The following is a 55,215-nucleotide window of genomic DNA, read 5'->3' as shown; positions in this document are numbered from 1 at the left end:
TCCGGCATGTCCAGCGGCGCCTCTGGCGGCATCAGGTTGCCGGGATCAAATGGCGCGTTCATGCCGTCCACCTGTAAAGCCAGACTTCCGAGATGGCTTTGCTATCCAGCATCAACTGGGCCCGCAATTCGACAGAGCGGCGTTCGCCCGGATCAAAGCTAAAGGCCAGGCGCACGCCGCCGGTTGCCGGATTGCGCTGCAAAATGCCGGGCGAGACTGTTCCGCGGTTGCCGCTGACATGCAGGGTAATCTTAGACAGGTCATCGGGCAGACGCTCATGATCGGCGAAGTCGACCGTAACAATGTGCCCGCCAGCCCGCCGCGCGCCCATGCGCGTGTTGATCACCTGTGCTCTGTCATGCGGCACAGGGGCTTCGGCACACCAGTCCAGCCGATAAGAAAAGCTGTGTTCGCCGCCTTTGGGAATGACATCCCGGGGGCGCCAGTAGGAAACGATGTTGTCATAGATCTCGCGGTCCGTCGGGATTTCGACCAGCGTGACAGCCCCCTTGCCCCAATCCTCCCCCGGTGTGACCCACAGGCCGGGGCGGTCGTGGTAATGCGCTTCAAGATCGGCAAAGTCACCCAGATGCCGTGCCCGCTGCATCAATCCAAACCCCTTGGGGTTGGTGTCGACAAAACTGGATATCTGCAACTCGCGCGGGTTGGCCAGTGGTCGCCACAAAACCTCACCCGCGCCATTGGCGATAAGCAGACCATCGCTGTCATGAACGGCAGGACGGAAATCGTCGAACCGGCTGCGGTTGGTCTCGTCAAAGAAAAACATCGAGGTTTCAGCGGCCAGACCGACATTGCTTAGCTCTGCCCGGGCAAAGATCGTGGCGGACACCTGCATCACCGTGCTGACGCCATGTGCAAGGGTGAAGTGATAGATACCCGTGACCGACGGGCCGTCCAGCAAGGCATGGACGGTGACCTGCGAGCTTCCGGGGGCCGGGGCCTCAATCCAGAATTCGCGGAAATCCGGGAATTCCTCCCCCTCGGGTGCGGCGGTGTTCAGGGCTAGCCCGCGCGCAGACAGGCCATAAGTCTGGCCACGTCCGATGGCTCGAAAATAGCTGGCCCCCTGAAACACCGCATATTCGGATTGGATGCCGGGGGTCTCGATCTCACCCAGAATGCGGAAGCCTGAATATCCCAGCGTGTCGTCGACCGGCAGATCGGGGAACATATCCGTGCGGTCAAAAACGGCCGGGTCGAATGTGGCGGGGCGGGATTGTCCCCCCTCAACCACATTCACAGCAATGGGGCGCGGGAAATAGAGGCCGGGGGCAAAAAACTCGACCCGGGCCGGGCGATCCGTGTCGCGCCAAAGTGCGTTGCGGCTGTCAAACCAGATCGACCGGTATTGATCATAGGTAAGCTCCTGCCATGGCTGCGGGATATCAGCCATCGGCGCATAATCAGATTGCGCCATCGCCCGTGCCCGGTCCAGCAAGGATTGCGCCGACCATGGAGATGCGGGGCCCAGCGTCATGCCGGGCTCTGCGCTTTGCGCCCGGGCCGGGCCAAAGGCAGCAAACGCGGCAGACAGGGCCAGAGCATCGCGGCGGGTCAGGGTCATGCGGGACACCCCTGTATAGGGCCGGAGGTTTCGGCAGCCCGCGGGGCAGGCACGCCCTTCCACGGGGAGCGCTTGATCCAGGATACGAAATAAGCCACCACGATCAGCACGGCAAAGCCGCCCAGATTGGTGGCGGTCATCACCCAGACATCCTTGCCCCAAACATCGAACACCACGCCCATGAAACGCGCCAGCACCATCGAGGTCATGAAGACCGCCAGCGACTGCTGGCCGACCTTGCGGATCACGCCGACAATAAGCGTCCAGACCTTGCCGATGCTCAGCCATTTCCCCATCGGGCCAACGGCGGCCCAGCCCAGATAGGCAAGCGCCAGAAAGTGGACATAGCGCAGGATGCCGAAGTCGGTCTTGGTGAAGAATTCACGATTGGCAATGCGCCAATCCCTCGCCCAGTCAAATTCCAACTCGCGTACACCGATATTCGACAAGGGCACATTCCCCAGCACAATGACCAGCGCCAGACCGATCAGCCACAAACGCACGGGCGGGGGGGATATCCAGCCGCACATAAACGCAAAGCCAGTGAAAAAGACCAGCTGCCATGCGAATGGATTGAAGAACCAGGATCGCGTGTTGTTGGGCGGTTCGAACCAGTATTGTGCGGGCAGATGCAAAATTTCCGCTAGGTTGGCCAGCGGGTCTAGCGCCGGAATGACCTCTACCAACGCTTCAAGCTGGGTACCGAACCAGACAAGTCCGATAAAGCCAAATACTGCCCATGGCGAAACGAGGGATAGCGCCATCACAATCGGCACCATCGCCAGGATCACAAGATACATCGGCAGAATGTCGAAATAGTTGGGCACATAAGCCAGGGTCATCAGCCCGACCATGTTGCCCTCAATATTCTTCACAAACGGATAGAGGTTCAACTGCCCGACATAGTCACGCGGCAGGTCGGGAAACCAGTTCAGCACTATCATAGAGGTCAGGATCACGCAGAACACAGCGATATGCGCCCAATAGACCTGCCAGACCCGATGCAAAATCCGCATCGTGCCCATCAGCCAGCCGCGCCGTTCGAACACACCGCCAAAGGCCAGGGCCGAGGCCATGCCAGAGCAGAACACGAAAATCTCGGTCGCGTCCGAAAAGCCCCAGCGCGCGGGGATCCAAAGCGTCCAGTAGTTTCCCGGCGTGTGCGCTAGAAGGATGATGAACATCGCCAGCCCGCGAAAGAAATCCAAACGCGGGTCACGGGGACGAGAGGTATGCGCACCAGTTTCTGCCATTCTTTGTCTTCTAATGTCTGTTTCGCGTGGCGCCAGTTTACAGCGCCGACCGGCGCGCATCGGCTTGCGCCTGTGAAATCAATGCCCGGTGGCGCGCGGTGTAGCCGTCCTCGGTCCCGCTACGCAAGGCCTGCCGTTCGTCCAGCAGATGCGTGGCACTGTCAAATAGTCCGGCACGAATGGCAGCTTCGATGGTCAGGCGTTCAAACACATCGCGCTGAGCATGGCTTCCGCCGATACGTTGCAGGGCATCCCGTCCGCCTTTCATATGGCGAAACGCGTCGCTATAGCGGCCCTCGCCAAAGGCCTCTAGCCCGGCGGCGGTCGACAGGCAGGGATGACGGGTCAAGTGCTGCATTTCGGTCTCGGCCTGCGCGGCATCCTTTGCCATCCGCGCCATCATCTTGCGCACGGCCAGATCCCGACCGCCGCCGATCAACGACAGCATGTAGTGCATATCGGCAAAGGCATTGCAGCCATCATCGGTGCGGTTGGCTGACAGATCGGCCAACTCGTCCCAGCGCGCGCCGACATCAACGCCCTCAAGCTCCAGTCGCGACAACAGCGAGGCCCCGTTCGAGATATCGCGATAGTCATCTGTGTGCTCAGCCCGGATTTCACTGTCGTAAAGGGCCAGCGCCTTGTCATACTGCCCCAGATCCAGATGCATCAATGCGATATGCCACCAAACGTGAAAGCGAAAATTGTTGCAATGCGCCCAGGCACCGGTCTGATCTGCCATCCAGAACAGGCCATCCTCAGCCCGTGCGGTCATGTCATAAACATGCGCCACCGCATGCAGACCCCAGGCATCATTGGGGGCCAGAAGCAGGCCCTCGCGTCCCGATTTCTCGGCTGCGGCATAGTCGCCGGTTTCCTCCAGCGCAAAGGCATAGCAACCTTTCACATAGCCAAGCGCAGGGTGATCGGAATAGGCCGGCACAACCGCCTCAAGCGAGGCCCGCATATGGTCCGGTTGCCCGGTCACAAACCGAATCGCCTGGACCAGCTTCATTGCCATCGCATCTTCGGGGTGATCTGCCAGCACCAGTTCCAGCCGCGCCGCCGCATCGGTCGGACGTCCGGCCAGCCAATCACGCAGCGCCTCGATATAGGCTGCCTCACGCGGCAAGGCAGCGTTTGCACCTTCGGCTGCGGCAAGCATGTCCTGCGCGGTTTGCACCAGTTCAGCGCGTCCCAGCAGCAAACAGAACAAACCCTTGGCCGCATAGCCTTGGGCAAAATCCGGTGCGGCCTCAAGCGTCTTGGCCAAATGCTCAGGTGCCGCCGCCCCATGCGCCAGAAAGGCCAGGATAGTTTCGTTCCAGTGCCCCACGGCAACCTCGGATGGCAGAGAGGTCACAAGACCGCTCAGATCGGAAAACCGTTTCAAATTTTAGTCCTTTCCCTACCATCACCAATTGCCCAACCTCTCGGGTATCGACCCGCTGCAAGGCAACTCACATGGGCGTCAGGTCACGATAGTGTTATTCGCAGATGCGAAATAATTCAGTTTTCTCAGTAAGGATGACGAAATTGCGCAAAAATCTGCCCTTCCTGATCGCGCTGGCCGGTCTGTTGGTCGTGGCACTGCTTGCGTGGAACGCCGCTGGCTGGCGGCTGGGCCTGGCCGCCATGATCGGCGGGTTTGCCGGTATTTCGCTGTATCACGCATCTTTCGGGTTCACCGCCGGATGGCGACGCCTGGTGACAGAGTGGCGCAGTCTGGGCGTCCGGGCACAGTTTCTGCTGATTGGGCTGACGGTGCTGGTGTCGTTTCCGCTGATTGGCTGGGGCGGTGTGGGGGCTTTCGTGCAACCGGTTGGTGTTGGGTTAATCGTGGGTTCATTCCTGTTCGGCATGGGGATGCAGCTGGGTGGTGGTTGCGGATCGGGGACCTTGTTTGTGGTTGGCGGCGGGTCCACGCGGATGCTGATCACGCTGCTCTTTTTCATCGCAGGCTCTGTGATCGGCCATGCCAGCCTGCCCTTCTGGAACGCCATGCCGAGGACCGAGCGCGGCATCTCCCTGATCCACGAATTCGGCACCCTGCCTGCAATGTTGATCACATACACCGTCATAGGTCTGTTGATCTTCATCGCGATACGAATCGAAAGGTCCGCCCATGGGCATCTTGAGGCGGGACGCAAGACAACCTCAGTCCTGCGTGGACACTGGTCACCCTGGCTGGGGGCCCTTGCCCTGGTGGTTGTTTCGGTCGGCACGCTTTTGGTCCTGAACCGGCCCTGGGGGATCACCCAGGCCTTTGGCTATTGGGGGGCAAAGGGCCTCTATTTTATGGATGTGCCCAAGGACAGCTGGCTGCTGGCACGATGGAGCGAGGCCAGCCTGAACCGGACTGTCTTTGCCAGCGCCACCTCCGTGATGAATTTCGGCATCATATTAGGTGCGATGGCTGCGGCTGGCCTGGCGCATCGCTGGAACCCGGTGTTCCGGCTGAGTTTCACGGATATCTGGACGGCAGTTTTGGGCGGGCTGTTGATGGGGATCGGGGCGCGGCTGAGCTATGGGTGCAATATTGGCGCTTATCTGGGCGGTGTGATCTCGGGCAGTTTGCACGGATGGGTCTGGGCGGTGTTTGCGTTTGCCGGGTCTTCGTTGGTGGCTTGGTTGCGTGCCCCGAGGGCTGCGCCAGCATAGCACCATTTTTGATCACCGCCGATTGTTACGCGAGCCGCGCATCGACGAGCCGACGGGACGGCTCGGCGATGCGCGGCGGCCTTCGGCCTTGATTCCGCGTAGACAGAGATCAAACTTTGTTCTGCGTATCTCAGCGATAGAGCCTACCGCCTAAAACGTCCCGTCATAAGCCCGCCGCCCAATACGGCAGGCCAGCAGCGTAAAGCCATCCCGGCCAAGGGCGACCTCAGCTTCGCGGGTCAAAGACGCGACATCGTCGATCCATGCACCATGCCCCCCCATGGCCTGCGCAACTCCGACAAAGTCGGTCCCACCGAAATCCACCCCCAGATTGGCACGCTGGCTGCCGCGCTGCTTCATCTCGATCAGGGCAAGGCTTTCATCAACCAGAACGCAGACAATCACCGGCAGTCCTAGATCGCGCAGGGTGGCCAGTTCTCCGAGGCCCATTTCCAGACCGGCATCGCCGACAAAGGCCACAACCGGCACCTCACGCCCCATCGCATGGCCCATCGCCAGCGGGACCGAGCATGCCATGGTGCAAAGCCCCGTCGATTGCAGCATGCCGCGCGGGCTGGGGCAGGACCAGATCTGGCTCAGCAAAATGCGATGCGCACCGCTATCGGCCGTCACCACAGTCTCGGGCGGCATGACCTCCCGCAGGATCTCAAAAACTTTGGCCGGCCCCCACCCATCGGCTGAGAACATATCCTTTAACGCTTGCCTAGTTTTGGCCGGTTCTTCAGTCCAAACCGGGCCACCATCCGTACCGAACTCATCAAGCATCGGTGCGATCTGTCCGGTCAGCGTCAGGCTGACAGAATGCATACCGTGGCTGCGAGGCACCTCTGTCACCTCGATCACCGTCTGATCGGCAGACCAGGGGTTGCGCCAGCCGATACGCATCTCAATCGGGTCATAGCCCAGCAGCAGAATGCCGTCTGATTGCCGGATCAGGGGCAGCAACAGATCATCCGCCTTGGGCGACAGACCCGCACCGCCTAGCGCCAGCGGGTCGCTTTCATCCAGCAATCCCTTGCCCTTATAGGTCGTGATCAAGGGGATCCCCCGCGCCCGACAAAACGCAGCAATCGCAGGCCCTGCCCCCTGATTAACCGCATCAACCCCGGCAATCGCGACGGGACACTGCGCCGCGTTCAGCAGCGCACGCGCGCGGTCCAGATCACCCTCAGCATCGGCCTGCGCCAGACGGGGCGCGATCACCGCATCGCCCGGCGATGCGCCTTCGGCCACTGTGATCGGCACATCCACATGCACCGGGCCGGGTTGGCCTTCTTGCGCAATGGCAATGGCGCGGGCCATCACCTCGCCCACTTTACCGGTTTCAGCGCGCAAGCTTGCCTTGGTAATCGGTCGCAGCATGGCGGCATGGTCAAATACCTGATGGGTGTAAGATTTCGCCTCCTCCCCATCGACGCACCCGGTCAGAAAGATCAACGGCACCTTATCCTGCTCGGCATTGGCCACGACATTCACGGCATTGGCGACCCCAGGCCCCAATGTGGCTACCAAAACCGGCAAAGCCCCGGTCGCGTGCCAGTGCCCCTCGGCCATAAACCCGGCGGCATTTTCATGCTTGGTCAGCACAAACCGGATCCCGGCGGCATCCAGCCCCTGCATCACGGCCAGCACCTCACCGCCTGGAATACCAAACGCATGGGTGGCCCCGGCCTCTGCCAGTGCCGCGCCGATGATGTCTGCCCCTGTCTGTGTCATTCCCAACCTTTCCGGATCGCAATCCGCTCCCATGCCCGGAACAGTGGTCGCACATAAAGATCATGGGCCCCGTCATGCAGGCAACTTTCTGTAACACCGTTGCAAGTCCAGCGGCGGCACCGCAAATTGCCTGAGCGGAAGCGTTCCGCGACCCCGCATCCCTTATGTCGTAGGGCGAGGGCCTTTTCTACCGGGGCCATACTGTGGTTGCGACCATAGGGTTTGCCCTCCAGCGGGACATTCACATCAGCGGTGCCATGAATATGGATCAATACCGCTGCCGGGTCCGCGCAGTCCTGAGGCACTGGATCCCACATAGCCCCGGCCACAGCAATGTAGCCTGAGAACATCTGGCCACGGCCGCAGGCAACGCTCCACGTCATTTGCCCGCCCATCGAAAACCCTGCCAGCAAAATCCGCTCGGGATCCAGCCCCTGACGTTCAACAAGATCTGCCTTGATCGTTTCGAGCAACGCAAAATCATCCCGCAACCGCTCCGCGGGGGAGTTCGGGACCGCCCAGGCCCCCAAAGCCCCATTGGGATAAACCAGTGCCAGCCCCCGGCGGTTCGCGGCCTGCACCATCCGGTCCGATCTGGCCAGTATCGCCGAAGACCCCTGCCAGCCATGTAGCAGCACGAGGGTCCCTTTGACCGGACCGTCAGGCAGGATAAGGCGATAGGTGCTGTCGCCGACGCGGCAATCGCTCGTCCTGCCGCAGGCAGTGGCGGCAAGGGGCAGGATCATAAAGGCAAGGGTCAACAGAATGCGCATGAGGTGCAGAATGCGCAGACCCGGCGAAATTGCAAACTCTAGTTCAAGTGAGGTGCCCGGCAGGTAACCTGCCGGGCGGCCCCTATTCGTCCCATCCGCGCCGCTTGTCCTTCATGCGCTGGCGGCCACCGGCATAGACTTTGCCCAATTCACGCTCCCTCGTCCGCCGCTCTGCTAGAGTTTCGGAATGACGGGCATCCTCGCGCAGCAGCTTTTGCCAACGGGCGACGCGGGCCGGGTCAACCTGACCCGCCTCAACCGCTGCCAGAATGGCACAACCCGGTTCCGTCTGGTGAGCACAATCAGAGAACCGGCAGTGTTGCACCATCTCTGTCAGATCCTCGAACACCGCGTCGATACCCTCACGCTGATCCAGCAAGCGAAAAGCCCGCATGCCGGGCGTATCCACCAGCCAGCCGCCGCCAGCGATACAGTGCAGCGATCGCGCCGTTGTCGTGTGCCGACCGTGGGCGTCATCCTCACGTATACCATGCGTGTCCTGACCAGCATCGGTCAGAGCATTGACCAAAGTCGACTTGCCAACGCCAGAGGACCCGATCAGCGCAACGGTCTGCCCGCGCCCGCACCATGGACCAAGGGCGGACACAACCTCGGCCGGGTCAGTCGCGTTCAGGGTCAGACCCTCTATACCGGGGATCGCGGCACGGGTCCGGTCGATATAAGTCTCGGCCGTCTCGCTCAGATCGGCCTTGGTCAGCACGATCACCGGCTCGGCCCCGGCCTGCCGGGCCAGCGCCAGAAACCGTTCCAGACGGGCAATGTTGAAATCGGCATTGCAGGAACTGACGATGAACAAGGTATCGACATTGGCCGCGATCAGTTGCGCCATCGGTTCTGTCCCGGCGGCCATCCGGTTCAGCACACTGGTCCGCTCCAGCACCCGCAGAATAGCGGTACCGTCGCTTAGTATCCAATCGCCGACGGCGATACCGGCCTCGGTCATTTCATGCGTTAACGGTAACATGCAGTCACCATCTGCACCGATTGCCGCAAGATGCGTTCGGTGCACATGGGTCACGCGCATTGGGGTCAGGGTTTCGAATTCTTCAAGCGACAGCTGCGCCTGAAAATGGTTGCGCCAGCCCAGATCGGGCAACGCAGATCGGTCTGATGTCATTGGTTTAGGCCCTTGATATAAAGCATCGGGCCCCATGCTCCCGGCATGGCGCCTTACCTTCGGGCCAACGAAAACGGCGGGTCAGACCGCCAGAGCGTGGGCCCGGCTGTAGATGGCGACAATCATAAACATCTCCTTTTCAGCCGGTTGCATCTGGAGTGCAGCCTAGCCCAGGTGGCACCATGTTTAAACATGATTTTTCGCAGGATTTACGGACGGGCCGTCAAGTAAGTCTCTGCCGCCCTCCCTATGCCTAGCGCCACGCGTTTTGACTTTCCCCTGAAGGCTCTGCCGCCTAGAACATTGCGAAGCTGACGGAGGCATATCTTGACCACACCCCTGTTTCTGGCCATCGGTGAATGCATGGTCGAACTGACCCCGACCGAAGACGGCACGTTTCAACGTGGCTTTGCCGGGGATACGTTCAATACAGCATGGTATGCGCAACGTCTGCTGGCGGGTTGGCGGGTTGGCTATTGCAGTTGTGTCGGCGCGGACCCGGCCTCGGAAGCGATGCTGCAGTTCATGACCAATCAGGGTATCGAGACGCAGGCCATCCGGCGCGATCCGGCGCGCAGTGTCGGGCTTTATATGATTGAGCTTGAGAATGGCGAGCGCAGCTTTTCCTATTGGCGCAGCGCGTCTGCTGCGCGGCAATTGGCGGCCGATAAAGGCTGGCTGCAGGATGCAATCAAGGATGCTTCGGCCTTGCATTTTTCCGGCATCACATTGGCCATTCTGCCCGAAGCTGACCGTGCCACATTTCTTGATGTGATACGCACCGCGCGCGCCGCCGGCGTCACCACCATCTTCGACACCAATCAGCGCCCGCGCCTCTGGCCGAATACGTCCGTCATGTGCGCTGCTTTGTCCGAGGCAGCTACATGCGCCAGCATCGTTCTGCCATCCTTTGATGAAGAGCAGGCGGGTTTTGGCGATGCTGATCCTGCAGCCACGGTTGCCCGCTATCGTCAGGCCGGGGCCAAGACGGTGATCGTCAAGAACGGCGCAGGCCCGATGACCGGTTGGTCCGAGGCGGACGATATTGTCGTGCTGGACCCACCCCGGATCACGGATGTCGTCGACAGCACCGCTGCCGGAGATTCGTTTAATGCCGGTGCTTTGGCGGCACTGCTGACCGGTCAGGGGTTAAAGGCCGCGATGCAGCAAGGTGCTGATCTGGCGGCACGCGCGGTTCAGGGGCGCGGTGCTCTGGTCGAGCTATGGCAGGATCAGAACACGCCGGGCCATGGTTGATATGGGCTTTCAATGCGGATGAGGCGAAACGCACCCTGATCACCGCAATTTGACTGGCTGTGGGCGAGGCCCCATCTCGGCATAGCTGCTGCGATATGGCAGGCTGGCCGGTATGCGACATATCCTCTTTGCGTTTTTGCTTTTCCTCCCGACGGCGTCGCCCGCCTTTGATCGCCCTTGTCCGGCCGATACCGGGTGCAGCGTCGATGGACCTGTCCCGGGCCGCTATCATATGGCTGTGCCTGAGAACTGGGCGCCCGATCCGGGCGGTCCGCCGCAGCCGGTTCTGGTGTTTTTTCATGGTCATGCAAGCTCTGGCCAAGCGCAGTTGCGTGGCGGGATGGCCAAGCGCTTTACCGAAGCTGGCTATATTGTCATCGCGCCGGATGGGGCCGCACGTGCCGGTCGGAACACACTAGGGTGGCCAGCGCGGCCTGATGTCCGGAGCGCACGCGATGACGTTGCCTTCACCGAGGCCATGCTGGATGACGTCATGCAGCGTTTGGGCGTGACCGAGATTGATCTGCTGGTGTCCGGGTTTTCATCTGGCGGGTCGATGGCCTGGATGTTTGCCTGCTATTCAGAGCGTCCCATAGGGGCGGTTGTCGCGCTGGCCGGGGCATTGCGCCGACCAATCCCCGAGGATACCTGCCCGGGCGGACCACGCCGGATGCTGCATATCCATGGCTTTGCGGACAAAACCGTCCCGCTGGAGGGACGCCCCATCCACAACTGGCATCAGGGCGATGTGTTCGAGGGTCTTAGCCTGCTGCGCGCCACCAACCAATGCGCCAGCGCACCGGACACTCGGAGCATTGAAGCGGAGTTCTGGTGCCGCAGCTGGACCAGCTGCAAAACAGGCCAAGAGATCCGCATGTGCCTGACACCGGGCGGCCACGGTATGCCGCGCGGCTGGGTTCAGCGGGCGATGGATTGGCATCGCCCGCCCGAAGGTTAAGGGCTGTTCGGATCAGCGCACGCTATCCGAACCGTGGCCGCGAGACCCAGGACTTACTTGCCGCTCAGACACTCCAGGGCGGCGGTTGCCATGTTCCGCAGCATCTCCGGGTAAAGATCTGCACCGGCGGGCAGGTCGGTGCCCAGTTGATCTGCCGTGCTCACCCGGATCGCATCGCTGCCCTCAATCACCACATCGATGGCCGAGGCATCGACTTTGGGTTCTGCCATGATGCAGGTCACGCCCTCATGCTCGATCACCTTGCGCAATGAAGCCAGCCTTGCCGGACCCGGACGGTTCGCATGGCCGTCCTGAATCGCCCCGATCGCTTCCAGACCAAAGCGCGTTTCAAAATACTGGAATGCGTCATGGTAAACGAGGAATGGTTTGCCCTTCGCCGGGGTCAGCATCTCGTCGATCTCTGCTGTCAGAACTGCAAGCTCTGTCTGGGCTTCTACAGCATTGCGACGATAGATTGCGGCATTGTCCGGGTCTGCCGCTGCCAGCGCATCAGCGATTGCCTCCACCCAGAGCGCGGCGATTTCCGGGTCCATCCAGGCATGTGGGTCCGGTCCGTCACCATGGTGATGATGGCCATGCTCATCTTCGTGTTCATCCCTGTGGTCGTCTTCGTGCTCGTGCTCATCCGCATGCACGTGTTCCTCGTCAGGCTTGGCGCCTTCATGATCATCATGCCCCTCATGCTCTTCGGTGGCAAAAAGCGCACCTGTTCGGAATGGCTTCAGCGGCAGATCAGGTAGGTCGTGCAACACGACCTGCGGCGTGCCTGCACCCAGCCCGTCGACGGCCTTATCCAGCCAGGGCGTCAACTGCGGCCCGACCCATATGATCAGGTCTGCCTCAGACAACATCCGGGCCTGAGATGGCTTCAGCGATACGCCATGCGGCGAGCCTGCCCCCGGTTCCACCAAAATCTGAGGATCGCCAACACCCTGCATTACCCTTGCAACCAGGGAATGCACTGGTGCAATATCGGTCACCACTTTGGGAGCCTCGGCAAACACCTGCCCAGCCAACAGGCAGACAGAGGCGGCAACGGGCAGAAGACGCATGGGAAACTCCTTGAAATGCAGAATTGAAGCGGGCTATAGATACGCATGTTATACTATAACGGTCAACCGCTATGAATGACGCCCCCGCCGGTTCTTCGGCTTTCACAAAACATGATCATCAGCGCTGCATATCAGACGCAATCGCAGCGGCTGAGGCGCGGGCCACAGCCAGGGGTCTGCGTCTGACACCCGCCCGGCGGCGCGTCTTGGAGATCCTGCTTGAGGATCACCGGGCCATGGGCGCTTATGAAGTGTTAGAGCGTCTGCATGCCGAAGGTCAGCCCGCACAGCCCCCCGTGGCCTACCGGGCTTTGGACTTTCTTCGGGAGCTGGGCATTGTTCACCGGATCCATCGCCTGAATGCCTTTATTGCCTGCAGTTGCCCCGACCATAGCCACAGCGCTGCCTTTCTGATTTGCCGCGCCTGTGACCGTGTGGAAGAAACCCCGCTGGCGGCAGATCTGTTGCCAGAAACCGGTGGATTTCAGGTCGACATGATCAATGTCGAGGCGACCGGCCTCTGCGCCACTTGCCAGAGCGCAAGATGAGCCTGATCGAAGCCCGTGGCCTGGGCCTGACAATCGCAGGGAACGCGATACTGTCAGACGTCGACTTCAGCCTTACAAAGGGCGAGATTATCACTGTCGTTGGTCCAAACGGCTCGGGCAAGTCGACCCTGCTACGGCTGCTGATCGGTGCTGAGCGCCCGACATCCGGCACCATTCTTCGCACCACAGGCTTGCGCATCGGCTATGTGCCGCAACGGTTGCATATTGATCCGACCCTGCCCCTGACCGCGGCCCGTTTTCTGACCTTGCCGCATCGCCCGGAACCGGATCGTCTGACGCATGTCATTGCGGAAACTGGCATCAGCGATCTAACGGGCCGGATGCTGGCCACGCTATCAGGCGGCCAGTTCCAGCGCGTCCTGCTGGCCCGCGCCCTTCTGAGCGAGCCGGACTTGCTGGTTCTGGACGAACCAACACAAGGGCTGGATCAGCCCGCCGTGGCCGAGTTTTACCAACTGATCGAGCGTGTCCGGACAGAGTGGGGCTGCGCTGTCCTGATGGTCAGTCACGACCTGCATGTGGTGATGAGCGCCTCGGACCGGGTGATCTGCCTGAACGGGCATGTCTGCTGTCAGGGCACCCCGCATGTGGTGCGCGCCGCCCCGGAATACCGTGCATTGTTCGGGCATGGAACGGCGGGCGCGCTGGCGCTGTATCAGCACGAGCACGAGCATGATCACAATCACGACCATGAGGGATGCGATCATGCTTGACGATTTCATGCTGCGCGCCCTTCTGGCCGGTCTTGCAGTCGTTCTGGCCGCCGGGCCGTTGGGATGTATCGTGGTCTGGCGCCGCATGGCCTATTTTGGCGATGCCACCGCGCATGGCTCGATTCTGGGCGTTGCGCTGGCGGTCGCATTTTCATTTCCGATCTTTGTCGGTGTGCTGGCCATTGCGCTGATCGTCGCGTTCACGGTGACCTTGGGCAGCAATCGTCAATTCGCGGCGGATACCCTGTTGGGCGTGGTGGCCCATGCTGGTCTGGCGCTTGGCCTTTTGGCCCTGTCGCTGACCGATGCACGCATGATCGATCCCGAAGCCATCCTGGTCGGCGACATCGTGACTGTCACCAAAGGTGATCTAGCGCTGATATTGGTTGGTGCCGCTGCGGTTCTGGTGGCCATTCTGTCAAATTGGAATGCGCTGCTGACCGCGACGATCAATCCTGATCTGGCTCAGGCGTCGGGGATCAATCCGCGCCGGGCACAGATGGTCCTGACCCTGTCTCTGGCGGTGCTGGTTGCGGTTGCGATAAAAGTTGTCGGGGCGCTGATGATCACCGCTTTGCTGATCATCCCAGCCGCCGCCGCCCGCCCGCTGGTCCGCTCTCCCGAGGCGATGGCGGTACTGGCCACGCTGATCGGCGTGGCCTCGGTCGGGGGTGGTCTCTGGACGTCCTGGCATCTGGACAGTCAGACGGGGCCAAGCATTGTCTCGGCCGCCGTGCTGTTCTTTGTCGTCAGTGTTGTGATCGGACGACTGCGGAAACGGCTGAGTAACTGACGCTGTTTAAGCGCACAAATGCCCGGTGTCTCCTGCCACCAGAGCGATGCGCGACAGGCTTATCGCCCGCCCCCTACGCGCATGCCCCGGCAAACAGCATCGATAACGCCGGGTCCGGCCCAAACGTTAACTAACTGACCATTCCTTCTTGGCCTCTGTGACCAGCTTGTCCCAGAACGAGCATTTCTTAAGCGTCTCGACAATCAAACCGGCCAACACCCGGCCCGCCGCGCTGTCCGAGGGGTAATGCAACCCCATCACCTCGCGCGCCCGAGCGATACGATCCGCCATATCCTGCAATGGATCACGAACCAGCGGCGGGCGCGGATCGCCGTCGCCAAAATGCGCCCGCGTCATATCCGGCATCACCATCTTCAACACCTGCGCGACAGTGTTCGCCTGCGTTGCATGACCAGACGGAAATGAGCCATGTGGCGGTGGGTCGATCGGCGGCATCAGGGCCGGGCAAATCTGGCTGGGCCGTGGCCGTTCATACGTCCGCTTGAAATGCATGACGGAGAGGGTTGCACATTCCTGTGCCACACCGACCAGCTTAGACGTCCATGGGTGGGTCAAGCGACTATAGGTCAGTATTCCCCTAAAATGGTCTTCGATATTGTGCCGCTGATCTATACCCTCGGGCAGCATACCTGGCCGATATTCAGCCAGACGAACCAGTTCGATAAGTTCCTCATCCAACTTCGCCTTGGCGGTCTCGGTCTTAGTGCTGCTATCGGAAGAACTCGGTGCCCAACCATCGATTTCCTGCGCCCATTTGGGTCTTAGGTCATCACCGAATGAGAAGTTCTTTGCATACTCCATCAAGCAAGACTGGGCATACTGAAGCGGCGCGATAAACCGCTCATCAAATGCTGGGGCTGCAACGTTGGAATAGATGTGTTGCGACCTTACAGGCGCTGCACTCTGGTCCGCACTTTCAAAACTCATTGGCTCTGCATGAGGCCACTCGTTGGCATGCCAATAGTGATCTTCATGAGCGGCGTCAGGATTGGCGGGATCGACGTTGGGCATCATACCGATGTCGCGTCCACCCGCACCAATTCCATTAGCGTTGACCGCATTCACTGCGTTCACCGCGTTCACCGCATTTACCGCGTTAACGGCGTTCGCCTTGTCAGAACCACTCACGCACTCTCTCCCAAAATCACTGAAGTCCGGCTGCTCGCAGATGATCTGCAAATTTCTTCTGTTCCGTTTCGCTTCGAAATGGAACATGCTTTCTTGTGTATTTTTCGACGCTGAAACTTGGTTCTTTTTGCAACAGCATTTCAACAAATCTGGCCGCGTTATCCTTTTGTCCGGCCGCTGAATAGCAAACAGCGCTCATACGCCAGTTAGATGTGTAGTCCTGCTTTTCAGCGAATGAGCGTTCACACCATCTAATGGCCTCATCGTAGTCGCCGCTGCAGTAATGAGCGACTGACAGAAAATCATAGTACTGAAACAAATCCGGATCATTTGGCGAGAGTCGAATTCCGTGCTCGGCGTGCTCAATCGCCTCTTCAGGTCGCCCCACATAGCTGAGTGTACCGCTCGACAGAATCCACGAAAGCGCTTGGCTCGGCCCCATCTCTCTCGCGCGGTCCAGAAATACGAGAGCTTGCTCGTAGTCGCGCTGTAGATAGGCCTTCACGTGACCGTATGCGGCCAAAGCCAAGGCATTTTGCCGATCAAGCTTTACTGCAAGTGCAGCATAATCTTGCGCACGACGAACATATTCCTCACGGTTATTTTCCCAACCCTGACCAATATATATGCAGTGCCAGCGCGCAGCATAGGCCACGGGCATGGCAAACTCGGGGTCCAGTTCCATAGCCGCCTTCAGATGCTTCAAGGCTGTATCGAAACTATCCTTGTTAAGGTTAGTCATCAAGTCCAGGGCCTTGAGCGTCAGGTCATAGGCCGTGAAGTTATCAGGGGGTTTGCGCAATGCTTTAACTTTTTCAGATGATCGAACGTTCGGTGCCGTGTAGGACACGACATGTTCGACAATCCTATCCTGCGTTTCAAAGATATCGCTGTGCGGAAATTCACTTTTGGACGAGAAGAGTACCTTACCCGACGTCGTATCGCACAAGGACACTGACAGGCGCATCTTGGTGGCGGATCGGCGCAAGCTGCCCTGCAGCACGTATTTCACATCCAAAATGCGGCCCACCTCGCGCGGGTCCATATCTGCGTTGCCCAGCGCCAGGGCTGATGCGCGTGAGATGACCAGCAATTCGCGCATAGAGGACAGCGAGGTGATGATATCCTCGACCACGCCATCGCAGAAATACTTGAAATCTTCATCCCCTGATAGATTCCGCATGGGCAGGACGGCCAGGGATGGCAAATCCTCATCCGCTTTCAACAGGCCAACGGACGGCTCTGCTGCCGCGCGCACCACCTCGTAGGCGCGGACCGGATGACCAATATTCTTCAGTGTCAGCAGCCCAAGACCGCGCACCTGAAAATCCATCGCCTGACGGGTGGAATGATACATATCTTCGGAGATGATGATACCATCTGGCGCAATGCTTTCCTGCAGGCGCTTGGTGATGTTCACGCCATCGCCATAAACATCGTCGCCATCCAGAATCGCCTCGCAGATATGCGCTGCGATCCGCAAGGACAGGCCGGGATAGGGCGCGGTCTTGCCCACCCGCGCCTCGGTGATCGCGGTCTGCACGCTGATCGCCCAATCCAGCGCGGCCGTTGTGCTTTGAAAGGTCAGCAGCACGCCGTCGCCCAGCAGGCGCACGACATTACCGCCGTAAAGGTCCGATTTCGGCTGTAGAACATCCCCGACAAATCGCATCCACATTGTGTGCGTGCCGGTTTCATCCTTTGACGTCAGCGCCGAATACCCCGCCATATCGGCGAAGACGACGCAGAGCAACTGCCGCTCCCGTTCCGCAATTGGGACCGTCTGGACCTTCATATTCCCCCGTCTGATGTAGTCAGAACAGCGCCACTATAGGTTTTTTTACCCACTTCTGTCAGCCCTGAGACAGTTGGCATTGCGAAAAAATTCAGCCTTTTTGGTCTGGTGTGGCTTTTATCGCTTTCTCGTGGCCATTCAGCGGGCATAGGCTAAGGAAAATCGTGGTTAGTCAGGGAAAACAGTCATGAGTGTGCCGGCATCGGTCGCCAAGTCGCCTGTAGGGTATTCCGACGTTCAGGGTCATTTCAGCACTGCCAAGTTCGGCAAGTCGGCTTTTGGTCGCGCCGCGCAGGCGATGCAGCTGATCGGGGCACCTTGGGCCGCGCATGGTCTGACCACAGGTGTGCCCGGTGATCGCGATGGTAGCAATGTCAACGTTGTGATTGTCGATGAGGGAATTAATCGCGGATATGCGCGTGGTATCGGTGCGCTGGATGACCCGGCCATCGACGCGTTCGAGGCGCAGCTTTACCGGCCTGATGGTCGTGCCGCACCGGGGACCTATCGCGATCCCTTCACTGCCCCGGCCAGCTGGCATACCTCCATGATTGTGCGCAATGTCCTGCGGCTGGCGCCTAAGGCCCGGATATATGATGCGCCGCTTTTGCCATCGCGGGTCATGGATGTTTCGGCCTTTGAGACCGATGTAGCAAAGCTGTCCGACAGCATTCTCGCGGCGCGAAACGCATCGACTTACAAGGCGCAGCCGTGGATTCTGGTCAATGCATGGTCGGTCGCCGATCCTGTGCAGCAGTACCGTACGGCTGCAGTAAACAAACGCTATATCGACGGCATCGACAACATCGCCACTGCGACCATCCAAGCGATGTCGAGCGATTTTGATATCGTCTTTGCCGCAGGCAATGCCGGGAAATTTGAGCCCAATAGCGGCTCTGGCGCTTATTTCCGCGGCCCGAACCGCTGCCTCAACGGAGCGAATGCTTTGGCGGGCGTGTTGACCGTTGGGGCGGTGGATGTGTCGGGCCGCTGGGTCGGCGCATCTTCGCAGGGCGATGGACCCGATAGCCTGAAATACGGCGAAGACGCCCCCAAGCCAGACCTTTGCGCACCGTCCTGGTTTGCCGAGAATAACGATGCCTATGCGACGAATACAGGTTCGTCTGCCGCTTGTGCCGTGGTTGCGGGCACTATTGCCGCCATGCGCAGCGGGTCCTTTTGTGGCACATCAACCGATCTGTTCAAGCTGCTGCGCGATACAGCCTTAAGGCCAGCGGGCAGCGGTTGGAACAATCGCACGGGATTTGGCCTGCTGCAGGTCCAGATACCTGACAGGGCTTAACAGCCTCATCTGACATCTGCCCTTATATCCGCGCCGCCCAGCAATTGGCTGAGCGGCGGGCAGCCTCAAAGGCCTGTCAACACGTATGTCCCTTGGGTTGTCGTCGCGCCGGTGGCCGCCTTGTGGTGGAACGACCCTTTCATGGTCAGACCGTCTACCTTCATATGGATATCTGTCAGAACCCGACCATCGCCATACTGAGCCATAAAGTCTGACGTTCCGTTCTTAAACATCGGAATCCAGCCGGTATCGCCAAATCCGCCGGTCATGCGCACGGACATCGTTCCACCACAGTCCTTGCCCTCGATCTTTTCAGCAAAGCTGTCGCCCCCAGTTTTTGTCCAAACGCTGGTGACACAGGCGCTTGCTGGCGACGCAATTGCCGCAAACGCAAATGCTGAAATCAGAGCCGTTCTCAGGGTATTGAAATACTGCATTTCTGTTCTCCTTGTTTGACCTGCGACGCCTTCCTTTCGGTCGTACGACGCATATCTGTTACGATACCTGAATATGTCGTTGGATCATGTGGCATGGTTCACGGGCCGTCTGAGATATCAGCAGCTTTCCCAATTGAATCACCTTCAACTGAACTTCGAAAATGTCCGATCCTTTGCCGAAACATCCGCTAAACGGATTTCGCCCGTTGACTTCACATGTGGATGACGGAAAGTCGCCCGGACACAAAACAGACGTTGGGGGCGTGAAAATGAAGATGCATAAACTGGGCCGATTTATTGCAGCTATTGTCTGCTTTCCTTCAGCACTTCTGGCACAAACTGATCTTGATAGAATGATGCAGGCCTTTGATAATGTTCCTGTAACGGCGATTATGAAAGATGACTTGGGAATCGCCGTCTCGTTCCACAACACGGCTGCGTCACGGGACGTAGACCTGGGTCGGTTCGGAGCAAATGGAGCGGAGGATATTTTTGCCTTTGGCCTGGCAGCACCAAATTCGATTCGCGACAGACTTTATCTATACTTGGACGAGGATTAGAAATCTCGCGTCGGCTTTACTATGGCGGATGTCGAATCATTTGCATCTGTAGAGATGCCGCCGTTGACTTCCTAGCGGATTGAGCTGTCTACCGACATGTCTGAGGAGATTTCTGACGTTCTCGTTAATCAGGGCTATGAAAACGACCAGCGACGGCCTGACGGTGTTTACTCGGGGCGGTGAAGATTTCAAAATCGATCTGGCAAAACGCGATCCCGCAGATCCGTTCGGGGCGACCTTGGAAAGGTGTCACGTGTCGTGCTCGATGGCAAGAATGTCTACTGCTCTACCTCAAAGTCATGGCTGCTGATGCATTTCAACAGCAGAATCAAACCGTTGACCAAACACTTCGCAATTGATGCGCTCGCAAAAGGGCTGGCCGAGGTTCTGCCTCAGGATATGCGTATTATTGAGGTGCGGGTGGTAAGCAATCCTGATGTCTTTTCCCTGGGTATGCCACGCGATCCTGCCGCAAAAACAAACCTCCCAGCCCATTGGGGCTGTGGTCCCTTGGCGTGATAGTCACGATGACCGATGGAACGCGGGAACAGGTGACGGCGGCATTCCTGATGTATAACCCAGATGATGCAAAGCGCGCGGCCACGCGCATAGAAGCGGAGTGGCCTGAATAGCGATCGCTTGATGTGGACAGAACTTATGTAGACATTTTCAAAAGCCCGGTCGCGATAACCGTGCCCGAGGTCGAGCCTCGGATGATCGCTTTCAATTTTCACAACAAACAAATTGGCGAACTTGAAGCAATTCCTCTGGCGCTCTCAAATAACTTTATGAGCGCGCTTTACATCCGATATTTACCAATGTTCCGGGCGAACTGAACCTGCATCGCAGGTCTACGGCAATCTGCCCTTCATCAGCGCTGGTAAATCCCCCGACAACCCGGCGGCCTGCCGGATCATGGTCCGGCGCAGCACAGGCGTCTTGTTAATCGCACCCAGCGCCAGATCGCGGCCCAGCCGCAGCAGCGGGTTGTCGTTGGAGAACACCCGGTTTATCCCGTCCGTGGCAGCCGCCATCGCCGCGATGTCAAAACTGCGCCAGCGGCGGTAGCGGTCCAGCACATCTGGCGCGCCGATATCTTCGCCCCGGCGTTTTGCCTGGACCAGAACCTCTGCCAAAGCAGCGACATCACGCAGCCCAAGGTTCAGGCCCTGCCCCGCCAGCGGATGGATGCCATGCGCCGCATCACCGGCCAGCACGACACGGGGCGCCGTCAGCGACTGGGCCAGCGATAGGCCCAGCGGGTAGCTGAAGCGACGACCGGCCAACGAGATATCCCCCAAAAAGCCGCCGAAACGGGGTCGCAGGGCATTCAGATATCCCGCGTCATCCTTTGCGTTGATATCCGCTGCACGCTCAGTCGTCTCGGTCCACACGATAGAGGAGCGGTTGCCGGGCAAGGGCAGAATTGCCAGCGGCCCGGCAGGCAGGAACAGCTGATGCGCGATGCCGTTATGAGGATGTTCGTGATCAATGGCGCAAACCAGCGAGGTTTGCTGATAGCTCCATTCCGTCCGTTTAATCCCGGCGCGGCGGGCAGTCTCACTGCCGCGCCCGTCACACCCCACCAAAAGCACCCCGTCATGGGGTCCCTCCCGGGTGGTAACGGAAACACCACCGGGCCTGACCGCCTGATCGGTGACCGAGACGCCATTTTCAACCGCGATCAGCGGCTCGGCCTCCGCCGCTTCAAGCACGGCTTTACGCAAGTGACGATCCTCAAGGATCTGACCCATCGGGCCTTCCTCGATCTCATGATGATCAAAGTGCAGATAAAGCGGCGAGGGTCCTTCCCCCACCCGTCCATCAGACACTTTGACATCCAGAATCGGCTGCGCTTGATCCGCAACCTCATCCCAAAGACCCGGCGCCGTCAGCATCCGGACCGTTGACAACGCCAACGCATACCCGCGCCCGTCGAAATCCGGTGCTTTCAGGGCGGCTTTGGGGGCCGCATCCAGGACACGCGACGCAATGCCGCCCCGGGCCAAAGCCAGGGCCAGAATCAGGCCGGTCAGGCCACCACCAACGATCAGGACATCGCTATGTTTCATGCCCCGCACTATGGCGCGTTTCCCGGATTTGTCCACGCGACGCCTGCGCGCATCGAATGGTTTCCAAACCCACCGCGTGCAGGCTACGGTGCCGCAACAAAGCCCGGAGACCATAATGACCGCCCCCGACCTGACCCGATCTGCTGCTGATCTCGGACGCGATATCGCCGCGGGTCTTGATCCCGTGGACTTGACCGAGGCCTACCTGGACGCCATCGCCAGCGGCCCTGACGGTATCTACGCCCGCACCACGCCAGACCGCGCCCGGTCCGAGGCCGAGGCGGCGCGCAAACGGCACCGCGAAGACCGCCGCCTTGGGCCGCTGGATGGGGTGCCGATCAGCTGGAAAGACCTTTTCGACACCAAAGGTGTAGCGACTGAGTCAGGCTGCGCCATGCTGCAGGGCCAGGTACCGGATCGTGACGCGCAGGTGCTGACCAATGGAACAGCAGCCGGCACGATCTGTCTGGGCAAGACACATATGACCGAGCTGGCGTTTTCCGGTCTGGGACTGAATCCGGTCACCGCGACACCACCGAACCGGCACGGGGCGGACGTGGCACCGGGTGGGTCCTCTTCCGGGGCAGCGGCATCGGTGGCCTATGGGCTGGCAACGGCGGGGATCGGCTCTGATACGGGTGGTTCGGTGCGCGTACCTGCGGCCTGGAACGATCTGGTGGGTTTCAAGACCGCGCATGGTGATCTGACCGCAACTGGCGTCGTGCCGCTCTGCGAGAAATTTGACACTATCGGCCCGCTCTGCCGCACGGTTGAGGACGCCGCCTTGCTCTATGCCGCTTTGAAGGGACATTCGGCCACAGCTTTGCCGCAGATGGATCTATCGTCGGCACGGCTGATGGTGCTGAACACCGCCGCCACCGCACCATTGGACAATGCACCACAAGCAGCGGCCGAGGCAGCCATCACCCGCATTGCTGCTGCTGGCGCGAAGGTCGAGACCCAGTCCAGCCCCGCCGTCGACGCCGCCCTGCCCCTGTCCGGTGTGCTTTATACGACCGAGGCCTATGGCATCTGGGGCGAAACCATCGAGGCGCGGGGTGATCTGATGTACCAGCGCATCCGTACCCGGTTCGAGGCAGGTCAGGATCATTCCGGTGTGGATTATGTCCGCGCCTGGCGACGCCTGGATGAACTGCGGCGTGATTGGTGCGCGGAAACCGAGGGCTTTGATGCGGTCGTGATGCCAACGGTGCCGATCCTTCCGCCACCGGTGGACCAACTGCTGGCAGATGAGGCATTTTTTACCGCCCGCAATCTGGAATGTCTGCGCAACACCCGCGTCGGCAACCTGATGGGTCTGGCCGCCATCACTCTGCCAACCGGCACGCCCTCCTGCGGGGTGATGTTGCTGGCACATCCGGGACAGGAGGCAAAACTGCTGTCGCTGGCGGCTGCGGTGGAAAAGACACTGTCCTAAGGGAAATCTCCCGCCCTCTGGACCGACGGAATCCGCGCCGTTACCCTGCTTTTCAAACAGGGCATCAGACCCTAAGCCGAGGCAGTAAAGATGCAGTACCCCGAACGGTTCTCGGACCTACCGGAATACGCGTTCCCGCGTTTGCGCGCGCTTCTTCACGGCACCCCGCCGGGTGGGCCGGAAATCGCCATGTCCATTGGCGAGCCGAAGCACGTCTTCCCTGAGTTTGTAACAGACGTCATCCGCACCCACAGCGCGGGTTTCAACCGCTATCCGCCGAACGAGGGGCTGGCAGAGCTGCGGCAGGCCATCGCCGACTGGCTGGCCGGGCGTTATGATGTCAGCATTGATCCCGAAGCCCGCATTCTGCCACTGAACGGCACCCGGGAGGGGCTGTTCAATGCCGCTTTGGCCTTGTCACCTGAGGTGAAGAACGGCCAGCAACCGGCCATCCTGCTGCCCAACCCGTTCTATCAATGTTACGCCGCTGCAGCACTGGCCGCTGGCGCGGAACCGGTCTATGTCAACGCGACCTCAGAAACCGGGTTTTTACCAGATTTTGCCTCAGTCGCCCCGGCTGTGCTGAACCGCACGACGCTGGTTTACATGTGCTCACCGTCCAATCCGCAAGGGGCTGTGGCAGATGCCGCCTATTGGCAAAGCCTGCTGGATCTGGCCGAGGCTCATGATTTCATCGTCCTGGCCGACGAATGCTATAGCGAGATTTACCGCACCGCGCCGCCCGCAGGGGCCTTGCGGGCAAATGCCAACCCGGAACGGGTCGTCGCCTTTCATTCGCTGTCAAAACGGTCCAATTTGCCAGGCCTGCGGTCCGGCTTTGCCGTTGCCGGGCCGCAGGCAACGCGGCGCATGACGCAGTTGCGATCCTATGCAGGCGCACCCCTGCCCTTGCCGCTGCAACATGCCGCCGCCGCCTGCTGGCAGGACGAAGCACATGTCGTCGAAAACCGCGCTGCTTACGCCCGCAAATTCGACATCGCGGACCGCATTTTGGGAAATTGCCCAGGCTATACCTCGCCCGAAGCAGGATTTTTCCTGTGGATAAAAGTAGACGATGGGGAACGCACAGCACTTGAGATTTGGAAAAAAGCCGGGGTAAAGGTGTTGCCGGGTGCTTATCTGTCGCGCGACCTAAGCGATGGCAGGAAGAACCCGGGACGCGAATATATTCGCGCAGCCCTTGTCGCCCCGGAAGACCAGATAGACCGCGGCCTGACCGCGATCAGAGATTGTTTGAGTTAAGCAATGGCCAGAGCCAGAGCAAAATCGAAACCTGCACGGTCACGCCGCGCGCCCCTCGTCGAACAAAAGACCGAGGCGGCCTTGCGCCGCCGTGGCGCCGAACTGATCGGGCTTGCCCTGACCGTGCTGGGCTGCGCGGCCTTTATCACGCTATGGACCTACAATCCGCTGGACCCCAGCATCTTTTCCGCCACGGATGACGCCCCGACCAATGCTTTGGGTCTGTTGGGGGCATCGCTGGCCGAACCACTGCATCGTGCCCTGGGCTGGGCGGCCTATGGCATTCCCATTGCGCTGGTCGTCTGGGGCCTGCGACTGATCCGGCACCGGGGCGAGGAACGCATCGTCAGCCGGATCATTCTGACACCAATTGCCATCGCCATTTCTGCGGTTTTTGCCGCAGCCCATATCCCCCCGCTGGATTGGACATTCGGCTATGGCCTGGGCGGAATGCTGGGGGATTCCGTGCTGGGCAGCCTGCTGTCCTTTACACCGCTGCCAATACGATCCGCACTTGTGGCGGTGACGCTGGTGCTGGCGGTGGCCTTTGTCTTCTTCGGCTTGCTTTCGCTTGGTGTGAACTGGTCGGAATTTAGGAACCTGCTGCGTTTTACTCGCTACGGTATCGTTGTTGCCTATGACGGCATTCTTCGGCTGGTCTCAGGTGCGGGCAAAGGCACGGTCGCTGGGGCACGCCGGGCCAAGGCTGCGCGGACGCGGGTCGATAGCGACAGCGTTGTGCTGACCTCGGCTGATGTTGTCGAAGACGCACGTGCCGCCCCCAAAGTGCATCGCAGCGAAATCACCGCTGGGCCGGACGTGCCGCCGCCCGATGAAGATCGCGTGATGGCCCGTATATCAGCCGCAGTAAAGGCCCGCCACTCCGCTGGTATCCCGGTCGATGACGAGGCGCTGTTGGAAGAGGAACTTCATACACCGCGCCAAGACCCGCCCCTGACTTTGGGGGGTGTCAGCCGCGATGAACCTATGGACGACGCAGAAGACCCCATTCTCGATCCCACCCCGGCACCGGTCGCCACACCCGAACCGCGCAGCGAACCTCGCGTCCAGCAGCAGCGCAAACCGGTGACCAAAAGTGCGCGCGCCCGGCGCGACGAACAACCCAGCCTGCAGTTGGAGGCCAGCGGCGAGGGCTATGATTTGCCGCCCATCAGCCTGTTGCAGAATCCGGTCGATATTCAACGTGCGCAGCTTTCCGATGACGCGCTGGAAGAAAACGCCCGCATGCTGGAGAGCGTGCTGGATGATTATGGCGTGAAGGGCGAGATCGTCTCTGTCCGCCCCGGCCCGGTTGTCACCATGTATGAACTGGAACCGGCCCCAGGTCTGAAAGCCAGCCGCGTCATCGGTCTGGCCGATGATATCGCCCGGTCAATGTCTGCCCTGGCGGCGCGTGTGTCCACCGTCCCGGGCCGGTCTGTTATCGGCATCGAACTGCCCAATGATTTTCGCGAAAAGGTGATCCTGCGCGAAATCCTGTCGGCCAAAGCCTATGACGATAAAAAACACGCGCTGCCACTGGCATTAGGCAAGGATATCGGTGGCGAACCCGTGGTGGTCAACCTAGCCCGCATGCCGCATCTGCTGATTGCAGGGACAACGGGCTCGGGTAAGTCCGTGGCGATCAACACCATGATCCTTAGCCTTCTATACCGGCTGACCCCAGATGAATGCCGCATGATCATGATCGACCCGAAAATGCTGGAACTGTCAGTCTATGACGGCATCCCCCACCTTCTGTCACCAGTTGTAACCGATCCCAAGAAAGCCGTTGTTGCCCTGAAATGGGTCGTGGCCGAGATGGAAGAGCGGTATCGTAAGATGTCCAAGATGGGCGTGCGCAATATCGACGGCTATAATTCCCGGGTGCAGGACGCGCTGGACAAGGGCGAAGGCTTTACCCGCACGGTACAGACCGGATTTGACGATGCCACCGGCGAGCCGGTCTTTGAAACCGAAGAGTATGATCCCGAAAAGATGCCATTCATCGTCGTTATCGTTGACGAAATGGCCGACCTGATGATGGTCGCAGGCAAAGAGATCGAGGCTTGTATCCAGCGACTGGCGCAGATGGCGCGGGCCTCGGGCATTCATCTGATTATGGCGACACAGCGCCCCTCGGTCGATGTGATCACCGGCACGATCAAGGCCAACTTCCCGACCCGGATTTCCTTCCAGGTCACCTCGAAAATCGACAGCCGCACCATTCTGGGCGAGCAAGGGGCAGAACAGCTGTTGGGCATGGGCGATATGCTTTACATGGCTGGCGGCGGGCGCATCACCCGTGTGCATGCCCCGTTCGTTTCGGACGAAGAGGTTGAGGAAATCGTCAACTTCCTCAAGCTGCAGGGCGCGCCGGATTACGTCTCGGGTGTGGTCGAAGGCCCGGATAGCGAGGTTGAAAGCAATATTGATCAGGTGCTCGGCCTAGGCGGCAACACCAATGGCGAAGACGCGCTTTATGATCAGGCTGTTGCGATTGTGGCGCGGGACCGCAAATGCTCCACCTCCTATATCCAGCGCAAACTGGCCATCGGCTACAACAAGGCCGCGCGGCTGGTTGAGCAGATGGAAGAACAGGGCGTGGTCGGGGCGGCCAATGCTGTTGGCAAGCGTGAAATTCTGGTGCCCGAACAGTAATGGGCGCGTTGGCTGCCATCGACACGCAGACCTTCCTGATCAGGCTGGGCGTAGCTGCGCTGTTAGGATTTCTGGTTGGGATTGACCGGGAAATGAAAGCCAAACCATTGGGCTTGCGCGCCTACATGCTGATCTGCACATCTTCTGCGGTTTTATGCATGATCAGCGTAAACTTGGCGCATGAAGCAAATGCAGATGGGCTGTCTTTTGATTTGTCTCGGATCATATCTGGTGTGATCGGAGGTATCGGCTTTCTTGGCGCAGGATCGATCATGTCGAACCGCGACGAAGGCAAACTACGAGGCGTCGGCAGCGGTGCGGCCGTCTGGGGCACTGGCGTTGTCGGCATCGCCACAGGATTCGGCTATCTGCTGGAAGCCGCTGCATTGGCGGTAGTGCTGTTCGCGATCCTGTTCCTTATCGGCAAGGCCCGTGGCGAGGAAATGGTCGACCCGCAAGACTGATGCAGAAGCGCCGACGCCCAAGCTTTGCCATTGCGTCATAGCGTCTCGCGAAATACCAGAGATATCCAGTATCATCTAACGCGTTGAAATCTTTGATTTCAGGCAGCATTAGATGATACAGGTTTTTCGCATTATGCTCTTGCCCTTTTGTTGGGGCGATCAAAGATCGTGCTCGACTTGATAGCTTCGTTCCAGCAATGCGTTCCGCTGTTCCTCAGACCCCTTTGAGCCGCAAAGCAATTCCAGTCTTCGCGGGGTAAGCCCAAAATACCCGAACGTACCCTTTATCCACTCTGTCTCCAAAGCGGCCCGATACCCCTCTTTCTCCATCTCGTCAGAGCGCGCACCCGCAGGGACAAGCAGAATACCAGGGCGTGCGGGCTGAAGCGATTTTTCGGGGTTGTCCAACTGATCATAGGCCCAGCCCCAATGCCAGACCCGGTCGACCCAGCCCTTCATCATCGCAGGCATACCCCACCAGAACAGCGGAAAGACAAGACAGATCGCATCAGCCCGCGCGATCCTTTGCTGCTCTCGCGCGACATCGGCGGGCGTGGTTTTGCCGCCATCGGCCCCGATATCCGCAAGGGACCAGCGTGGATCAAATCCCTCGGCGTGCAGATCTGCCAGTTCTGCTGAATGCCTCGCAGCGACAGCCCCGGCCATGAATTTTTCGGCAACTGCCGCACTAAAGCGTTTCGAGTTTACCATGAGACATCACCTAAAATCGAAACGCGTACACTCTATAGGCTTATCACCGCGTTTCGGGATAAGCTTGTGTCTCAGGTTTATCCCGAAACGCTTTAAACGAAGTGCTATCAGGATGATCAAGAACTGTCAGAACGTGCATAAATCGTCTCCGGAATTGGTGTTTGCGGCTGGCAGCGCAAATCCCCGCCAGCCCATCATCCGGCGTCTGTAATTGCTCAAGTATACTTGAGATCAAGCCCTATCATTCGACAGCAAGACCAATCCGCCTGCGGATATCCTCGTCGCGCAGACTGACATCGGTTCCGGCGAACTCTGCCGCGTCATCTGTCGCCAGCCAGGCGATGGCCTTTGCAGGCCACTCCGCCGGGATATGAACCGATGGGTCCAGTTGGCTGACCGGATTTATCCCCGACGCCTTGATCGTCACCTGCATCTCTGTCGCCACGGTTCCCGGTGACAGCCCGACAACCCGCACAGCTTTAGGTGCCTCGCGCTGTGCACAGCGGGTCAGCATCGCAGCCGCCGCCTTGGAGGAACAATACATGCTCCACCCTTCCAGATCCGAGGTCGCAGCCCCCGACGAGATATTCACGATCACCCCACTGCCCTGCTGCGCCATCACCGGCATCGCCGCCCGAAGGCCATAGTAGATGCCTTTGTAGTTGATATCCGCCGCATGCCCCCAGCTTTCAGGATCCGAGGTCATCAACGGGCCAATCGGGTCTATCACCCCGGCATTGTTCACCATCAGATCCAGCCGACCGAAGGCCTTGACCGTGCGATTGACCAGCAACTCGACACCATACCAGCGGCTGACATCCACCGGCAGCGCCATCGCCTGCCCACCAGCCTGCGTGATCTCGGCGGCCAACGCATTGATCGCGTCCGCATTGCGCGCGGCCAGCATCACGGCATAGCCTTGGGCGGCCAACTCATGCGCCGCTGCGGCACCAATGCCACGGCTGGCACCGGTGATAATGGCGGTTTTCGTTACGTCAGACATAGGCGTCTCCTTTTATCCTTTGACCAGAGGATATAGCGCCATGACGACGCGATAAACGGGTTGAAGTACACCTCATTCCTGCAAATTATGCAGGAATGGAGATTGGCACTCTACGACTGTTTCTGATTGCGGCCCAACGGCTGAGCTTCGCCGCCACAGCGGTGGAGCATGGCACAGATCCAACCACCGTCTCGCGCCGGATCGCCCAGCTAGAGGCAGAGTTGGGCACACGCCTTTTCCATCGCACCACAAGACGCATGACTCTGACCGAGGCCGGAACAAAGTTTCGGCGCGATGCTGAACGCATCCTCGCTGACCTGGATGAAAGCTGCGAGGCACTGCAGGACTTGACGAGCAGCCCCCGTGGCACCCTTCGGATGACCACCTCAGTGGCGCTTGGGCAGTGCCTGCTGGTGCCATTGCTGCCAGATATGCAGGCGCGCTTTCCTGAACTAAGGCTGGATCTGATCCTGACTGATGCAAAGCTTGATCTGGTGACCGAAGGTCTTGATCTTGCCATTCGACTTGGGCCGAAGATCACCGGTGAAGGTATCGTAACGCGATTGTTCGAAACCCGCTATCGGGTCTGCGCCAGCCCGGATTGGTCAGGCCGAGACGACATCAATACACCGCATGATCTGACGACGCAGGAGTGCCTGACCTACGCTTTGCCGGAATTGCGCAACATCTGGGCATTCCGTGATGGGAAGGAGCGGATCAATCGGATTGAAGTACAGGGGCGCGTGGCGATGACCTCGGCACTGGCATTGCGAAGCGCGGCGCTGGCTGGCCTTGGTCCGGCGTTGCTGGCCGACTGGATCGTGCGCGACGATCTTGCGGCAGGCCGTTTGATTGATCTTTTTCCCGAACATGATGTAACTGCGACGGAATTCGACACCGCCGCTTGGGCAATATATCCGGATCAAAGCTTTATGCCGCGTAAGACGCGCGCCATGCTGGATTTTCTAAAAAGCAGCCTTAATAAAAACTGAAGGTCACCCCGGTTGCCAACGTATCTCGGCCCCATGGGGGTGAGCGGTTGCCAGATATAGTGGCAACCCATCACCAGGCCAAAGGCGCAAGACCAGATTAAATGTCTTCTTTCGGCTGTCCTGCTGATCATCACCATATTCAAACGATAACCAGGCCAGCGGGTTATCCGTTGTGGCCGTTGCCCCGGCGTTTTGCATCAGCTGTTCGATCCGTTGCTGTACGGCTTCGGGGAAGTACTGAAAGGCGACCGTATGCATCAGCACCCGCGCCGTACCTGTTACAGGTGCCGCCAGTTGCTGCGCAATCCAGTCAGCCGCATCCTGCCGATCCAGCTGTGGCGGATGGCGGCAGGCGATGGCGATGGCGGCCTCGGTCCGTTCTAACCGGGCCACCTGATCGGGCCAGATGAAGGCCATAAGGCGTGCTGCGCCAGCCTCGGTTGTGGCATCCAGCGGGTTCAGATCGCAGCCCCGGCGGGCCAGAACCTGCGGCGCGTCCCCCTCAGGCGGTGGACCGGACCAATCCGGCACCAGCCGGACAGGCGCATCCGCCTGACCAAACTGGCGGCCCCCAAAATCATAGGAAAACCGATCCAGATTAAGATTCAGCCCTGCACTCGCCCCTACCTCCCACAGGGTCATAGGCAGGCCAGTCCGCGCCGCGATTTGCATCAGCCCGGGATAAAGAACCCCGGCGCGCGCCACCTCATTGGTTTGCGGCGCATGATCCAGCCAGGGCTGCAACGCGTCATCGGCCTCGGCAATCGCTGCCATTGCCGCCTGACCCAGGGCGTCGGGGTCCGGCAACGCCTGTGGCGGATAAAGCGCGGCCAGTTCCGGCAACTGCCCAGCCCGAACCAGCGCATGCAGACCACCGGCAAGCCGCAGCGGCACCGCCTCTGCCACCAGATCGCCTGAAACAGCCTGCCAGTTCAGTATCCGCTGGCCCGTTCGAGTCTGATCGCCAATCCTCTCGGCCAGGCCAGTCAACAGCGCCGCAGTGAGGGGTGAGCCAAGCCGCGCGCAGGCATCTGCCTGCCGAACAAAAAACTGTCGCATCTCGGTCGCTGACATTCATACGTCCTTTCTGAAGTAAACCCGGTCGAAGCCATCGACCCGTTTGCGCGTAATCACCTCAAACCCAAGCCGCTGATAAAGCACCAGATTTCCGGTCATTGCCGCATTGGTATAAAGTTCGACCGCAGCCAGCCCGGCCTTGCGCGCGGCCTCCTCAGCCCCCGCGATCAGTGCCTGACCTAGGCCCTTGCCCTGATGGTTCGGGGCCACGGCAAGGCTGTCCAGGTGAATGTGATCCCCATGCGGATACCAACAGGCATAGGCCGCGGCAGGCCGTTCGATAACAAACAAATGCCCGGCGGCGACCTGCTGCGCAAAATCTGCGTCCATTGGCGCGGGGCGGCGACCGATCACAGGGACATGTATGGCAAAGGCCGCCTCAGCAATGGCCTGAACGGCGGCGATATCGGCTTTGTCGGCGGGCCTGATCAACATGTGCATACTCTAAGGGCTTGCGCGCCCGGGTTGAAGTCCTGTTGCCGACCGCATAGGGTGCGCGACCAGCAAGGCAGCGCGACGCGCGCGCCGCCAGATCACGATATTTCCTGAAAGCAAGGCACATATGGCGCAGGCAAAGGCAGGCGATACTGTCCACATTCATTACACCGGAACACTGACTGACGGGACAGAGTTTGACAGCTCTCGCGATCGCGGCCCGCTGACCTTCACGCTGGGGTCGGGTCAGGTGATCGCCGGGCTGGACGCCCATCTGACAGGCATGGAGGTTGGCACCACCTCCACCGTTACCATCCCCGTCGACAAAGCTTATGACCCGGTCAACCCGGACAATGTTCAGGCTATTCCCCGCAACGCCCTGCCCGACGACATCGAGCCACAGGTTGGCATGCAACTGCAGGCGGACGCGGGCGGTGGCCAAATCGTTGCCGTCCGCATTGTAGAGGTCACCGACGATCAGGTCCGGCTTGACGCAAATCATCCCCTGGCCGGTCAGGACCTGACCTTCGAGGTGGAATTCCTGAAGGTCGACTGAGCCTTGGCGGCGGTTCTTTATGATAGGGTCCCCTTCAAAGCAGTGAAAAGGCCATCCTGAAACCAATTTCCTGTAAAGGCCGGCCATTCGGATAGGACAAACTGATCCGTAGTTGCAAAAAGCTCTGGGATCCCTCTTCATCTCTATGCCGGATTCAGATCACCGGTCAGCAGGAAGAAGATGCCGACGACAATCATCACGGCCATGGTCAGGTTGAACGCGCGCAACCGCCCCTCGGTTCGCAGGAAGCGTTGCAAGGCCGCTCCGAACAAGGCCCAGCCATTGGCCGAACCAAGGCCCGAGGTGATGGCGACGCCGGTGGCGGTTGCGGCCTCGGCCAGTGTGTTCTCGCCAGTCATGAACTGAGCGACGACACCAACGCACATCACCCAGGCTTTGGGGTTGACCCATTGAAAGGCTGCGGCCTGCAGGAAGGTGAAGGGCTTTGACCGAGAGCCGGGGCTGCCGGGCGCTTTGGCTGTGGCGATCTTGTAGGCGACCCACAGCATCAAAACCGCACCGCCATAGCGCAATGCCTCTTGCATCAGGACGGAGTGTTTGAACACCTTGCCCAGCCCCATCGCTACCAGGAACAACATGGCCGGAAAACCAAGCGCCACGCCCAGCGCATGCGGAACCGTGCGCCGATAGCCAAAGGTCGCACCAGAGGAGGCCAACATCGCGTTATTCGGTCCCGGCGTCCAGGTCGAGGCCACCAGCAAAATCGCCAGTCCGATCAAAGCATCAAGGGTCAAAGACAGCTCCATAGCAGGTCAGCGGAGGTGACCCTTTCAGAGCGCCTCGTCCAAGTCAATCGCCAGAAGATCCGCTTTGCCAAGCGCAAAGTCCGAGGCGATCCAGGCATCCTCCAGCCGGGTCATGGCCGCCCCCAGCGCCGGTCCCGGTGCAATCCGGTCCATCAGATCGCGGGCGCGGAGCGGGAATTCAGCCGCAGCCCCTCGGGCGACCTCTGCCTGCCAGTTGCCTGTTGGTGGGCTGGCCAGACTTGCGGACAGGATCAGGATGGCATCGGTCGCCGCCTCTGCCCCATGATGGTAGGCACTGACGGCCGGGGGCAAACCGGCGGCAATAGCCGACTGAGCCTCCCGCAGGGCGCGCGTTTCCTGGCGTGACAGGCGCAAGGCATCGGTCCAATCCGCTTGCCCCAGAACGCCAAGGCGTCTTTGCCAGCGGGGCGCAATACCGATGCCCTGTTCCAGCGCAATAAGCGGGGCAAGGGCCTTGGGGTCCGCCCCCGGCAGCACACGCTTCAGCACCCCACTGGCCGCCATCGCTGCGACCGAGGGGGCCGGATCATCCGCGCCCAGCAGCTTGCGCATCTCTGCTCCGACACGTTCCGCACTCAACTGCCCGATGCCATCCGCCAGCGCGGCACAGGCTGCCAGACCGTCGGCATCCAGCCCGGCATCCGGATCGCCATAAATCGCGTGAAACCGAAAGAACCGCAGGATGCGCAGGTAATCCTCGCGAATGCGGTCTTCGGCCTTGCCAATGAACCGCACTCGCCGCGCCTGCAAATCCGGCAGACCGCCCAGCGGGTCATGCAGGGTGCCGTCAGCCACCGTGTAAAGCGCGTTCATGGTAAAATCGCGCCGCCGAGCGTCCTCTACAATGTCATCGGCAAACGCGACCGTTGCCCGCCGTCCATCGGCGGACACGTCGCGGCGAAAGGTGGTGATCTCGTACGGGATGTGATCCGCCATCACCGTTACCGTGCCATGGTCAATGCCGGTCGGAATGGTGCGCAGCCCCGCAGCCTCGGCCAGCGATACCACGGTTTCAGGACGCGCGCTGGTGGCGATATCCAGATCAGCCACCGGCAGATCCATCAACGCATTGCGCACGCACCCGCCCACAAACAGCGCCTGATACCCGGCTTCGGTCAGCAAACCGCAGACCTTTTGCGAGGCGGGGATCGACACCCAATCCGCGACAACCCGGGTCACGCCTGCACCATATCAGACAGGGATTTCAGAATACGCGCCGTCGCCCCCCAAACGTAATACGGCCCGTAAGGAATGACATAGTAATGCCGCAGCACCCCATTCCAGCGGCGCGACTGCACCTGCAGATTGGCGGGGTCCAGCAAGACATCCAGCGGGATTTCAAACACCTCTGCGACCTCAGCCTCCTGCGCCTGTAGCTTAGGGTCGCCCCGAACTTCGGCGACGACAGGGGTGACTTGAAACCGGGTGACGGTTTCGTGCGGGGCCATGTCGCCAAGGATATGAACCATATCGGGCGGAAGTCCGATCTCTTCGTCAGCCTCGCGCAAAGCAGCGGCGGTAGCGTCCGTGTCACAGGCATCAATCTTGCCGCCGGGAAAAGCAATCTGGCCGGGGTGATGTTTCAGGTTCCGCGCCCGCCGGGTCAGGATCACATGTAACCGGGCCTGCCGCTCGACCAGTGCAATCAGCACTGCCGCCGGACGCAGTTTCGCCGCATCGGGCCGGACCCCATCCAGATCGAAATCGGTTGAGGGGGCGGCCCGGCGCGCCAGCCGCGCCGCGATATCGGCGGTATTCAGTGTCGGACGATCCATAGCCGCAAGATGAAGCCTCTGCGCGTGACCCGCAAGTCAGTCCTGCTGCGCCCGCGTGCCCTCAAAGCCAAGTTCTGCCGGATCGAACTCATAATGCGCGCCGCAGAACTGACAATCGGCGGTGACCTTGCCATCGGCATTGGTCATATGCCCAATATCCTTGGCGGAATAGATCGACATGGTCTGCACCACCTTGTCCGGCCCGCAGGTGCAGCCAAAGGCCACTGGCAGCGGATCAAAGACGCGCGGTGCTTCCTGATGGAACAACCGGACCAAAAGGGTCTCCATCGTGACATGCGGGCCAACCAGTTCTGTCACTTCGACCGTTTCCAGCAACATGGTGGCGCGGGTCCAGTTTTCCTCATCATCGCCCTGCAGCAGATCACCGGGCGCCAGCAGGCCGTCCTCCCCCGTTGCGTCGCCTGCCGCGAAGGGGGAGGCTTTGGGCATATGCTGCAGCATCACGGCACCGGCCCGCCAGTTGGTCTGCCCATCCGGGCCAGCCTCCTCGCCCATGGTCAGGGCAAACCGGGTCGGCAATTGTTCGGATTGGGCGAAATAGGTCTCGGCGCAATCCGCCAGTGAGGTTCCGGCCAGCGGCGTGATCCCCTGATAGGGGGCCATGCCGTCGCCCTGATCGATCAGAATGGCGAAATAGCCTTTGCCCAGCTTATGAAATGCTGAACCCGGGCCGTCCAGCGCGTCAGCATCAAAGCTGGCATAGGCCCGGATGCGGGCTGGCTGCCCCTCACCCTCAGGCGCATAGAAATCCGTTGCAATCAGCCGGATCGGCCCATTGCCGCGTACCTGTACGGACAGCTTCCAACGCAGCTTGATCGTCTGGCCGATCAGCGCGGTAAGCAAAGCGGCCTCTGCCACCAGGGCCGCCACAGGTTTGGGATAGTCATGCTGCGCCAGGATCTTGTCCAACGAGGTATCCAGCCGCGCCACCCGGCCACGCACATCGGCATTGTCCAGCTGAAACGGCAGAACCGTATCGTCCCAATTTTCGGTCATCATGCTGCTCCGGCTTTGCAAGACGCACCAGATAGTCCCTGATCGCCACTATGCCAAGCGCGCGATGCAAAAAAGTTTTGCCCCACTGTCCTGAATGCCCGATCCTGCGCGTCAATATGTCAGAGCATAAGAAACATGCTCGCCCATCAAAGGAGAATGACAAATGAAATATCTTGCCCTGATCTACGCAGACGAAGCCCTTGGCGATCCCGATGACCTCATGGACCAGTATGAAGCCTATTTTCAGGAAATCACCACCGCAGGTGTCTATGTTGGGGGTGAGGCGTTAGAGCCGGTTTCGACCGCCACCAGCATCCGTATGCGCAATGGCGAGAGGCAGGTCACAGATGGTCCTTTTGCTGAGACCAAGGAACAGTTGGGGGGCTATTTCGTGCTGGAGTGTGAGACGCTGGACGATGCCATCAAATGGGCATCGAAAATCCCATCGGCCAAGTATGGCACGGTCGAGGTTCGGCCCCTGATGGTGTTCGACGAAGAATGAACACCAGGCGCGATCTGATCCGTGTGTTTCGCGCGGATCACGGGCGGCTTCTGGCTGCCCTGCTCGCGCAGTTCCGCGATTTCGACCTGGCTGAGGACGCGCTTCAAGCGGCCTTTGCCAAAGCAACAGAGGTCTGGCCGCAACAGGGCCAGCCCGAGCGTCCTGCCGCATGGCTTATGACGGTGGCGCGACGCCACGCGCTGGACCGCCTGCGCAAAACCGCGCGGCAAGGATCAGAGGTCATGCGTCGCACCATCACGATGCTGACCGAGGCGCAGGACATCCCCAACAAGGGCGCAATCCCCGATGAACGCCTGCGTCTGATCTTTACCTGCTGCCATCCCGCCCTGGCACAGGAGGCACAGGTCGCCCTAACCCTGCGCACCTTGGGCGGCCTCAGCACTGCCGAGATCGCGCGTGCCTTTCTGTCCCGCGAGCCTGCGATTGCCAAACGGCTGACCCGCGCCAAGACCAAGATCCGCGACGCAGGCATTCCTTACGAGGTCCCAGAACCCGCCGAATTGCCCCATCGTCTGCCGCAGGTTCTGGCCGTGATCTACCTGATCTATAACGAAAGCTACTCCGCGTTTGAGGGCACGACCCTGACCCGCGCCGATCTGGCCGAAGAGGCCTTGCATCTGGCCCGGATCACCTTTCGCCTGCGGCCCCTGCCCGAAACCCAAGGCCTGCTGGCCCTGTTGCTGCTGCACGATGCGCGCCGCCCGGCCCGCGGTCAGCACGAGATGATCCCCCTAGAGGCGCAGGACCGCACTCTGTGGGATAGGGATAAGATCAACAAGGGGCGCACGCATCTGCTGCACGCGCTCGCCCATAAACGGCCCGGTGCCTATCAAATACAGGCCGCGATTTCCGCTGTGCATACCGATGCAGCGGATTGGGACGCGACGGATTGGAAACAGATTGCCGGTCTGTACAAAACCTTGTCCGTCATCGCCCCTTCGGATGTCGTGACGCTTAACCATGCAGTCGCGCTCTGTCAGGCGGGCGACCTGACAGAGGCAGAGGCGCTGATCACCACACTTGCAGGGTCGCTGGTCCGGTATCAGCCATTCTATGCGGCCCGGGCAGAGCTTTATCGTCGTCAGGGCCAGCTTGCAGCGGCCTGTACCGATCTCGACAAAGCTATTGAGCTGTCCCGCAATACCGCCGAAACACGCTGGTTGCAGCGTCGGCGCGACGCGCTCGGCATCGAAAATCGGGATGCGCCGGGACAGGATGCAGTCTAGTGTCAGGCCATGCGTTGCTTTGACCACCCCACCCGCAAAGACATTCAATATCAGCGCCGCCCCGGCATCTATGCCGTGATCCGGCGCGGGACAGATCTGCTGGTGACAGAACAGACGACGGATACCACCGAGGTGCAATTGCCCGGTGGCGGTATCGACCCGGGCGAACAGCCGATCGCGGCGCTTTATCGCGAATGCCTGGAGGAAACCGGCTGGTCAATTCAGGTCGAGGCCCGCCTTGGGGTCTACCGCCGTTTTGTTTACATGCCTGACTATGACATGTGGGCCGAGAAAATCTGCCACATATACCTTGCCCGCCCAGGCCACCGCATCGGCCCACCAACCGAACCCGGCCACCGTGCGCTGTTCCTGCCCTGGCAGGACGCGGCGCTGGCCTTTCCCGATGCCGGGTCGGCCTGGTTTGCCGGCATGGCGATGATCTCCCCCGGCAGTACCAGACCCCGCTGACCGCGCCGCTCGGCCTGTTCGAAAAGGGCGGCGTTAATAGAGTTGCGCGGCCAGCCTAACCAGAAGACTATCCATCGCGAACAAACCGACGATCAGTACCATCGGGGCGATATCTATTCCCTGAAAGGGGGGGATGATCCGGCGGATCGGCGCGTAAAGCGGTTCCAGAAGACGGTTCAGGAAAGACCAGACCTGATAGACCAGCGGCTGGCGTACGTTCAGCACATCGAAATTGATCAGCCAGCTCATGATGACCTGCACGATCACAAAGAACCAGACGATTTTGAGGATGACGAGCATGGTATCAATGATCGTCGGAACAATAACTGTCAGCACGGAAAACCTCCTCAACCGGCGCGCGTATCACATCTAATCCCGGCAACACGGCCTGACAAGGTCTGCACTGACGTTGCGGAAATCTTGCTTAACAGGCAATGAAGACCACAGTCTTCAGTTTAAAGGAGGGCCTCTGCATGTTTCCGTTCCGACGTATGGCCATCGAATTGTTCCTGCACCGCAAGGCCGAAAAGCTGCGGCCTGACGGCACCCATATCTCGACCCATACCTGCATGCCCTGGGATCTGGATATGTGGATGGAGATGAACAACGGGCGCACACTATCAATCTATGATCTGGGGCGGCTCACGCTGGCGCTGAGGGTTGGACTGGGCGGTGCCCTGAAACGGCGCGGCTGGGGCATGACCATGGCCGGGGCCTCGGTCCGGTGGCGGCGGCGCGTGCGGGTGTTCCACCGGTTTCAGGTACATTCCACCGGCCTGGGGCATGACGGTCGCTTTCTTTATATCCACCAGTCGATGTGGCGTAAGGGCGAGGCGCTGTCCTCGGTACTCTACCGGGTGGCGGTGACCGACAAGAACGGCATCGTACCGACCCGCGAAGTCCTGACCGAGGCTGGTCAGCCAGACTGGAACCCCGACCTGCCCGACTGGGTACAAGCCTGGATCGAGGCGGAGGCAAAACGCCCCTGGCCACCCATTGACCCACCAGCCTGACGGTTTTCCTTGCCCCAAGGCTGGCGGCCCTGTCATATCACGGACAGATACGGGGGGGGCGAAGTATGCACACAGATCGCAAGGGCCGCTGGGGCTGGATGTTCTTTGACTGGGCGACCCAGCCATTTCACACGCTGCTGATTACCTTCATCTTTGCCCCCTATTTCACGGGCTTTGTCGCAACAGATGAAACCATCGGGCAGGCGCACTGGGCGCGCATGCTGTGGATCACAGGCCTGATCATCGCAATCACGGCCCCGGTCCTCGGGGCATTGGCTGATGCGACGGGGCCGCGCAAACCCTGGATTGCGGGATTTCTGGTGCTGTACGTGCTGGGTGCCAGCGCATTGTGGTTCGCCACACCAGGTATGGAAACCTATATCTGGATCCTCGTCGCCTTCAGCATCGGCATAATCGGGCTGGAATACGCAACGACATTCAACAACGCTATGCTGCCTGAAATCGTCCCGCGTGAAGATGTTGGCGAGTTGTCGGGGCGCGGCTGGGCCTTTGGCTATGTCGGCGGACTGCTGGTGCTTGCTATCATGCTGTTGTTTCTGGCCGAAAATGCCAAAGGCGTGACTCTGCTGGGCATTCCACCGATCCTGGGCTTTGATCCCGAGGCCCGTGAAGGCACGCGTACCGCCGGGCCGATAACTGCCTTATGGCTGGTGATCTTTATCATCCCGCTGTTCCTTTGGGTGCCTGATGCGCCGCGCAAAAGCCGCCGAAAAAACGCGGTTCGCACCAGCCTGAAAGAACTGGGCCAGACCCTGAAACGCCTGCCATCCCAGCAAAGCCTGTTTGCCTTTCTAGGTTCGTCCATGTTTTACCGTGACGCCCTAAACGGTCTCTATGCCTTTGGTGGAATATTTGCCGCCAATGTTCTGGAATGGAGCATTGTCCAGATCGGTGTTTTCGGCATCCTCGCCAACATCACCGGTGCAATCGGTGCCTGGATTGGCAGCACCTATGATAAAAAGGTGGGCCCCAAACCGATTGTGGCATTCTGCGTCATTACTTTGATGGCGGTCATTTTGATCATCTTGAGCACCTCGCGCAGCAGCTTTATGGGGATTGAACTGGCCAAGGGTTCGCCGGTGCCCGATATCGTCTTTTACATCTGCGGGGGCATTATCGGTGCCGCGGGTGGCACGCTGCAAGCCGCATCGCGCACGCTGATGACGCATCAGGCAGAACCAGGGCGCATGACCGAAGGGTTTGGCCTTTACGCGTTGTCCGGCAAAGCCACGACTTTTCTTGCACCGGCCTCGATTGATGCGATGACAAACCTGACCGGCTCGGACCGGCTGGGTGTCAGTCCGCTGATCTTGCTTTTCGCAATTGGCCTGATCCTGCTATACTGGGTGAAAACCAGAGCAGAGGCTGAGACATGATCCGTATTACCGCCCTTCTGATCAGTATGTGCCTGCTGGCCCTGCCAGCGGCAGCGGAAACACCTGCAAAGCAATTGTTCGGGGCGCACGCAGCCCCGTCGAACCAACGCTCCGCACCTTTTGGAAGCTATGCCAAGGGATGTCTGGCTGGGGCAGAACAATTGCCGGAAAGCGGTCCGACCTGGCAGGCCATGCGCCTGAGCCGTAATCGCAACTGGGGCCATCCCGAGATGATCAAGTTCATCAAGCGGCTGTCACTGCAGGCGAAACAGATCGGCTGGGCCGGGCTTTACGTTGGCGATATCAGCCAGCCGCGCGGCGGACCGATGTTGTCAGGGCATCGCAGCCACCAACTGGGCCTTGATGCTGATATCTGGATGCTGCCGCCACAGCGCCTGAACCTGACCCGGGCTGAGCGGGAAAACCTGTCGTCGATCAGCGTGCGCACGAAAGATCAGCGCAACGTGAATGGCAACTGGACACCGCAGCATCACCGCGTGCTTCGCGCCGCCGCCCGTGATCCGGCCGTCGCGCGAATTTTCGTCACCGCTCCGGTCAAGCTGAAGATGTGTGCCGATGAGACCGGAAACCGCGCCTATTTGCGCAAGATCCGGCCTTGGTGGGGGCATCACTATCATTTCCATGTGCGGATGAACTGCCCCAAAGGCGCACGGGGATGCCAGAACCAGGATCCGATCCCGCGCGGCGATGGCTGCAAAGAGGCCATCTGGTGGGTCACCGATGCCCTGAAACCGGCGAAACCTGATCCCAATGCCCCGCCACCCAAACCACGCCGACAGTTGAGGTTGTCCGACCTGCCGCCGCAATGCGCCACTGTCTTGCAGTAATCCTCGCCTGCCTCGCCTTTGCCTCACCGCTATCAGCCGCCAGCCTGGAAGAGGCCGGGCGGCTTAGATGGCGCGAAAACTATGACGGATTTGGCAGCTATTCCGGGCTGGCGCTTAGCGATGATGGCCGCCGCTTTGTCACGGTTGCCGATAAGGGGCATTTCGCCACTGGTCGGCTGGAGCGCAAGGATGGCAAACTGCACGCCGTGATCCTTGAGGATCACGGGCCTATCCTTGATCCCAAGGGGCAACCCGTGCGCCGCTACGATATCGACGCCGAGGGGCTGACCCTGACGCCGGATGGAACGCTCTGGGTGTCGTTCGAAGCCAATCACCGCGTCTGGGGCTATACCGATATGCGGCTGGCCGCGACGGAAACGGCGCGGCATCCAGACTATGCCAAATTGCAGAACAATTCTTCGCTGGAGGCTTTGGCCAGCGATGCGGATGGCAACCTTTACACCATCCCCGAACGGTCCGGAAAACTGACCCGGCCGTTTCCGGTCTATCGCTATTCTGGCAGTCGCTGGACACAGCCGTTCGCCGTCCCCCGTTCCGGTGATTTCCTGATGGTCGGGGCAGAGTTTGGCCCCGATGGCTGGCTCTATGTGCTGGAGCGGGACTTTCGGACGCTGTCAGGCTTTCGCACCCGCATCCGCCGGTTTCGGCATAGCCCCGATGGCCTGTCAGACGAAGAAACCCTGCTGGAAACCCGCTTCGGCAGATTGGATAATATGGAAGGGATCGACGTCTGGCGGGACGCCGATGGGGCAATCCGGCTAACGCTGATCTCTGACGACAATTACAGCTTTTTTCAAAGCACGATCTTTGTGGAATATGTGCTGCGGCCCTAACTAAGGCGTCTTGGGTGAGGACAAGGCTTCGTCTCGCCGTACCTATTGGACGGCGAGACCACCTTCACCTGTTACCCTGCATCCGCCCGAAACGCCTCAATGATCTCGACCGCTTCTTGTGCGGTCTCAACAAACTGGAACAGGTCGAGATCATCAGCCGAGATGGTACCGGCATCCGACAGCGCCTCCCAGTTGATGATGCGAGTCCAGAAATCTCGGCCAAACAGCACAATGGGCAACCGCTCCATCCGTTTGGTCTGTATCAGGGTCAGGGTCTCGAACAACTCATCCAATGTGCCAAAACCACCCGGAAACACCGCTAAAGCCCGGCAGCGCATCAGGAAATGCATCTTGCGAATAGCGAAATAGTGAAAGTTGAAGCACAGCTCCGGCGTGGCATAGCTGTTGGGGGCCTGTTCGTGCGGCAACACGATATTCAGGGTCAGGGACCGGCCACCGGCATCCTCAGCCCCGCGGCATCCGGCCTCCATCACACCGGGACCGCCGCCGGTACAAATCACATCTTCCTTGCCGCCTTTCTCAAGGCTTTTGAGGGTGCAGATCCGGGCAAACTCCCGCGCTTCGGCATAGTATTTCGACAAACCGGCCAGCGTTTCCGTGCGCGCCTTGTCCTTTTCGTCGGGTGACGGGATACGCGCGCCGCCAAACAGAACGATGGTCGATTCGATCCCAGCCTCGGTCAGCGCCAGTTCAGGCTTTAGCAATTCAAGCTGCAAACGCACCGGGCGCAATTCGTCCCGGACCAGAAAATCAGGGTCATCAAAGGCCAGCCGATAAGATGGTGACAAGGTTTGCGGCGTTACCGGCTGCACCTGTGCCTTGCGCCGATCCTCACCTGCATCCGGGAATGGGCTGGGACGCCCGCGATGTTCTGACATTGTATTCTCCTTCTGGCCGCGACCAAGGCAGCGTTGCGACAAGTGCGATCCTGCCATATAGCTGCGCATTAACAATATATGCAAAGAAAGACCGACGATTGCACGAATAAGGGGACAGGGTCATGCCAAACCTAGATGCCGAAACTTTCTGGTTCGATGTCAGCGGATGTAAGGATACGCCTCAAGAGATTGAAGATAATCCAAACTCAATCCCCGGCTGCAAGTTGGGCGAGGCTGTAAAATCAGCACTCCTGTCGAACGGGTGGACTGAAACTGACACGGGTAGCGACGTCTTCGCGGAAGACTGGGGATGGTGCTTTTTTATCAAGCACGAAGACAAGACCTTCATGATTGGCGTTCATGTAACAGACAGTGTCGAAGATGCCGACGACACCGCACGGTACCAAGCGGTCGATTGGGACGAGGCTGGTGCCTTCGCCGAGCATTGGCACAAACGCGGCTTGATGGATGTACTGACCGGCCGCCGCAAGCGCGATCCTTCAATTCAGGTTGCCGGGCAAAAGGCGTTTCATGATGTGCTGTCTGGTATGCCGCACATTCGCAATCTAAAGGCCGAAGCGGATATGTAAGCCGCGCGGCCTTGCCCCGCCTGACGCCAGTCAGTATTGCACATGTTGGAAATAAGCAGGACAGACCCATGGACACCGCCGCATTGGAAACCGCCATCGAAACCGCCTGGGATGGACGCGACAGCATCACCCCCGCCACAACAGGCGAAACCCGTGAAGCCATCGAGGATACGCTGAATGCCCTCGATAGCGGTGCCTTGCGGGTGGCCGAGAAACGTGGCGACGACTGGCATGTAAACCAATGGGCAAAAAAGGCTGTGCTGCTGGGGTTCCGTATCAAGGATATGGAGCGGCAGGATGGCGGGCCGCAGAATGGCGGCTGGTGGGACAAGGTCGACAGCAAATTCGCGGGCTGGGGCGACAACCAGTGGCGCGCCGCAGGTTTCCGCGCCGTACCGAACTGCATTGTGCGCAAATCCGCCTATATCGCGCCGGGCGTGGTGCTGATGCCCTCCTTTGTGAACCTCGGCGCTTATGTGGACGAAGGGACGATGGTCGACACCTGGGCCACCGTGGGGTCCTGTGCACAGATCGGCAAAAACGTGCATCTGTCCGGCGGTGTCGGCATCGGCGGCGTGCTGGAACCGATGCAGGCCGGCCCGACGATCATCGAGGATAACTGCTTTGTCGGTGCTCGCTCTGAAGTGGTCGAAGGCTGCATCATCCGCGAAGGCTCTGTCCTTGGTATGGGTGTGTTCATCGGCAAATCCACCAAGATCGTCGACCGTGACACCGGCGAGGTGATGTATGGCGAGGTGCCCCCCTATTCTGTCGTTGTCGCCGGTTCCATGCCCTCAAAGAACGGGGTGAACCTGTATTGCGCGGTGATCGTAAAGCGGGTGAATGCGCAGACCCGTTCAAAAACCGGGATCAATGAATTGCTGAGAGACTGACCTGCAGGCGCGAATGGATACTTAGAGTTACCTTCACCAATCCGCCCATTGGCCGCAATCTGGTCGTCATATCATGGCGCAATATGACGACCAGACGGTTCTGGTGTACCAGGCCTATAAACCGTCAATCGCGCGGTATGCGATTGAGCATGGCCGGTTTGGCGGCGAATTCTCGTTTGACCGGATGAGTTGGATCAAACCCAACTTTCTTTGGATGATGTATCGCTGCGGCTGGGCGACCAAACCGGATCAGGAGATGGTGCTTGGCTTGCGCATTTCGCGCGCTTTCTTTGACGGCATTCTTGGTCAGGCCGTGGCCTCCAATCTGACGCAATCTCATATTGCGGATCACGCCGCATGGAAAGCCGCCATCGCCGCTTCGGATGTACGGCTACAATGGGATCCGGATCATGATCCTTCTGGCGCAGCGCTAGAGCGGCGGGCGATCCAGTTGGGCTTGCGCGGGAAGGTGCTGAAGGCGTTCGGAACAGATGAATTTCTGGAGGTCATCGACATGACGCCCTTTGTTGCCGAACAACGCGGCCGCCTGCGTGAAACCCTGCAGACCCCGGCAGAGCGGGTCTATTGGCCGGGCGAAGCAAACGCGGCGCGGATTGGGTTGGGTTGGACACTGTCGTCTGATAGGCCGGGCGTCTGATAGGCCCGGATCAGCAAGATGATGACCGCCGAGGGGTTACTCGGCGGCCATCCTGGTTTCGGGCCGCAAGTCCGCAGCGGTCGCTGCGGCCTCCGGGTCCTTTGCATTGGCCAGAAGCCAGCCCTGCAAAGCGGCAGGCGTTGTCTTCAGATCGCCCAGCGCTGCAGCAAAGCGTGCGGCCAGTTCCTCTTCGCCGGGGAAGAACCTGGCGAACAGACGTGCAGCGGTGTCAGCCCCCACCCGGCCCAGTTCGACATGCATGTCGGCCCGGCCCGGACGGATCAGCGCCGGATCAAGACGCTCGGGGTGGTTGGTGGTCATCACCAAAGCCCGCCCCTCCTGCGCTGCGACCCCATCGATGGCATTCAGCAGACCCGAGAACGTGATCCCGGACCGATCCTCAGCCTTCCGCCCGGCAAAGGCAGCATCGATGTCTTCCAGCACAAGCAAAGCGCCTTTTGGCGCTGACGCCAGACCATCGCGCAGCTCTTCATCCGAAAGCTGCGGACTGGCCAGCGCCGCAGTCGCGATATCCCGCCGCAGATCAGAGGCCAGCGCACGGATCACGCTGGATTTGCCCGTCCCCGGTGGCCCATGCAGCAGATACCCCCGTCGCCATGGCACACCCCGGTCGCGATACCAGTCCTCTGACGCAAAGAACCATCGCATATCCTCGGCCAGACGCTCAATCCGGTCGTCATCTGCCAGCACCGTATCCAGCGACCGCTTTGGCAGATCACAGACATGGTTCCACCAATCGCATTTCAGGACATGCAGCCCCGGACCGGTTTCTTCCTGCTTGCGGATGATCTCTGCGCCTTTCCTGACCCAGGCCTGCAACTGCTCGGGCGTGCCGAACAACATGGTGACGGTCAGCGTTTCCATCGGCTTGGCTTCAGTGCCAACACCAACCCGCGATTTCTCGCTCAGATGCCGCTCGAAAAAGCACAGCCGCCCGCCATGCAGGAACCAGTGCCGCCCGGTCGCCGGAGCATAGATTTCAGCATCGCCCGACCGCACACCTGTGGCCCGCACGTGGCGGATATGGCGCAGCGCCCCACTGGCCTCCAACCAGACATACAGATGCCGATAGGCAGGTGACCGGTTGTCGACAGTGACCGAGGCCATCCAGCGCCGTTCCACCCGCCGCCGGAACAGGCCCAGCAACAGGCGCAATACGCCAAACGCCACGCCCAGCAGGCCCAATGCCAGGCCACCGGCAAAAAATTCGGACCCTGCGGCGCGCACAAGGAAGTCTTCTATCGTAAACATGGTATTTACGGGGCGATTGCCCGCTCCTTAAGCAGATGCCGCGATCTTGCGGCTGGTCATATCGATTGATGGGCGTTCAGCCCAATGTCTGACCCCGAAGGGTGTATGTCATATTTTGCATCGCCACCCTCCTTTCTTGCTTGCGGTGGAGCGCCCGGATACATCGCGCGGTGATTCGGGGCAAGATCGAATTTCAGGGATATGTCGCTCTGACCTGGATATGTTGCCAAAGGCACAGGTTGCTGACATTTATTAAGGCCGAGATTGTCCTGACCGCTATGATGCGTGGTGATTTCGACAAATCGCGGAACAAATAGGCACACAACCTAAGGCCTGCTAAGGTCCTTAGGGTTTCAGGAGGGTGAGTATGCCGTTATTTTCAGGCCGGACCGGGCGTATCGCCTGGCTGCTGCACGTCATCGTTCTTGTGCCTGTGTTCCTGGTATCTATCGCGGTCTATGTGGATCTTGATCACTACTATCGGGAGTTTGTCGGCGGCCGATTGCGCGGAGAGGAGCGCGAGCAGGCCGAGCTGATCCTATACGTAGCTATGGGGGCAAGCTCCATCATGCTGTTGGCCGCGACCATCCGGCGGTTGCGCGATGCAGGCAGCAAGTGGCCTTTTCTCCACCTGATCCTTGGGCTGGCGGCTGTCGGCGTCGGATGGTTTTTGCTGGCGCTGCAGCTCTTGTTTGGTAAGGAAACCAAGGAAGCGTCTGCCACACAGGTCCCGCATCAACCAAAAACACGGCGCGCCAGACAAAGCGCCCGCAAGACGGATCGCGACCAGCTGATCGCACATATCACCGAAATGGCTGCAAACGCTTCGCAGCAAGGGCAACAGGTGCGCACTGGGCGGCCTGACCGCGCGCAGGAGTTTATCTCGCAGGTGGAAGGTGCATCACAGCGGCGGCTTGCGGATGCTGCACATGTGCATGTGATCAACATATCGCCCGAGGGGCCGACGGTACGCCGCAGGTCACGTGGCGTAAGCGCCGGACGCGTCCGGCGGGTGGCCTTCTGATGCCCAAACCGGGTTCACGACAAAAGGTCTTTACCCTGCTGGTTGAGGTCGAGCGCAACCCGGGGGATGGCCTGCCGAAAGGCAGCACTGGGGCAGGTATCCTGTGCTATGCCTCCGGTGTGGACGAGGCCGAAGCGGTCCGCGAAACCGTTGCGGTGTTGAAACAGGCCGAGATGGCCCCGCTGGATGTCACCGGCTATGGCACGCTGGAGGATCAGTTGGCCGACGGGGTTGAGATCGGCGACGAGGAACGCGCGCTGATGGACCGGGCCTTGGCGGAAAACGCTGTGATCGTCGTGCAGATCGACCCGTTCACCGACTGATCCGCATTACGCGCCAGTCGCCGCCCGGCTGGCCGAGGTCTGATCCCTGATCCAGGTCGCACAATTGTCAATTCCACCCAATGGGAAGAAATGAATGCGCCGGATCAGGCTGGCGGGGTTTTCCTGACGGTACGCCGCGATGTCTGCCAACACGCCTGTCGGCTCGAACGGCAGCAACAACTTGCTCAGGTCCTTGGCCCGCTTTTGCAGAACCCGCAGCGATGGCCCGACACCGCAGGCCATGGCAAAACGGATCATGGTCTGCAGCTTTGCAGGGCCTGCCACACCCAGATGGATCGGCAGGGTCACCCCCAAATCGGCCAGCCGCTCGGCCCAGTCGATGATCGGCTGTGCCTCGAATGCGAACTGGGTTGTGATCGCCATACGCGCATCGGTACGTTGCGCAAAATCCTGCTTCCAGAGCAACGCTTCATCCACCAGCCAGGTTGATCCGTCACCGTCGATATCCCGGTTCCCTTCCGGATGTCCCGCGATATGCAGATCCGTAAACCCGAAGCGATCAAACAGGCCGGTTTCAATCAACTGGATCGAGGAATGAAACTCACCACGCGGCGTTGCATTGCCGCCGCCCAGCAGCAGCCCCTCGGTGACCCCGGCGTCATCCTGATAGCGCTGAACCCAGTCCCGCAGGGTCGCCGCATCGGGGATGGAGCGGGCCGGGAAATGCGGCATCACCCGGAACCCATCACCCGCCAGCCGCCGGGCCGTGGCAACCATATCTTCAATCGGCGTGCCATCAATATGAGCGATATAAACCCGCGTTCCCGCCGGCAGAATCGCAGCAAAATCCGCAACCTTTTCGGCCGTTCGCGGCATCACCTCGATCGAGAAATCCTGCAACAGGCCGGACAGCCCGGTTGTCGATGGCTTCGGTCGCAAAGGGATCACATTCATGCTGGCCTCTCGCACAGGTCCTAATCGCCCAAGTCTATCGCGGCATTCACAGGTCTATGAGTCGCTGAAAACGACCCATGCCGTATTAGAAACGCCATAGAGATCACAGTACAAACACAAATCAGGGAGTGCGAAAGCCCTTCAGAAGAACAAGCGCCCGTCGATTAACCGACAAACGCTTTTTCCAGCACGTATTCGCCCGGTTCAGAATTTGCCCCCTCGCGCAGGCCAGCGGCCTCGACGATGGCTTTGACATCTGTGTTCAGCCCCATGGAACCGCAGATCATCACACGGTCGGTTTCGCGGTTAAGCGGCGGCACGCCAAGCTGATCATAGAGTTTGCCGCTTTGCATCCACTCGGTGATGCGGCCCATATGCGGGCTTTGCTCGCGGGTGGTGGTGGGCAGGTATTTGACCTTGCCCGCAACGCTTTCCCCGATCAGCGGGTCATCATCCAGGCCTTCGATCAGCTGCCGTCCATATTCCAGATCGGCGACATCGCGGCAGGTATGGGTGACGATCACCTCTTCAAATTTTTCATAGACTTCCGGGTCGCGCAGCAGCGACGCAAAGGGCGCAATGCCTGTGCCGGTGGCGATCATATAAAGCCGCGTGCCCGGCAGCAGCGCATCCACCACCAGGGTGCCCACCGCCTTAGGCTTCAGGATCACCTGATCGCCCACCTCGATCAGTTGCAGTTTTGAGGTCAGGGGGCCATCAGGCACCTTGATCGAGTAAAACTCCAGCGTTTCGTCCCAACTGGGCGAGGCGATGGAATAGGCGCGCAGCAGCGGGCGGTCATTGTCGCCCATCAGCCCGATCATCACAAACTCGCCCGAGCGGAAGCGCAGGGCTTGCGGGCGGGTCAGGCGGAAGGAAAACAGACGGTCGGTCCAGTGGTGGACCTCGGTCACGGTCTGGGCGTTTGGCAAAGCGGGGGTTGCCTTTATAGGCGTGGTTTCGGCGGTCATCTTCTCGTCTTTCATCTTCTGCCCGGCGATCTGGCGTCACGCTTGTGCCTCAGGCGGCCACTACCCGGCGTTGATATGAGTCAATCAACGGCACTGCAAGCCATTGTGCCTCGGGGTTGCGGGCGGCCTGTTCGGCGCTGATCTCGACTTCGTCAAAGCCGATGCGCATGGCGGCGCGGAACTGATCCACCAGAATATGGCCGCTGGCGCGCAGCCGCCTCCAATAGCCAAGCTGCCGCAATTGACGCGCCAAGGAAAAGCCGCGCCCGTCATCGGAACTGGCAAACGGGATCACGATCATGTCCAGTTGCTCGAACCATGGCTGCAGCGCAATTGGATCGCTGGTCGCCTCCAATAGCGCGACCAAGGGGCCGGACGGATCCTTGGGGTCTTCGCTAAGCAACCGGTCAACCGGGACCTGCAATGCCTTTGGGCCAAGATCATCCTCCACAAAACCAGCTGCGGTGATCAGTTGGCGGCTCGGCTTGCTGCGTTCCAAGCGCCCCTCTGGCGTCAGATGGATACCGCATTCAATCTTGTCCGTCCCACGCCAGCGCCCAGCGCGCGCATCTTCGCCTGCGGCCACCTTTGTCGTGCAGGGCGCACACCCGATAGACGGGTATCCCTTGGCCACCAAGGGGTGGCGCGGCAGATCGTGCTGATCCAGATATTGAGACAGCTGCGGCCCGGCCCAATCCTTTAGCGGGTTGATCCGCATCCGCCCGTGATCCTCCAACTCAAAAAGCGGCATGCGTGCGCGCGGCCCCGACTGGAACCGCTTGCGCCCCGTGATTGTCACGGCAAAGCCAGACAGCGCGCGTTCCAGCGGTTCCACCTTGCGCAGGTCGCAGCAGGCATCCGGATTGGACAGACGCAACGCGTCATAGGGATCACGCTGCTTCAATGCTCCCTCATCAGGCCGGATCAGACGCACGTCCGTCAGGCCAAGCTGCTGTGACAAGCGCTGCTGATACTCCAGCGTTTCGGGAAACAGCATCCCGGTTTCCAGCATAATCACCGGCATGCCTGGATCAATCTGCGCCACCAGATGCAGCAGAACCGCCGATTCCGCCCCAAAAGAGGATACCAGCGCGATCTGGCCGCGAAACGTCGTCAAAGCATCGCGCAGGATGTCCTCAGGGGTCGAGGTTTCATAACGGGAGTTCAGCACCTCGGGCGCTAAATCCGACGTGAAGTGGCTTACAGGATCATGCAGCACGGGGTGTCCCTTCGGTTTCATAAAGCGCGGCCTTGAACGGTTCCATCCCGGCGCGCTGATAGGTCTGCAGGAAGGTTTCGGAAGCATCTTCGCGGATCGACAGATACGCCGCGATCAGCCGCTCGATGGCAGGCACGATTTCATCATGGGCAAAGCCCGGTCCGGTGCGGGTGCCGATTGCTGTGGTCTCCCGCCCGTCGCCGCCAAGGGTGATCTGGTAATTCTCGACCCCAGCGCGGTCGAGGCCCAGGATACCGATATGACCGACATGGTGATGACCGCAGGCATTGATGCAGCCTGATATCTTGATCTTGAGCGGGCCGATATCGTGCTGCGCGTCCAGATCGGAAAATGCCTCTGAAATTTGCTGCGCTACGGGAATGGACCGAGCAGTGGCAAGGGCGCAATAATCCATGCCGGGGCAGGCAATGATATCTGAAATCAGCCCGATATTTGCCGTCGCCAGCCCTGCCGCCCTTAGCGCTTCATATACACCGGGTAGATCAGCGCGATGCACATGGGGCAGGACGATATTCTGTTCGTGGCTGATGCGGAGATCGTCATGGCCATAGCGTTCGGCCAGATCTGCCAGCACCCGCATCTGATCCGAGGTCACATCGCCCGGAACCCCGCCAATTGGCTTGATCGAGACATTCACAATCGCATAGTCAGGCCGCTTATGTGCCAGCACATTGGTGTCAAGGAAAGCGCGGAAGCCCGCGTCATCCGGCAAGTCCGGGATAGGCTGCGTCACCCATTGCGGCGGGGCAAAGGCGGCGTCCAGATCTGCGATCAGATCAGGATCAGCCGGTTTGATCAGCGTCCTCTGGTGCTCAAAAACCTCTTCGATCTGGGCCTGCAGCGCCTCAAACCCGGTCTCATGGACGAGGATTTTGATGCGGGCCTTGTACTTGTTGTCCCGGCGACCATGCAGGTTATAGACCTGTAAAATAGCCTCAAGATACGGCAGCAGATCCGCCTTGGGCAGGAAGGACCGGACAGTGCGGCCAATCATCGGTGTCCGCCCCAGACCGCCGCCGATGATCACCTCATAGCCCGGCGCACCGGCCTGATCACGCACCATGCGCAGGCCGATATCATGCGCCCGGGTGACGGCCCGGTCATTGGGGCTGCCGGTGATGGCAATCTTGAATTTTCGCGGCAGATAAGTGAATTCCGGGTGATCTGTGGACCACTGGCGCAACAGTTCCGCGGTTGGGCGCGGGTCCTCAATCTCATCCGCAGCGGCCCCGGCATAGTGATCCGAGGTCACGTTGCGGATGCAGTTTCCGCTGGTTTGAATGGCGTGCATTTCCACATCCGCCAAAGCGTCCAGAATATCCGGCACATCGCGCAGCTTTGGCCAGTTGAACTGAATGTTCTGGCGCGTGGTCAGATGGCCGTAACCCTTGTCCCAGCGATCCGCGATCATCGCCAGCTGGCGCATCTGCGCGGATTTCAGGGTTCCATAGGGGACCGCAACCCGCAGCATATAAGCATGCAGCTGCAGATAAAGGCCGTTCATCAGCCGCAGGGGCTTGAACTCATCCTCAGTCAAAGAGCCATCAAGACGCCGATCCACCTGGCTGCGAAACTCGGCCACGCGGGCGCGGACATAGTCTTTGTCAAATTCGGAGTAGCTGTACATCACGTTTCCGCCTGCTTGCTGTGGGTGTAGTCTGACGGCCCCTGCATCCGGAACACCTCGCGAAAGTGCACCGGGGCCGGTTTGCCGTCACTCAGTTGCGCATCGGCCAGATAGGCGCCGACGATTTGATGCGCGAACCCTTCGGCTGCGCGCAGCAGATCACTGGCGGCCTCTTCCGTTTCGGCAAGGGCTGCGTCGCTGTGATCACGGCTCCAGTCCTGGCCGGTGAAATAGACGACATCGCCCAGCAACAGGTCATTGGCTGTTGCGATTTTGGGGGCAAAGACACGCGGCATGATCAGGCCTCCCTTGGTTGTGGCTGTGGGTGCTGCACCTGCCGGGCTGTTCTGGGCGACAAGCCCAGCAGGATCATCACCGGGCCTTGGGGCGCGGCATCCGCCAGCGCGCCCGGCAGACCCAGCAAGGTACTGCTGATCACCCGTTGATCCGGGCGGCTGGCGTTTTCCACGGCGGTAACCGGCGTGTCACCTGCGCATCCGTGCATCAGCAAACGCCCGCGCAGAAAATGCGCCGCCTTCACGCCCATATAGATCGCAGCCACCTGCCCCGGCGCGGCAAGGTCCCGCCAGTCCTGTTCCGCAAAACCGTCCATGTCATGCGCCGTCAGCACGCGCAGGGCAGAGTTGCGTCCGCGTTGCGTCAGGCTGGCCTTAAGCGTCGCCGCCGCAGCCGTGGCCGAGGTCACGCCGGGCAGCACGGTAAACGGCACCCCGGCTGTATCCAGCGCCTCCATCTCCTCGTCCAGACGGCCAAACACGGTCGGGTCGCCCGATTTCAGCCGAACGACCTGCGCATTGCGGCCATGTTCAACCAGCAAAGCGTTGATATCGTCCTGTTTCCAGGAGGGACCATAGGGGATTTTGCCCACCTCGATCACCGTCGCCTCGCGCCGGGCGAGCTCCAGAATGGGTTGTGGCACCAGACGGTCATGGATCACGATATCGGCGTCGTGCAGCAATGTCCGGACCTTATGCGTCAACAAATCGGGATCGCCCGGACCGGCCCCCGCCAGCCAGACATGGCCCGTGTCTTCCTGTGCCGCCAGTTCGTCGCTTAACAGGTCTTCCAACACCGCATCAACGGTTTCATGCCCCTGTTTCAGCGCCTCTGGACCGGCCTCAAAATAGAAGCGAGACCAGAACCGGCGGCGTTTGCGGCCCATGGGTAAGGCATCGGCGCGCGGGCGGAACGCCTGACCGATCCGCGCCAGAGCACCCAGCGTTGCGGGCAGGCGTTCCTCCAGATCCGCCTTGATGCGGCGTGCCAGCACCGGCGCAGCCCCTTCGGTTCCAATCGCGACCGTGACCGGGTCGCGGTCGACGATGGCCGGTGTGATAAAGGCGCTTTCCTCCAGGTTGTCGACGATGTTGGTCAGCGCACCTGCGGCTTTGCCGATCCTGACCGCCGCAGCATCCGCTGCGGCATCCTCGGTCGCGCCGTACACCAACGCGGCCCCCTCCGCATCCCCGGCGGCAAGCGCCCGGCGAAACAGGGTCAACCGACCCTGACGCGCCCAGAGTTCAACCTGAGAATCCGGGTCTGCGCCGAAAACCGTGACCTCTGCCTCTGTTTTCAGGATCAGACGCAGCTTGGCCACGGCGCATGCCCCGGCACCGGATACAACGACCCGCCGACCGCGCAGATCAAGGAATATTGGGAAATGTCGCATGAAGGTCCCCGTGCTCACCTTCCTAGCGATATAGAACATTTTCCCGATATGTTACGATATGGCCTTGAAAATAAGGATAATATCAACTTAAAATCGAAAAGCTAAGAACAAAATCACAGCCTGAGACAAGAAACCAAAATGATCGCCCTCGATTCAATGGACCGCAGAATTCTGGCCGCCCTGCAGCAGGACACCTCCCCCTCTCTGGAGGATCTGGCCCGGCTGGTCGGCGGCTCCAAGACACCGGTCTGGAACCGGATTCGCAAACTTAAAGCCGCTGGCGTGATCAAGGGAGAGGTCGCGCTGCTGGATGCGGAAAAGATCGGTCTTGATGCCTGTTTTTTCGTGATGGTGCGCACGGCGGAACATGATGCGGACTGGCTGGACCGGTTCATGACGGCCATCCGAAACCGGCCCGAAGTGGTCGAGGCGCACCGGCTGGCCGGGGATATCGACTATATCCTCAAGGTCCGGGTGCCGAATGCGCGGGCCTATGATGATTTCTATCGGGCGCTGATCAAGGAGGTGTCAATTTTCAACGTCACCTCGACCCTGTCGATGGAGGAAATCAAATCCACCACGGCCCTGCCACTTGATCAGTTGTGACAGGCAAGGGAAGCGCCAGCTCCAGACAGGGGTTGGCGGAATTTCCTAGGGCCTGTTAACACTATTGCATAGTGCTGTTTTGTACAAAGTATCTGTTATGAATGAGATAACAGAAAGCCACTACGCGCTGATCTGCCCCTACTTACCGGTTCAGCGCGGGAATGTGCGGGTT

57 protein-coding genes (1 of these 57 only partly in view) are annotated in these 55,215 nt (G+C 60.0%); 28 read left to right on the top strand and 29 right to left on the bottom strand.

Features of this window, described 5'->3' with window-relative positions; all coding sequences use genetic code 11:
- The 4 genes in view from mdoH to ACW9UQ_RS07585 are tightly spaced (at most 37 nt apart) and all read right to left on the bottom strand, a layout consistent with a single transcriptional unit that may run on beyond the window.
- Window positions 1–62, bottom strand: partial view of a glucans biosynthesis glucosyltransferase MdoH gene (gene mdoH, locus ACW9UQ_RS07600; protein WP_458930410.1) — the 5' portion only. The gene continues 1,777 nt to the left of window position 1, outside the view; 62 of the gene's 1,839 nt are visible here — the first part of the coding sequence; its start codon is at window positions 60–62; the stop codon falls past the left edge of the window.
- Window positions 59–1,585, bottom strand: coding sequence for an OpgD/OpgG family glucan biosynthesis protein (locus ACW9UQ_RS07595; protein ID WP_458930409.1), 1,527 nt, complete (start codon window positions 1,583–1,585; stop codon window positions 59–61). Before ACW9UQ_RS07595 ends, mdoH begins: the two co-directional genes overlap by 4 nt.
- On the bottom strand, window positions 1,582–2,838 hold the full coding sequence (locus ACW9UQ_RS07590; protein ID WP_458930408.1) for an OpgC family protein: 1,257 nt from the start codon (window positions 2,836–2,838) through the stop codon (window positions 1,582–1,584). The genes ACW9UQ_RS07595 and ACW9UQ_RS07590 overlap by 4 nt, the downstream gene beginning before the upstream one ends.
- A 37-nt stretch (window positions 2,839–2,875) precedes the next feature.
- Window positions 2,876–4,231 (bottom strand): tetratricopeptide repeat protein, encoded by a 1,356-nt coding sequence (locus tag ACW9UQ_RS07585; protein ID WP_458930407.1) that lies wholly within the window; start codon window positions 4,229–4,231, stop codon window positions 2,876–2,878.
- 134 nt (window positions 4,232–4,365) lie between these two features.
- Between ACW9UQ_RS07585 and ACW9UQ_RS07580 the strand changes: the two genes are divergently transcribed.
- Window positions 4,366–5,499, top strand: coding sequence for a YeeE/YedE family protein (locus ACW9UQ_RS07580; protein ID WP_458930406.1), 1,134 nt, complete (start codon window positions 4,366–4,368; stop codon window positions 5,497–5,499).
- 150 nt (window positions 5,500–5,649) lie between these two features.
- Here ACW9UQ_RS07580 and ACW9UQ_RS07575 read toward each other — a convergent pair whose 3' ends face one another.
- The 3 genes from ACW9UQ_RS07575 to rsgA all read right to left on the bottom strand — a co-directional run bounded on the left by ACW9UQ_RS07575 (window position 5,650) and on the right by rsgA (window position 9,147).
- Window positions 5,650–7,236: a thiamine pyrophosphate-binding protein gene (locus ACW9UQ_RS07575; protein ID WP_458930405.1), complete on the bottom strand. Its 1,587-nt coding sequence runs from the start codon at window positions 7,234–7,236 to the stop codon at window positions 5,650–5,652.
- Window positions 7,233–8,009, bottom strand: coding sequence for a CE1 family esterase (locus tag ACW9UQ_RS07570; RefSeq protein WP_458930404.1), 777 nt, complete (start codon window positions 8,007–8,009; stop codon window positions 7,233–7,235). Before ACW9UQ_RS07570 ends, ACW9UQ_RS07575 begins: the two co-directional genes overlap by 4 nt.
- An 82-nt stretch (window positions 8,010–8,091) precedes the next feature.
- Window positions 8,092–9,147: a ribosome small subunit-dependent GTPase A gene (gene rsgA, locus ACW9UQ_RS07565; protein ID WP_458930403.1), complete on the bottom strand. Its 1,056-nt coding sequence runs from the start codon at window positions 9,145–9,147 to the stop codon at window positions 8,092–8,094.
- Between the two features lie 327 nt (window positions 9,148–9,474).
- Between rsgA and ACW9UQ_RS07560 the strand changes: the two genes are divergently transcribed.
- On the top strand, window positions 9,475–10,404 hold the full coding sequence (locus tag ACW9UQ_RS07560) for a sugar kinase (RefSeq protein WP_458930402.1): 930 nt from the start codon (window positions 9,475–9,477) through the stop codon (window positions 10,402–10,404).
- 112 nt (window positions 10,405–10,516) lie between these two features.
- Window positions 10,517–11,362, top strand: coding sequence for a CE1 family esterase (locus ACW9UQ_RS07555; RefSeq protein WP_458930401.1), 846 nt, complete (start codon window positions 10,517–10,519; stop codon window positions 11,360–11,362).
- A 53-nt stretch (window positions 11,363–11,415) separates the two neighbouring features.
- Here the strand turns inward: ACW9UQ_RS07555 and ACW9UQ_RS07550 are convergent, their stop codons facing one another.
- Window positions 11,416–12,435 (bottom strand): zinc ABC transporter substrate-binding protein, encoded by a 1,020-nt coding sequence (locus tag ACW9UQ_RS07550; protein ID WP_458930400.1) that lies wholly within the window; start codon window positions 12,433–12,435, stop codon window positions 11,416–11,418.
- Between the two features lie 71 nt (window positions 12,436–12,506).
- Here ACW9UQ_RS07550 and ACW9UQ_RS07545 point away from each other — a divergent pair, with 71 nt between their 5' ends.
- The 3 genes from ACW9UQ_RS07545 to ACW9UQ_RS07535 are packed head-to-tail and all read left to right on the top strand — an operon-like array spanning window position 12,507 to window position 14,510.
- A complete protein-coding gene (locus ACW9UQ_RS07545; protein WP_458930399.1) occupies window positions 12,507–12,983 on the top strand; it encodes a Fur family transcriptional regulator in 477 nt (158 codons plus the stop codon).
- A complete protein-coding gene (locus ACW9UQ_RS07540) occupies window positions 12,980–13,717 on the top strand; it encodes a metal ABC transporter ATP-binding protein (protein ID WP_458930398.1) in 738 nt (245 codons plus the stop codon). The genes ACW9UQ_RS07545 and ACW9UQ_RS07540 overlap by 4 nt, the downstream gene beginning before the upstream one ends.
- Complete coding sequence (locus ACW9UQ_RS07535) at window positions 13,710–14,510, top strand: metal ABC transporter permease (RefSeq protein ID WP_458930397.1); 801 nt, start codon at window positions 13,710–13,712, stop codon at window positions 14,508–14,510. Before ACW9UQ_RS07540 ends, ACW9UQ_RS07535 begins: the two co-directional genes overlap by 8 nt.
- Window positions 14,511–14,636: 126 nt before the next feature.
- On the opposite strand, the gene ACW9UQ_RS07530 is transcribed toward ACW9UQ_RS07535, so the two are convergent.
- Together ACW9UQ_RS07530 and ACW9UQ_RS07525 are read right to left on the bottom strand one after the other, a co-directional pair.
- On the bottom strand, window positions 14,637–15,746 hold the full coding sequence (locus tag ACW9UQ_RS07530; protein ID WP_458930396.1) for a phosphatase PAP2 family protein: 1,110 nt from the start codon (window positions 15,744–15,746) through the stop codon (window positions 14,637–14,639).
- Window positions 15,676–17,454, bottom strand: coding sequence for an adenylate/guanylate cyclase domain-containing protein (locus ACW9UQ_RS07525; RefSeq protein WP_458930395.1), 1,779 nt, complete (start codon window positions 17,452–17,454; stop codon window positions 15,676–15,678). The genes ACW9UQ_RS07530 and ACW9UQ_RS07525 overlap by 71 nt, the downstream gene beginning before the upstream one ends.
- A 187-nt stretch (window positions 17,455–17,641) precedes the next feature.
- Here ACW9UQ_RS07525 and ACW9UQ_RS07520 point away from each other — a divergent pair, with 187 nt between their 5' ends.
- Window positions 17,642–18,757 (top strand): S8 family serine peptidase, encoded by a 1,116-nt coding sequence (locus tag ACW9UQ_RS07520; protein WP_458930394.1) that lies wholly within the window; start codon window positions 17,642–17,644, stop codon window positions 18,755–18,757.
- Window positions 18,758–18,822: 65 nt separating this feature from the next.
- Here ACW9UQ_RS07520 and ACW9UQ_RS07515 read toward each other — a convergent pair whose 3' ends face one another.
- Window positions 18,823–19,194, bottom strand: a complete 372-nt coding sequence (locus tag ACW9UQ_RS07515) for a hypothetical protein (protein WP_458930393.1) — start codon at window positions 19,192–19,194, stop codon at window positions 18,823–18,825.
- Window positions 19,195–19,355: 161 nt separating this feature from the next.
- On the opposite strand from ACW9UQ_RS07515, the gene ACW9UQ_RS07510 reads away from it, so the two are divergent.
- Entirely contained in the window at window positions 19,356–19,754 is a 399-nt protein-coding gene (locus tag ACW9UQ_RS07510) for a hypothetical protein (protein WP_458930392.1), read from the top strand.
- A gap of 258 nt (window positions 19,755–20,012) precedes the next feature.
- Window positions 20,013–20,273, top strand: coding sequence for a hypothetical protein (locus ACW9UQ_RS07505; protein WP_458930391.1), 261 nt, complete (start codon window positions 20,013–20,015; stop codon window positions 20,271–20,273).
- Between the two features lie 332 nt (window positions 20,274–20,605).
- On the opposite strand, the gene ACW9UQ_RS07500 is transcribed toward ACW9UQ_RS07505, so the two are convergent.
- Complete coding sequence (locus ACW9UQ_RS07500) at window positions 20,606–21,826, bottom strand: FAD-dependent monooxygenase (RefSeq protein WP_458930390.1); 1,221 nt, start codon at window positions 21,824–21,826, stop codon at window positions 20,606–20,608.
- 115 nt (window positions 21,827–21,941) lie between these two features.
- Between ACW9UQ_RS07500 and ACW9UQ_RS07495 the strand changes: the two genes are divergently transcribed.
- From ACW9UQ_RS07495 to ACW9UQ_RS07480, 4 genes are all read left to right on the top strand, one after another.
- Window positions 21,942–23,264 (top strand): amidase, encoded by a 1,323-nt coding sequence (locus ACW9UQ_RS07495; RefSeq protein WP_458930389.1) that lies wholly within the window; start codon window positions 21,942–21,944, stop codon window positions 23,262–23,264.
- A 90-nt stretch (window positions 23,265–23,354) separates the two neighbouring features.
- Window positions 23,355–24,527, top strand: a complete 1,173-nt coding sequence (locus ACW9UQ_RS07490) for an aminotransferase class I/II-fold pyridoxal phosphate-dependent enzyme (protein WP_458930388.1) — start codon at window positions 23,355–23,357, stop codon at window positions 24,525–24,527.
- Window positions 24,528–24,530: 3 nt separating this feature from the next.
- Window positions 24,531–27,188: a DNA translocase FtsK gene (locus ACW9UQ_RS07485; protein ID WP_458930387.1), complete on the top strand. Its 2,658-nt coding sequence runs from the start codon at window positions 24,531–24,533 to the stop codon at window positions 27,186–27,188.
- Window positions 27,188–27,652 carry an MgtC/SapB family protein gene (locus ACW9UQ_RS07480; protein WP_458930386.1) on the top strand — a complete coding sequence of 155 codons (465 nt, stop codon included), beginning with the start codon at window positions 27,188–27,190 and terminating at the stop codon, window positions 27,650–27,652. The genes ACW9UQ_RS07485 and ACW9UQ_RS07480 overlap by 1 nt, the downstream gene beginning before the upstream one ends.
- 159 nt (window positions 27,653–27,811) lie before the next feature.
- On the opposite strand, the gene ACW9UQ_RS07475 is transcribed toward ACW9UQ_RS07480, so the two are convergent.
- Both ACW9UQ_RS07475 and ACW9UQ_RS07470 read right to left on the bottom strand, forming a co-directional pair.
- Window positions 27,812–28,363: an NAD(P)H-dependent oxidoreductase gene (locus tag ACW9UQ_RS07475; protein ID WP_458930385.1), complete on the bottom strand. Its 552-nt coding sequence runs from the start codon at window positions 28,361–28,363 to the stop codon at window positions 27,812–27,814.
- Window positions 28,364–28,604: 241 nt separating this feature from the next.
- On the bottom strand, window positions 28,605–29,366 hold the full coding sequence (locus ACW9UQ_RS07470; protein ID WP_458930384.1) for an SDR family oxidoreductase: 762 nt from the start codon (window positions 29,364–29,366) through the stop codon (window positions 28,605–28,607).
- Window positions 29,367–29,461: 95 nt separating this feature from the next.
- On the opposite strand from ACW9UQ_RS07470, the gene ACW9UQ_RS07465 reads away from it, so the two are divergent.
- A complete protein-coding gene (locus ACW9UQ_RS07465) occupies window positions 29,462–30,358 on the top strand; it encodes a LysR family transcriptional regulator (RefSeq protein ID WP_458930383.1) in 897 nt (298 codons plus the stop codon).
- 3 nt (window positions 30,359–30,361) lie between these two features.
- On the opposite strand, the gene ACW9UQ_RS07460 is transcribed toward ACW9UQ_RS07465, so the two are convergent.
- A complete protein-coding gene (locus ACW9UQ_RS07460; protein ID WP_458930382.1) occupies window positions 30,362–31,432 on the bottom strand; it encodes a DUF2332 domain-containing protein in 1,071 nt (356 codons plus the stop codon).
- The gene (locus ACW9UQ_RS07455) at window positions 31,433–31,870 is read right to left on the bottom strand and encodes a GNAT family N-acetyltransferase (RefSeq protein ID WP_458930381.1); all 438 of its coding nucleotides are present in this window, start codon (window positions 31,868–31,870) and stop codon (window positions 31,433–31,435) included.
- Window positions 31,871–31,997: 127 nt separating this feature from the next.
- Between ACW9UQ_RS07455 and ACW9UQ_RS07450 the strand changes: the two genes are divergently transcribed.
- Window positions 31,998–32,426: an FKBP-type peptidyl-prolyl cis-trans isomerase gene (locus tag ACW9UQ_RS07450; protein WP_458930380.1), complete on the top strand. Its 429-nt coding sequence runs from the start codon at window positions 31,998–32,000 to the stop codon at window positions 32,424–32,426.
- 143 nt (window positions 32,427–32,569) lie between these two features.
- Here the strand turns inward: ACW9UQ_RS07450 and ACW9UQ_RS07445 are convergent, their stop codons facing one another.
- The 4 genes from ACW9UQ_RS07445 to hslO are packed head-to-tail and all read right to left on the bottom strand — an operon-like array spanning window position 32,570 to window position 36,006.
- Window positions 32,570–33,181, bottom strand: coding sequence for a LysE family translocator (locus ACW9UQ_RS07445; protein ID WP_458930379.1), 612 nt, complete (start codon window positions 33,179–33,181; stop codon window positions 32,570–32,572).
- Window positions 33,182–33,217: 36 nt separating this feature from the next.
- Window positions 33,218–34,393, bottom strand: coding sequence for a CCA tRNA nucleotidyltransferase (locus ACW9UQ_RS07440; protein WP_458930378.1), 1,176 nt, complete (start codon window positions 34,391–34,393; stop codon window positions 33,218–33,220).
- Window positions 34,390–34,989, bottom strand: a complete 600-nt coding sequence (locus ACW9UQ_RS07435; RefSeq protein WP_458930377.1) for a CoA pyrophosphatase — start codon at window positions 34,987–34,989, stop codon at window positions 34,390–34,392. The genes ACW9UQ_RS07440 and ACW9UQ_RS07435 overlap by 4 nt, the downstream gene beginning before the upstream one ends.
- A gap of 36 nt (window positions 34,990–35,025) precedes the next feature.
- A complete protein-coding gene (gene hslO / locus ACW9UQ_RS07430; protein ID WP_458930376.1) occupies window positions 35,026–36,006 on the bottom strand; it encodes an Hsp33 family molecular chaperone HslO in 981 nt (326 codons plus the stop codon).
- A 163-nt stretch (window positions 36,007–36,169) separates the two neighbouring features.
- Between hslO and ACW9UQ_RS07425 the strand changes: the two genes are divergently transcribed.
- Genes ACW9UQ_RS07425 through ACW9UQ_RS07415 form a run of 3 tightly spaced genes read left to right on the top strand, consistent with a single transcriptional unit; the run spans window position 36,170 to window position 38,223 of the window.
- Window positions 36,170–36,508 (top strand): YciI family protein, encoded by a 339-nt coding sequence (locus tag ACW9UQ_RS07425; RefSeq protein WP_458930375.1) that lies wholly within the window; start codon window positions 36,170–36,172, stop codon window positions 36,506–36,508.
- On the top strand, window positions 36,505–37,755 hold the full coding sequence (locus ACW9UQ_RS07420; protein WP_458930374.1) for an RNA polymerase sigma factor: 1,251 nt from the start codon (window positions 36,505–36,507) through the stop codon (window positions 37,753–37,755). Before ACW9UQ_RS07425 ends, ACW9UQ_RS07420 begins: the two co-directional genes overlap by 4 nt.
- 9 nt (window positions 37,756–37,764) lie before the next feature.
- On the top strand, window positions 37,765–38,223 hold the full coding sequence (locus ACW9UQ_RS07415) for an NUDIX hydrolase (protein WP_458930373.1): 459 nt from the start codon (window positions 37,765–37,767) through the stop codon (window positions 38,221–38,223).
- Between the two features lie 33 nt (window positions 38,224–38,256).
- Here ACW9UQ_RS07415 and ACW9UQ_RS07410 read toward each other — a convergent pair whose 3' ends face one another.
- A complete protein-coding gene (locus tag ACW9UQ_RS07410) occupies window positions 38,257–38,559 on the bottom strand; it encodes a YggT family protein (RefSeq protein WP_458930372.1) in 303 nt (100 codons plus the stop codon).
- Between the two features lie 137 nt (window positions 38,560–38,696).
- Here ACW9UQ_RS07410 and ACW9UQ_RS07405 point away from each other — a divergent pair, with 137 nt between their 5' ends.
- The 4 genes from ACW9UQ_RS07405 to ACW9UQ_RS07390 all read left to right on the top strand — a co-directional run bounded on the left by ACW9UQ_RS07405 (window position 38,697) and on the right by ACW9UQ_RS07390 (window position 42,335).
- Complete coding sequence (locus tag ACW9UQ_RS07405) at window positions 38,697–39,236, top strand: thioesterase family protein (protein ID WP_458930371.1); 540 nt, start codon at window positions 38,697–38,699, stop codon at window positions 39,234–39,236.
- Between the two features lie 65 nt (window positions 39,237–39,301).
- A complete protein-coding gene (locus ACW9UQ_RS07400; RefSeq protein WP_458930370.1) occupies window positions 39,302–40,633 on the top strand; it encodes an MFS transporter in 1,332 nt (443 codons plus the stop codon).
- Window positions 40,630–41,481: a penicillin-insensitive murein endopeptidase gene (gene mepA, locus ACW9UQ_RS07395; RefSeq protein ID WP_458930369.1), complete on the top strand. Its 852-nt coding sequence runs from the start codon at window positions 40,630–40,632 to the stop codon at window positions 41,479–41,481. The genes ACW9UQ_RS07400 and mepA overlap by 4 nt, the downstream gene beginning before the upstream one ends.
- Complete coding sequence (locus tag ACW9UQ_RS07390) at window positions 41,460–42,335, top strand: esterase-like activity of phytase family protein (RefSeq protein WP_458930368.1); 876 nt, start codon at window positions 41,460–41,462, stop codon at window positions 42,333–42,335. The genes mepA and ACW9UQ_RS07390 overlap by 22 nt, the downstream gene beginning before the upstream one ends.
- A 71-nt stretch (window positions 42,336–42,406) precedes the next feature.
- Here ACW9UQ_RS07390 and ACW9UQ_RS07385 read toward each other — a convergent pair whose 3' ends face one another.
- Window positions 42,407–43,234, bottom strand: a complete 828-nt coding sequence (locus ACW9UQ_RS07385; protein ID WP_458930367.1) for an LOG family protein — start codon at window positions 43,232–43,234, stop codon at window positions 42,407–42,409.
- A gap of 122 nt (window positions 43,235–43,356) precedes the next feature.
- On the opposite strand from ACW9UQ_RS07385, the gene ACW9UQ_RS07380 reads away from it, so the two are divergent.
- The 3 genes from ACW9UQ_RS07380 to ACW9UQ_RS07370 all read left to right on the top strand — a co-directional run bounded on the left by ACW9UQ_RS07380 (window position 43,357) and on the right by ACW9UQ_RS07370 (window position 45,375).
- Complete coding sequence (locus tag ACW9UQ_RS07380) at window positions 43,357–43,824, top strand: hypothetical protein (protein ID WP_458930366.1); 468 nt, start codon at window positions 43,357–43,359, stop codon at window positions 43,822–43,824.
- A 68-nt stretch (window positions 43,825–43,892) separates the two neighbouring features.
- The gene (gene dapD / locus ACW9UQ_RS07375) at window positions 43,893–44,717 is read left to right on the top strand and encodes a 2,3,4,5-tetrahydropyridine-2,6-dicarboxylate N-succinyltransferase (protein ID WP_458930365.1); all 825 of its coding nucleotides are present in this window, start codon (window positions 43,893–43,895) and stop codon (window positions 44,715–44,717) included.
- 73 nt (window positions 44,718–44,790) lie between these two features.
- Window positions 44,791–45,375, top strand: coding sequence for a DUF4291 domain-containing protein (locus ACW9UQ_RS07370; protein ID WP_458930364.1), 585 nt, complete (start codon window positions 44,791–44,793; stop codon window positions 45,373–45,375).
- A gap of 36 nt (window positions 45,376–45,411) precedes the next feature.
- Here ACW9UQ_RS07370 and ACW9UQ_RS07365 read toward each other — a convergent pair whose 3' ends face one another.
- A complete protein-coding gene (locus tag ACW9UQ_RS07365) occupies window positions 45,412–46,647 on the bottom strand; it encodes an AAA family ATPase (protein ID WP_458930363.1) in 1,236 nt (411 codons plus the stop codon).
- Window positions 46,648–47,014: 367 nt separating this feature from the next.
- Here ACW9UQ_RS07365 and ACW9UQ_RS07360 point away from each other — a divergent pair, with 367 nt between their 5' ends.
- Both ACW9UQ_RS07360 and ACW9UQ_RS07355 read left to right on the top strand, forming a co-directional pair.
- Window positions 47,015–47,671 carry a DUF805 domain-containing protein gene (locus ACW9UQ_RS07360; RefSeq protein WP_458930362.1) on the top strand — a complete coding sequence of 219 codons (657 nt, stop codon included), beginning with the start codon at window positions 47,015–47,017 and terminating at the stop codon, window positions 47,669–47,671.
- The gene (locus ACW9UQ_RS07355; protein ID WP_458930361.1) at window positions 47,671–47,994 is read left to right on the top strand and encodes a hypothetical protein; all 324 of its coding nucleotides are present in this window, start codon (window positions 47,671–47,673) and stop codon (window positions 47,992–47,994) included. Before ACW9UQ_RS07360 ends, ACW9UQ_RS07355 begins: the two co-directional genes overlap by 1 nt.
- A 6-nt stretch (window positions 47,995–48,000) precedes the next feature.
- Here ACW9UQ_RS07355 and ACW9UQ_RS07350 read toward each other — a convergent pair whose 3' ends face one another.
- From ACW9UQ_RS07350 to cysG, 6 genes are all read right to left on the bottom strand, one after another.
- A complete protein-coding gene (locus tag ACW9UQ_RS07350) occupies window positions 48,001–48,909 on the bottom strand; it encodes a methylenetetrahydrofolate reductase (RefSeq protein ID WP_458930360.1) in 909 nt (302 codons plus the stop codon).
- A 164-nt stretch (window positions 48,910–49,073) separates the two neighbouring features.
- A complete protein-coding gene (locus ACW9UQ_RS07345; protein ID WP_458930359.1) occupies window positions 49,074–49,895 on the bottom strand; it encodes a ferredoxin--NADP reductase in 822 nt (273 codons plus the stop codon).
- Between the two features lie 34 nt (window positions 49,896–49,929).
- The gene (locus tag ACW9UQ_RS07340; RefSeq protein WP_458930358.1) at window positions 49,930–51,120 is read right to left on the bottom strand and encodes a phosphoadenylyl-sulfate reductase; all 1,191 of its coding nucleotides are present in this window, start codon (window positions 51,118–51,120) and stop codon (window positions 49,930–49,932) included.
- Window positions 51,089–52,747: a nitrite/sulfite reductase gene (locus tag ACW9UQ_RS07335; RefSeq protein ID WP_458930357.1), complete on the bottom strand. Its 1,659-nt coding sequence runs from the start codon at window positions 52,745–52,747 to the stop codon at window positions 51,089–51,091. The genes ACW9UQ_RS07340 and ACW9UQ_RS07335 overlap by 32 nt, the downstream gene beginning before the upstream one ends.
- On the bottom strand, window positions 52,747–53,043 hold the full coding sequence (locus ACW9UQ_RS07330) for a DUF2849 domain-containing protein (RefSeq protein WP_458930356.1): 297 nt from the start codon (window positions 53,041–53,043) through the stop codon (window positions 52,747–52,749). The genes ACW9UQ_RS07335 and ACW9UQ_RS07330 overlap by 1 nt, the downstream gene beginning before the upstream one ends.
- Window positions 53,044–53,045: 2 nt before the next feature.
- Window positions 53,046–54,437, bottom strand: coding sequence for a siroheme synthase CysG (cysG, locus tag ACW9UQ_RS07325; RefSeq protein WP_458930355.1), 1,392 nt, complete (start codon window positions 54,435–54,437; stop codon window positions 53,046–53,048).
- A 138-nt stretch (window positions 54,438–54,575) separates the two neighbouring features.
- Here cysG and ACW9UQ_RS07320 point away from each other — a divergent pair, with 138 nt between their 5' ends.
- Complete coding sequence (locus ACW9UQ_RS07320; RefSeq protein WP_458930354.1) at window positions 54,576–55,043, top strand: Lrp/AsnC family transcriptional regulator; 468 nt, start codon at window positions 54,576–54,578, stop codon at window positions 55,041–55,043.
- Window positions 55,044–55,215 lie beyond the last annotated feature (172 nt).

The sequence above is a fragment of the Halovulum sp. GXIMD14793 genome (genome assembly GCF_054457435.1).
Note: the sequence above shows the minus strand (reverse complement) of the source record. Positions and strands in the feature narration are given on the sequence as shown.

Coding starts and splice junctions, on each gene's coding strand:
- ACW9UQ_RS07595 (WP_458930409.1), bottom strand. CDS start 1,585: ATGACCCTGACCCGCCGCGATGCTCTGGCCCTGTCTGCCGCGTTTGCT.
- ACW9UQ_RS07590 (WP_458930408.1), bottom strand. CDS start 2,838: ATGGCAGAAACTGGTGCGCATACCTCTCGTCCCCGTGACCCGCGTTTG.
- ACW9UQ_RS07580 (WP_458930406.1), top strand. CDS start 4,366: ATGACGAAATTGCGCAAAAATCTGCCCTTCCTGATCGCGCTGGCCGGT.
- ACW9UQ_RS07575 (WP_458930405.1), bottom strand. CDS start 7,236: ATGACACAGACAGGGGCAGACATCATCGGCGCGGCACTGGCAGAGGCC.
- ACW9UQ_RS07570 (WP_458930404.1), bottom strand. CDS start 8,009: ATGCGCATTCTGTTGACCCTTGCCTTTATGATCCTGCCCCTTGCCGCC.
- rsgA (WP_458930403.1), bottom strand. CDS start 9,147: ATGACATCAGACCGATCTGCGTTGCCCGATCTGGGCTGGCGCAACCAT.
- ACW9UQ_RS07555 (WP_458930401.1), top strand. CDS start 10,517: ATGCGACATATCCTCTTTGCGTTTTTGCTTTTCCTCCCGACGGCGTCG.
- ACW9UQ_RS07550 (WP_458930400.1), bottom strand. CDS start 12,435: ATGCGTCTTCTGCCCGTTGCCGCCTCTGTCTGCCTGTTGGCTGGGCAG.
- ACW9UQ_RS07545 (WP_458930399.1), top strand. CDS start 12,507: ATGAATGACGCCCCCGCCGGTTCTTCGGCTTTCACAAAACATGATCAT.
- ACW9UQ_RS07540 (WP_458930398.1), top strand. CDS start 12,980: ATGAGCCTGATCGAAGCCCGTGGCCTGGGCCTGACAATCGCAGGGAAC.
- ACW9UQ_RS07535 (WP_458930397.1), top strand. CDS start 13,710: ATGCTTGACGATTTCATGCTGCGCGCCCTTCTGGCCGGTCTTGCAGTC.
- ACW9UQ_RS07530 (WP_458930396.1), bottom strand. CDS start 15,746: ATGTTCCATTTCGAAGCGAAACGGAACAGAAGAAATTTGCAGATCATC.
- ACW9UQ_RS07525 (WP_458930395.1), bottom strand. CDS start 17,454: ATGAAGGTCCAGACGGTCCCAATTGCGGAACGGGAGCGGCAGTTGCTC.
- ACW9UQ_RS07520 (WP_458930394.1), top strand. CDS start 17,642: ATGAGTGTGCCGGCATCGGTCGCCAAGTCGCCTGTAGGGTATTCCGAC.
- ACW9UQ_RS07515 (WP_458930393.1), bottom strand. CDS start 19,194: ATGCAGTATTTCAATACCCTGAGAACGGCTCTGATTTCAGCATTTGCG.
- ACW9UQ_RS07510 (WP_458930392.1), top strand. CDS start 19,356: ATGTCCGATCCTTTGCCGAAACATCCGCTAAACGGATTTCGCCCGTTG.
- ACW9UQ_RS07500 (WP_458930390.1), bottom strand. CDS start 21,826: ATGAAACATAGCGATGTCCTGATCGTTGGTGGTGGCCTGACCGGCCTG.
- ACW9UQ_RS07495 (WP_458930389.1), top strand. CDS start 21,942: ATGACCGCCCCCGACCTGACCCGATCTGCTGCTGATCTCGGACGCGAT.
- ACW9UQ_RS07490 (WP_458930388.1), top strand. CDS start 23,355: ATGCAGTACCCCGAACGGTTCTCGGACCTACCGGAATACGCGTTCCCG.
- ACW9UQ_RS07485 (WP_458930387.1), top strand. CDS start 24,531: ATGGCCAGAGCCAGAGCAAAATCGAAACCTGCACGGTCACGCCGCGCG.
- ACW9UQ_RS07480 (WP_458930386.1), top strand. CDS start 27,188: ATGGGCGCGTTGGCTGCCATCGACACGCAGACCTTCCTGATCAGGCTG.
- ACW9UQ_RS07475 (WP_458930385.1), bottom strand. CDS start 28,363: ATGGTAAACTCGAAACGCTTTAGTGCGGCAGTTGCCGAAAAATTCATG.
- ACW9UQ_RS07470 (WP_458930384.1), bottom strand. CDS start 29,366: ATGTCTGACGTAACGAAAACCGCCATTATCACCGGTGCCAGCCGTGGC.
- ACW9UQ_RS07465 (WP_458930383.1), top strand. CDS start 29,462: ATGGAGATTGGCACTCTACGACTGTTTCTGATTGCGGCCCAACGGCTG.
- ACW9UQ_RS07460 (WP_458930382.1), bottom strand. CDS start 31,432: ATGTCAGCGACCGAGATGCGACAGTTTTTTGTTCGGCAGGCAGATGCC.
- ACW9UQ_RS07455 (WP_458930381.1), bottom strand. CDS start 31,870: ATGTTGATCAGGCCCGCCGACAAAGCCGATATCGCCGCCGTTCAGGCC.
- ACW9UQ_RS07450 (WP_458930380.1), top strand. CDS start 31,998: ATGGCGCAGGCAAAGGCAGGCGATACTGTCCACATTCATTACACCGGA.
- ACW9UQ_RS07435 (WP_458930377.1), bottom strand. CDS start 34,989: ATGGATCGTCCGACACTGAATACCGCCGATATCGCGGCGCGGCTGGCG.
- hslO (WP_458930376.1), bottom strand. CDS start 36,006: ATGACCGAAAATTGGGACGATACGGTTCTGCCGTTTCAGCTGGACAAT.
- ACW9UQ_RS07425 (WP_458930375.1), top strand. CDS start 36,170: ATGAAATATCTTGCCCTGATCTACGCAGACGAAGCCCTTGGCGATCCC.
- ACW9UQ_RS07420 (WP_458930374.1), top strand. CDS start 36,505: ATGAACACCAGGCGCGATCTGATCCGTGTGTTTCGCGCGGATCACGGG.
- ACW9UQ_RS07415 (WP_458930373.1), top strand. CDS start 37,765: ATGCGTTGCTTTGACCACCCCACCCGCAAAGACATTCAATATCAGCGC.
- ACW9UQ_RS07405 (WP_458930371.1), top strand. CDS start 38,697: ATGTTTCCGTTCCGACGTATGGCCATCGAATTGTTCCTGCACCGCAAG.
- ACW9UQ_RS07400 (WP_458930370.1), top strand. CDS start 39,302: ATGCACACAGATCGCAAGGGCCGCTGGGGCTGGATGTTCTTTGACTGG.
- mepA (WP_458930369.1), top strand. CDS start 40,630: ATGATCCGTATTACCGCCCTTCTGATCAGTATGTGCCTGCTGGCCCTG.
- ACW9UQ_RS07390 (WP_458930368.1), top strand. CDS start 41,460: ATGCGCCACTGTCTTGCAGTAATCCTCGCCTGCCTCGCCTTTGCCTCA.
- ACW9UQ_RS07385 (WP_458930367.1), bottom strand. CDS start 43,234: ATGTCAGAACATCGCGGGCGTCCCAGCCCATTCCCGGATGCAGGTGAG.
- ACW9UQ_RS07380 (WP_458930366.1), top strand. CDS start 43,357: ATGCCAAACCTAGATGCCGAAACTTTCTGGTTCGATGTCAGCGGATGT.
- dapD (WP_458930365.1), top strand. CDS start 43,893: ATGGACACCGCCGCATTGGAAACCGCCATCGAAACCGCCTGGGATGGA.
- ACW9UQ_RS07370 (WP_458930364.1), top strand. CDS start 44,791: ATGGCGCAATATGACGACCAGACGGTTCTGGTGTACCAGGCCTATAAA.
- ACW9UQ_RS07365 (WP_458930363.1), bottom strand. CDS start 46,647: ATGTTTACGATAGAAGACTTCCTTGTGCGCGCCGCAGGGTCCGAATTT.
- ACW9UQ_RS07360 (WP_458930362.1), top strand. CDS start 47,015: ATGCCGTTATTTTCAGGCCGGACCGGGCGTATCGCCTGGCTGCTGCAC.
- ACW9UQ_RS07355 (WP_458930361.1), top strand. CDS start 47,671: ATGCCCAAACCGGGTTCACGACAAAAGGTCTTTACCCTGCTGGTTGAG.
- ACW9UQ_RS07350 (WP_458930360.1), bottom strand. CDS start 48,909: ATGAATGTGATCCCTTTGCGACCGAAGCCATCGACAACCGGGCTGTCC.
- ACW9UQ_RS07345 (WP_458930359.1), bottom strand. CDS start 49,895: ATGAAAGACGAGAAGATGACCGCCGAAACCACGCCTATAAAGGCAACC.
- ACW9UQ_RS07340 (WP_458930358.1), bottom strand. CDS start 51,120: ATGAAACCGAAGGGACACCCCGTGCTGCATGATCCTGTAAGCCACTTC.
- ACW9UQ_RS07335 (WP_458930357.1), bottom strand. CDS start 52,747: ATGTACAGCTACTCCGAATTTGACAAAGACTATGTCCGCGCCCGCGTG.
- ACW9UQ_RS07330 (WP_458930356.1), bottom strand. CDS start 53,043: ATGCCGCGTGTCTTTGCCCCCAAAATCGCAACAGCCAATGACCTGTTG.
- cysG (WP_458930355.1), bottom strand. CDS start 54,437: ATGCGACATTTCCCAATATTCCTTGATCTGCGCGGTCGGCGGGTCGTT.
- ACW9UQ_RS07320 (WP_458930354.1), top strand. CDS start 54,576: ATGATCGCCCTCGATTCAATGGACCGCAGAATTCTGGCCGCCCTGCAG.